The sequence below is a fragment of the Pseudovibrio sp. Ad13 genome, from assembly GCF_001623225.1.
Taxonomy (GTDB): Bacteria; Pseudomonadota; Alphaproteobacteria; order Rhizobiales; family Stappiaceae; genus Pseudovibrio.
The window spans coordinates 1-56,668 of record NZ_LMCC01000007.1; the positions used below are offsets into that span (position 1 = coordinate 1).

Sequence of the window (56,668 nt, forward strand, 5' to 3'; positions counted from 1 at the left end):
GAGATTGTATAAGAGACCGGTGCTTTACCCAGCCAACCCGCAGGACATTCTGGACTACGGCATTCTGGCCGTGGAAATGAGCCGTTACAGCGGATGCTGGGTGGGCGTGAAGCTGGTGACGGATGTGGTGGAAAGCGCCTCTACCGTGGAGGTAGATCTGGACCGCATTGAGGTGGTGAAGCCGGACAGACAAGACCCGCAGGGCGGCGTCTGGATTCGTGAGATCGATCTGCCCGTGCAGCAGGAAAAGCGGCTGCTGGAAGAGAAAATTCCACGCGCGCTGGCCTTTGCGCAGGCCAACAACATCAACCAGATCACCCACGATGCCCATGAGCCGGAGGTGGGCATCATCGCCTCGGGCAAATCTTATTCTGATCTGCGCCAAGCCATGAATGAGCTGGGCCTTACGTCTCTTGAAACAGAAAAGCGCCGCATTCGCATCCTGAAGATCGGCATGGTGTGGCCGTTGGACCCGAAGATCATCGAGGCGTTTTCCAAGGGTCTCAAGAAGATCCTCGTGGTGGAAGAAAAGCGACCTGTTGTTGAGGATCAGCTGAAAACCATCCTGTTTGATGCGGGTATCTCGCTGAAGGTGCAAGGCAAGGGGCTGTTGCCGAACTCTGGCGTGCTTGCTGCCAATCAGGTGGCCTCTGCCATTGCAGAGTTTTTGGAGGATGAGGAGCTTAAGGCCAAAGTGCCGGTGCCGATCAAGCTGAAGCCGGGGCCGGTGCGTCGTCCCTCGTTCTGCTCCGGTTGCCCGCACAACACTTCCACCAAAGTACCGGATGGCAGCCGCGCGCTGGCAGGCATTGGCTGCCACACCATTGCGTATTTCAATGACCCGGTAAAGACCAAGGCCCCCTCCCAAATGGGCGGTGAGGGCATGCACTGGGTGGGGCAGGCGCCGTTTACCGATGAGCCGCACGTGTTCGCCAATATGGGCGATGGCACCTACTTCCACTCCGGCTTTCTGGCCATGCGTCAGGCCGTGGCGGCTAACGCAACCATGACCTACAAACTTCTGGTCAACGGCTTTGTTTCCATGACAGGCGGACAGCCCGTTGACGGCGAGCAATCCGTGCCCCAGCTCATCACTGCCGCGCTCAATGAAGGCGTGAAGAAGGTGGTTGTGGTGACCGAGGATGTGGAGCGGGTGCAGGCTCAATCCATTCCGGCAGGCGTTGAGGTGCACCTCCGCCGCGAGCTGGAAGCGGTGCAGCGAGACCTGCGTGAAATACCGGGCGTGACGGTTCTGATTTATGATCAGGCCTGCGCTACCGAGCGCCGCCGCCTGCGCAAGCGCGGCAAATGGGAGGACCCGAAGGTCCGCACCTTCATTCACCCGGATATCTGCGAGGGATGTGGCGATTGTGGTGAGAAGTCTGGTTGCCTTTCCATTGAGCCGCTGGAAACGCCTCTGGGCCGCAAACGCCAGATCAACCAGTCCAGCTGCAACAAGGATTTCTCTTGCGTTGAAGGCTTCTGTCCAAGCTTCGTGACCATTCACGGCGCAGAGCCAAAGAAGGCGACCACACCTGCAGAGCGTCAGGTGGAAAGCGTGGGTGATGAGTTACTTGCAGAGCCGGAACTGCCCGCCATCAACGGCGCGACTGGACTGCTGGTCACTGGTATTGGCGGCACAGGCGTTGTCACCATTGGCGCGATCCTGTCCATGGCCGCACATTTGGATGGCAGCCGTGTTTCCACTTTGGACCTGACGGGCCTTGCGCAAAAATACGGGGCGGTGATGACGCATATGCGCATCGCCAACTCCGCCGATGGGCTGCAAAGCGCACGATTGGCGGTTGGCGAAGCGGATGTTGTGATCGGCTGTGATCTGGTGGTGACAGCGGGTGATGAAACGCTGACAACACTGCGCCAGGGCTCCGCTCAGGTGGTGGTGAACACGGAAGAAGTGCCGACCATCGACTTTTCCAAGAACCCGGATTGGGACATCAACACGCCCAACCTGCAGGCGCGGCTGAGCGAGGCTGTTGGCGACCGGCTGGATTACTTCGACACCACGCAAGCGGCGAAAGACCTGTGCGGCGATGCGGTGATGGCAAACATGATGCTGTTTGGTGCGGCCTGGCAGCGCGGCCTTATTCCGGTGACGCTCGGTTCCATCCGTCAGGCCATTGAGCTGAACGGTGTGGCCCGCGACAAGAACTTCGAGGCCTTCAACTGGGGCCGCCTGATGGTGCTGGACCCGGAGCGGGTTGCCAAAGCACGGGCACCCGTTGCGCAAGTGGTGAAGCTGGACCGCCCGCTGCCGCTGGAAGAGCTGATTGAGGACAGGGTGAACCGCCTCAAGGAGTATCAAGGCAACAGCCTTGGCAAAACTTACCGTCAAAAGCTGGTTGCGCTGAAAAAGGCCGGAGCGGGCGAACTGATACTTCGCACCGCCGCGACGCAATATTTCCGTCTGCTGGCGCATAAGGACGAGTTTGAAGTCGCGCGCTTGTTCTCACAGCCACAGTTCAAGCAAAGCCTTGCGGAAACTTTCGAGGGTGACCTGGAAGTGCGCTTCCATATCGGCGGCGGTCCCTTTGCGAAAAAGGACCGTGTGACCGGTCTGCCAGTGAAGACTGAGTTCGGGCCATGGATGATGAAGTTATTCTCGGTCCTCTCCAGCCTCAAAGGTCTGCGCGGCTCGTTCCTTGATCCCTTCCGCAACAATGAGGAGCGCGTTCTCGCAAATGAAATGCGTTCATCATATGAGGCAGACATGGATCTGGTCTGCACTCGTTTGGCGGAGGCTGGTGAGAAAGCTGCGCATGATCTGTTGAGCTGGCCAGTGAAAGTGCGCGGGTACGGCCACGTACGAGCGGGCAATGCGGAAAAAGCTCTGAGGCTGCGCGAGCGACGCAAAACAGCGCTTAGCAACGCACAAAACAACGCAAAGCCGGAGAAGGTGCCTGCGTAAGTGTAACGTAATGATATCATTGATGGAATTGTGGTGAGGCCTACGGGTTTCACCCCGTTTTGGTTTTGGGGCTTACATAGCAACGCAAACGGGCTCAGCGATTTTTTGTAGAAAATTGGCCCCCTCTGCAGGATCGCACAAGATCATGCAGTTACTCCCTCAGTTCAAGACATGCAGCGGAGTTGTGGCGGCAACCTGCCGTTGATGAGATGCCCTGAGTGAAAGATATAGGTACTAGTACCGCCTTAGTTTTGAGTTTTTCCAAGATTAATTCCAAAATGTGTATTATGCACTTATGGATAAACCCTAATAGTGATCCCAGTTCTATTTTAGTAGTCTCCAATAAAACGGGTTCTCTGTCAGGGGTATAAACTGATTTAAGCTTATCTCTATTATGTATTGTGATGATAAATTCAGTTAAATATTAACAAAACTATAATAATAGTGACTGTTGTATTTACGTAAGGAGAGGGTTAATCAACCAGAGGTGGTTGAAACCAGCATCATATGAGTGAGAGATGGCGGAACCCGTACTGATTTCTACAGTATGGCGAAGCAGAAAATGAAACTAAGTCATCGCATTGTCAGCGCATCAGCAGCGGTTCTTCTCGTTGCCTCATCGCTCGTAATTTCGATCGGAACCTACCTCAGCATGCAAACGGCTGAGCAAGACAGCCGCGCATTATTCAACTCGGTTGCATCCGGACTGGCTGTCACAGCGCAGGATCTTTTAAAAGAGTCGCAGGTAATTTCCACAACACTTGCACGCACTTACGGCGCTGAGATCGACAGCGGAGACGCTTCGCGCACCAACATCGCGCTCATGACAGAAGCAGCCCTGCGCGGCACAACCGACATCCTCGGCATCGCCGTCTTCCTGCAGCCGGATGTTGCAGGCAAAGATGCTGATTACGTTGGCAAGAAGTACGCTTCTGACACAGGCCAGTTCGTTCCCTACTTCTACATAGAAAATGGCAGTGTTCAGTCCCTGACAGCAGACATTGGCCGTGCTGATGTTCAGCGGCGTATGCGCAGGACGATACAGCAGAAAAGCCAATTTGTGACCGAGCCTTACACCTTTGATGTTGAAGGCAAAAAAATCCTCTCGGCTTCCGTTCTGGACCCAATCCTGAACGCAAAAGGCGAGGCCGTTGGTGTTGTGGTGATCGATGTTGATTTCGACAAGCTGCAAGAAAAAATGGGTGCCGCCAACTTCTATGACACTGGCCGTCTGGCAGTGGTCAGCGAAGACGGGCTCTGGGTCAGCCACAGCGACCGCTCTGTTTTGGGCGAGAAAGTCCGCCCGGTTATTGCGAGTATCATGAGCGGTGTCCGCGACAAGGCGAACATGCAAGAGGTTGGTGACCGCCTGTTTATTTTCGAGAAGTTTCAACTGGGTACGACAGATCAGTCCTGGTTTGCCGGCATGTCCGTCACCACTGAGGAGCTGACAGCCGGTGCCCGCAATACACGCGATATGGCATTGATTGCAGCGGTGGTTTCCGGCCTGATCGGTTGCATTATTTTATGGTTCATCGGCAACTCCATTGCCCGTCCAATCGTCAATCTGACCCACCGAATGCAATCTCTTGCTGATGGCAATGTTTCCGATGAGGTGCAGTATACTGGCCGCTCTGACGAAATCGGTCAGATGGCTAACGCCTTGAAAGTGTTTGTAACTGCGGTCTCAGAACGCCAGAGCTTGCAGTCAGAAGCTGAGAAGGAGCATTTGCGCGAGGTGGAGCGTCAGAAGGAATCATCCAAACTGATTGAGGCGTTCTCCGGCACCGCAGAAACCGCTCTGACGGTCATTCACAGTCGGTTTGATGAGCTGGAGCAGACCTCTAAAGATCTGGCGGATATTGCCGAGAACACAAACCTTCAAACCACAGCAACCTCTGCGGCTTCTGAAGAAGCAACAGCGAACGTACAGACGGTGGCCTCTGCTTCTGAGGAGCTTTCAACCTCCATTGAAGAGATTGCGCAGCAGATTGCCCGCACCAACAAGGTGATCACCCAAACCAACGATGCAGTACAGGCCACCAACACCAAAGTGCTGGATCTGGACGGCACGGCGCAGCGTATTGGTGAGGTGGTCAATCTCATTCAGGACATCGCCGAGCAAACCAACTTGCTAGCGCTCAACGCCACCATTGAGGCAGCTCGTGCCGGTGAGATGGGCAAGGGCTTTGCTGTTGTGGCAACCGAGGTGAAGGAGTTGGCAAGCCAGACCTCTAAGGCGACTGAAGAAATCTCTCAGCAGATCGCGGAGATTCAAGGCTCCTCCAAGGATGCCGTTGAAGCTATTCAGGAAATCACCTCCAGCATCCGGCAGGTTAACGAGTTTTCATCCAACATTGCGGCCTCTGTTGAACAACAGGGCGCGGCCACTGCCGAGATCACTGAAAACGTGCATCAGGCAGCAACGGGTACGCAGAACGTTTCTGAAAACATGGTGCTGGTGGCGCAAGCAGCAGAGAAAACCAATCAGTCCTCTGACCTGGTCTCCAAAACCGCCTCTTCTGTGCGGCAAGAGGTTGTTGACCTGCGTGAGCAGATCGATGACTTCCTTTACAAGGTCCAGTCCGTATAAGGCTGTAACTTAATGAGAAATCCGGCTGGCGAGGTTATAGGCTTTGCCAGCCTTTGTGTTGGGAAATGGCGAACTATGTTTATCAAGTGGTTGAATGGCAAAATTTCAACTTACCGCTATCTGCGGTTTCGGCTTGCATTAACTCAAGCCAGATCAATACTGTTGAGCGGCTTCCCACTCGAGAAATGGGCCAATGTTTTCTTCAGGCAACCATGGTTCATCAAGCTCGGGCCAGCGTTTGAATTTGAAATATTTGAACTTTTCCTTGCTAAGGCGCTTGAAGACCTCATTGGAGACATAAACGCCAATAATGCGTTGATAGTCAGAACACCAAAAATGGTGCCCCTTAATGCGAGAGACGCTCAGGTAGTTGGTATTGCCATTATGAATGTTTAACTTAGGCTTGCCCGTAAAGTCGTCAGGCTTCCCCCACCCCACTGGAGAATGCTTGTTCAACACCGCATCCAGACGTTTTCCGCAGTTGAAGATGTAAAAATTGCCATCAATCGGCTCACCTGTTTTCTTAAACAGCTCAAGTGGGAGAAACTGATGAACTCCCGGCTCAAACTCTTCCACCAGATCTTTGAAGCGCTGAGAGACTGCATTCAGTCCTGGCATGGAAAAGATATCGGGAATAACCTTTTTCTTTGTTTCCTCTTTTGCTTTGGTCGGGAAACGATTGGGATCAAGAATATTTCCACTGCTAAGCCCAAAAAGTGGCATATCTTGAGGTTCATCCAGAAACTCAAATTGAGGTTCTCTGCTGTTGTAATCTAAATTAATCAGGTAAGCCATTTACGCATTCCCCCGGTATGGTAAAACTTGGGCGCACCTGTCTTCTGGGCGCGCTGTATAGTATAAACGGATGGCCAATAAGAGGTTTCGGAACTCCCTACTTCAATAAATATGTTCTACCATAATACTTGCATTGTTAGGATAATATGGTGCGAAGCAGAAAGAAAAGATCATCTCTGATAAAGCGGTTTGCATCCAGCTGTTGCATTCTCTGCGGAATAAGATCAGCTCGCGGCCTCTTTGGCGAAATAACTTGATTTCACAACGCTTTCTGTTTCCGAATGACTCGGAACGACTGTCGCAAATCCCTTGATGACCTCGCTACTGAACTTTCTGAGTTCCACCATTTCCTCTGAGTTATAGAAGGTCAGAGCAGCCTCAAAACTCTCGAACCTGTACATCACCATATTCGTGTAGGATGTTGGCCCCGCGAGGGTTTTCATAGGACTCGCGACGACCAGCTCGCCACCATATTTTTCGACAATAGGGAGGGATCTTGGGCCGAGTTCCTCAATGCGCGACCTGTCGATAATATTGTAGTGGTGAAGAACATAACCAGCCATTTAAAGTGTCCTGAATTTATAGAGTGAGGCGACGCCTACATCACTGCGCCTGCTAAGCAAACCCGGTCTGCCTAAATGGTACTGACCAGAACGGTGACTGTCTCTTCCAGCTCTGTCAGAGGCGTGCCGCCGCGCACCATGACCCGTAGGCCGAAGTAACCTGCAGCCAGCAGATTGGCCTTCTGCTTTCGCAAAGCATCATCACTCTTGTAGGGCTCGGAGACAGCGAGGGCGGTGTTGAACAGGTCTTGCGTGCTCTGGATACCTTCCTGCGCGTTGAGCTGGATCTGCTGATCATCATGGGCGTGCTCAATGGCGGAGTTGCACAGGAAGCAACCGCTGCGGTCGCCGTTGCGCACTGGCACCAGCACAGCCTCAAACAAATCCACAAACCGTTGTTTTGCGTTGGGTGCCCGGCAGATGACCTGTGCCAGATGGGTGAGATCTCGCTCGTGGTAGAGCTTCAGCGCCCGCGCGTACATGGCGTCTTTATTGCCAAACTCCCGGTAGAGCGACTGCTTCTTCAGCTCGGTTATCCTCTCCAGGTCCTGCATGGAGGTGCCATGATAGCCTTTTTCCCAAAAAGCTCTCTGTATTCTGTCCAACGCAGTTTGGGGGTCAAATTCCCGAGGTCTCGCCATCACATTAATTCCCGCTCACAACAATGTTACCGATCAGTCCGTAATTTATTATGGACACATCGGTCCGTAATACATATACCTAAGTGCACAGGCTGGCAAGACCCGCCGCAACACACTACCAAATTCAACACAGGAGGTTGAAATGACTGATCTTACTCACGCGCCTGCCACTCAATCAGATGACAACGCCGCCCTGGGTGCTTTGTTCTCCGATATCGCGAAAAACGGAATCTTCGCCGCCCTTATTCTCGTGTTCCTTTGGTTTGGTGGCATGAAGTTTACGGCATATGAGGCCGGAGCAATTCGCGGACTGGTCGAGAATTCTCCCTTTCTTGGATGGCTTTACTCATTCCTGTCCGAAGGAGCTGTGTCCAAACTCATCGGACTTACAGAGCTGACCATCGCGGCGTTACTCACCACCCGCTTCTTCGCGCCTAAATTTGCGGTCTTCGGTGCGCTTGGTGCCATCGGCACGTTTCTGTTGACCTTCAGCTTCTTCTTTTCCACGCCGGGCGTGTTCATTCCGGACACTGGCGTGCTGGCGATCTCCGTTATTCCGGGGCAGTTCCTTTTGAAAGATATTGTCCTGCTGTTCGCATCCGTGTTCGCCCTGGGCAATGCCCTCAGTGCAACTGCAAAATAAAGATATACTCCTCTCTGTGCACTGAAATGGGGGCGTTAATGACGCCTCCATTGGGCTACCCGCAAAACGCTGGCAAGTACCGGCTTTTACCGCCCGCCTGTCTTCATTCTACTCCCCAAAGCTTCCAGTGAAACCTCGATAAGTTTGAAGATCTTCTCCTCGGGCATGCCGAACTTTACCATCTCGTAGAGCCCTTCAAAAATGAGCATAAAGTACCCGGTTAGCAGCTCGATCTCGCCCGGGTCTTTGAGTTCATTCTGGCATTGAACGAGCTTGTCGCGGATCTGATCTTCCCAATTGAATTGCAGCCCCTGAAACTGCTCCCAGAGCTCTTTATCCACGTAACCAAGATCGATAAGCGTCAGCCAGAAGAGGCCTTTCTCTGCTTTGATCTCATCGCAGCACAGCTCGGTAAATTCCATGAAGGCTGCTTGCATGGCGGAGTAGATATCGGAATGCAGAGCCATAATCGATTGCATTTGCTGGCTATATTTGAGATAGTACCAACTGAGCGCTGCGACGACCAGACCCTGCTTTGATGTAAATCGGCCTTCCAGAGCGGCAAGAGAAACGCCCACCGCCTCCGACACGTCTTTCATCGTGGCAGCTTTAATCCCCTTTTCCAAAAACACACGAATGCTCGTATCAAAAAGATTTTCGAGTTCGGGAATTGGAATGTCCGGTTCAACTGGTTCGTCCGAGCTCATTTTGAAACTATAGATTATTCAAAAATGCCCTCAACACAGATGCTCGGCTTTAGAAAAAGAAACGCAAATCCAATGAGTTGGATACATTTTAATTTATGCCAATTCCGTTGAAATCCACCACGCGGATAGCACAATAAGGCAGTTTTGTGCTGTTTGCCTTTAAATATTCAAAATGTAAAAATCAGCCTGTTGTTCTGTTTGCCTATGTCTATCATAGGTTGACTTAAGGTTATAGCACGTACGTAGGATTATAATATTTCGTAGGAGGCTAAGTATAGCACCCAATTTACTTGTGGCTGTTTGGGGCCAACTATCACTCTATGAGGCGGGAAGGGTATTCTTGGCAACTCGACCTACAGGTGGGTGCTTTTCGCATTCTGCGCTTCATGAATTGGGTCAATTGGAGGTTCAGATATGTCTATCAAAACAGTCGTCACCCTTACCGACACGTCCGGTGATCAGGTCGCATCCCGCGTTGCCGTTGAACTCTCCAAGCTGACAGATGCCTATCTGATTGGCGTCGTGCCCAACTACGAGACCTCCTACTACCTGTGCACCGCCGGCCCAATGCCGCCAGACTATGAACAGCGCTTGCAGGAGCAGTCCGCCGCGACACTCAATAAATCATTAGAGGGCTTCGCAAAACAGTTTGAGGGCGCGGGCATAGATGGTGAAACACGCGTCACAGACATCACCCTTGGCGGCACGTTTGACGAGCTGATGCATCTGGGGCGTTTGAGTGATGTTACCGTGATACGACAGGACGATCCTGCCAAGCCGGAACCGATGCGTGCTGCCATGATTGAGGCGATGGTGTTTGATACCGGTGTCGCGACACTTATTGTGCCGCATGCATATGAAAAAGCGTTTGCACCCAGAAATATAGCCGTGGCTTGGGATGGCTCTGGTCCTGCGTCCAACGCAGCGCATGCCTCCATGTCCATGCTGCAAAATGCAGATACTGTTTCTGTTGTGATGATCACGCCGCATGACGAGCCAAAATATTCCGAGCTGACAGACATCCGCAATTACTTTGAGCGCCATGGCGTGAACATTCATCTGGAAGTGATGAGCAACGTCTCCGGCTCTGTCTCAGAAGCGCTGCTGAGCACGGTAGAACGCCTCAATGCCGACATGCTGGTAATGGGCGGATATGGGCACAGCCGCTTAGCGCAGTACCTGTTTGGCGGGGCGACACGCCGGGTGCTGCACGAGATGAAGATCCCGGTGCTGATGACCCACTAAACCCAACTCAGAAAGGGAACCTCGCAGGTTCCCTTTTTTACTGTATCCTCCTCTCCTTACATTTCCCATGATGTTTTCTACAGGCAATCCGACGTGTTTTTCCCAAAAGAACGCGGTTTGATTGCCAGTCTTCAGAAAACAAGTCAGTTTGGCGTCACCTTGTGGGGGCACCTTGCTTCACACCTGACGACGTAGACTGCGCGTGGCATTGCGCGCTCAATATTGGAAATTGTACTTATGAAATTGAGAGAGACTGCCGGTTTAACGGGTCTTCTGGCAGTATTGATGTTGATTGCTCTGCCTGCACACGCCGCCGCCTTTTCAACTGCGCAAGCCAAAGCGGATTTTCTCCACGGTCTGTGGCATCCCCTTGGTGGGCTGGACCATATCCTCACCATGGTTGGTGTCGGTGTCTGGGCTGCGCTGGTGCTTCTTAAAAAGCGTCTGGTCTGGCCGCTGGTGTTCACGCTGGTCATGTTCATGGCGTTCTGGGCTCGTTACATGGGCGTTGTTGTGCCGTATGTAGAGACGGGTATTCTGGCGTCTGTCATCGTGATTGGCCTGCTGGTGGCGTTCGCTCTGAAACTGCCTGTGGTGGTGGGTGCGCTGATTGTTGGCGTGTTTGCTGTGTTCCATGGTGCGGCGCATGCCACTGAGGCCAATGCGAGCAGCCTGTTGATCTATGCGCTCGGCTTTTCCGTTTCCTCTTTCGCGCTTGGTTTGTCCGGCATCGGGCTCGGCTCGTTGACCGAATGGAACAGTGGTCGCATGTTCCTGCGCGCGCTTGGTGCGGTTACAGCGCTGTTTGGCCTCTATCTGATGTTCGTCGCCTAGTGTTTCTTTAAAGCGACAGTTTTCAAGGGATTACTCCGGTTTTGTGGCTTTCCCTTCGCAAACACACTCAGTTCTGCTTTCTTGAAGGTGCGGTCTCGACCGCGCCTTTTTTTATGCTGATTTTTATGTGTGATTGCGAGTTTCAATGAGTGATGGCCGTTTGACGATAGCGCCCGAGGTGGTGCGCAAGATGCTTGATGAGCAGTTCCCCGCGTGGGCCGCTCTGCCTCTCAAACGTGTTGAGAAGGATGGCTGGGACAACAACACGTTCCGCCTGGGCGATGAGCTGAAGGTGCGTTTGCCATCTGCTGCGGGTTATGTTCCGCAGGTCGAGAAGGAGTTTAACTGGCTGCCTAACCTGGCAAAACATCTGCCCGTGGCAGTTCCTGAACCTGCTGCCCTTGGCAAGCCGAATGCAGATTACCCATATCCGTGGTCAGTCTATCGCTGGATCGAGGGAGAGACAGCCTCTGCAGAATCTATCTGTGATATGAACGAGTTTGCGAGAGATCTCGCAGCCTTCCTGCATGCGCTGTGGGCTGCTGACACCACAGGGGCGCCGGAAGCCGGAGATCAGAACTGCCACCGTGGCGGTGATCTCAGTGTCTATGATGAGGAGACCCGTTTTTGCCTCTCTGGTGTGACTGACCTGATTGATGCCGACGCAGCGCTGATGATCTGGGAGCAGGCGCTTCGGTCCAAATGGGAGAAGCCTGCAGTTTGGGTGCAGGGAGACCTCTCAAACGGGAATATCCTCACACGAGATGGCCGCCTCAGTGCCGTTATTGATTTCGGCTTATGCACGGTTGGCGATCCCGCCTGCGACTTAGTTATCACCTGGAAATTCTTTTCCGGCGTCAATCGCGAGATTTTCAAAACCGCGGTCAACATCGACCAAAATACCTGGGATCGCGCCATAGGCTGGGCTCTCTGGAAGGCAGTTCGCACGCTCTACTACGCCAGAAAAGACAATATCGCAGAGGAACAAAGAGAAGCAAAAGCAGTGATTGAAGCCATCCTCTCAGATGCAAAACTTGTTACCACGAAGACTTAAGGTCCTGCCTTTAGGCTCTTTCTGATCTTGTGCAGTCAAACAGGAAGAGCAGCAATGGAAAGAGACTTTGAGCTGTTGTTGACCCAGCGCATGTGGGAGGATCCGGCATTCGCGAAACTGGCAGAGCGCGATGCAGCTGCTGCGCTTAAGGAGCTGGGAGTGAAGGTTGATCCCAGCGTTAAAGTCCGGATCCTCCAGCAGCGTAAAGACACGCTTTATCTGACTATTCCCCCTGCCAAACAAGAGGGTGGACTTGATACAACATTGGATCTCAACCAATTGGATTTGTGGTCCAGCGGAGATATGTTTGTCTGGGTTGCTTCGGTTTACAACAAGGTCAAACTGCTTGGCATCCGCTCTTCCATCGCGAAAGGGGAGAGGGAAGCATGACAGACCGCGACAACAGCGATTTTGCGGAGCAAGACTACCGACGGATGATCAACGATCCTGCGTATCGCCAGCGCCTGATTGCAGATCCGAAAGGAACGCTTGGCGAAACAACGGGTTATGAGTTTGATGCAGGCGTACGCGTTGAGGTGATTGAGCAAGAGCCCGACACCATCTGCATGATGATCCCCATTAAGCCGGAGGGCTCTGCTGATGAGGTTGAGCAGGCGCTGCACAAATCTACCGAGCGCACGTATGACCTGCTGTTTTCCTCTGGCATCGGCGGGTATTTCATCCCGAGTGATGAGCTGAAATGGACTCTTCGAGATATGCGTCGCAGTTGGATCAGCAAACTGGGGCTTAAGTTATGATCCCCAGCGTACGAGCGTGTCAGTTCTGCAAGTTGGACTGATAGAGTGATCTCAGGTGCGGAATGAACTCGGTGCAGAAGGAGATGGAGACCTCCTCAGGATCGTAAAACGCGTTCGGCTCGCCACAGCTTTCCACCTTTACGATGACCTCGTTGGGCAGAGACATGTCGTCTTTCAGGCTTTTGATTTCCTCAGAAAGCACGTGATTGATGACCTCGGCGTCCGCACCAGTCCCCGCTTGAAAAGTCATCGCAACGCCGGAGCCAGGCTTCATCTCATCAAACACAGCGCCCCAACTGCTGGCAGCTTGCTCGTACTCAAACGGGCACATTTCTGCCCGGTCTTCCGGCAGGTCCAGGTCTGAAGCCAACTCTGCGCGCTTGTCCGGATCTGCCCCATAAAACAGGCAGATATGGTTGTAGTAGCGCTGCTGATCAGGTCCATGCAGATCCCACCACGCCACCTCTTCTTCCCCTTCGGGATCGTTGATGTAGCCAAACGCGCTATCAAAGGCGAGCTCCTGCGCGGCCTCTTCCTCATAAAGCCAGTCAATCATCAACACGGAGAGCACATCTGCGGCGTCTTCCTCCTGCCCGAAGATTGGTACCTGCATCTGATCAATCACCGCATGGCCAACCTCGTGGTAAAAGATCGACAGGATGTTGGCCTCCACAAAGGCGTTCTCTGCTTCATCAGCCTGTGCACCAAGAGGAGACAGCAGCGAAACTGCGCAAGTCGCGGTGAGAAGAAGAGAACGTAGCATTGGCGGCCTTCCGTATCAGCTATTGAAATCTCTGAATAATCATTCCAATGCCATGTTTACGCAGGTTCGCCAAATCCTTTGTGCTTTGTGATACATCTGAAGGCTGTTAGCAGTGGAAGTTGAGCTTGTTGCCATCCAGATCGCGGCAGTAAGCCCCATAAAATGCCTCACCGCGCGGGCCGGGAGGGCCTTCATCTTTGCCGCCCAGTTGCAGGGCGAGTGTATGCAGGGTCTCGACGGTTTCGCGATCCTCCACCCGCAAAGCCACCATGGTGCCGTTGCCAACGGATGCGTCTTCGCCATCATAAGGTGTGTTGAGGACGATGAGCGGTTTGCCCTCGCCAAAGCTCCAAGCATAGAGCCGGTTGTTTTCAAAGACCCGTGTTGCACCCATCTTCCCAAAAATGGCGTCGTAAAATGCACAGGCACGGTCTAAGTCGTTGGTACCTAAAGTGATATAGCCGATCATATGGTGTTCTGGTCCTAATAGATTGTAGTAAATGACAGAGTGTTCAAAATCAGCAGAGGTGAAAGTTTCATTCCCCAGAGTAAACTACAGGGCAGGCCTCAAGTAAATGCAGAAGCGGTACAACCTGCCGCGCTTCGTCGCCCTAGGTGAAATACCTATTGCAATTCGGCAGGATCGCTGTTTGTTTCGGATTGTCTAATATACGTTGGGTCTGGGAACTGCTGCATGAGAGGCTTTCTTCAGCGCATTGTTTGTGTTGTACTTTTTCTTGCTGTGCTGGTTGTACTCCAACTGACGGCCAGTCCGGTGTTTGCGCGCTCTGACATGGTGCGTGTGGGCATCCTGTCCTATCGCGGCAGTTTGGAAACACAGCGCACATGGGCACCGACCATTGAGCATTTACAACGTGAACTGCCGGATGTGGAGTTCTCCTATCTGCCTCTGACCCTTCAACAAATCGCTGAACAGGCTGACCAGCTGGACTTCATCATCACCAATCCCGGCCACTCGTTTCAGTTGGAACGGATTGCGGGCGTCAGCCGCATCGCCAGTGCACGCTCTCACGTCAATAAGAATGAGATGCACGACCTCGGGTCGGTGATTTTTACGCGAACGGACAGTGGCATCACGGGGCTGACAGAGCTGAAAGGCGCAAGTGCGGGCGTGGTCTCGACAGAAGCTTTTGGCGGATATCTTGCTGCCAAACACAGCCTGCAGCAGAGCCTAGGTGATGAGCCTGACTTGCGCGTTAAACCACTAGGGTTTCCGCAGCAAACGGTGGTGGAGGCGGTCGTGAAGGGAGACGTGCAGATCGGCATTGTCCGCGCCTGTCTGTTGGAGAGCATGAGTGCCGCTGGCAAGCTGGACAAAACGCAAATTCGCGTGTTGGGCCAGCAGTATGACCCGGAGTTTGCCTGTGCCAGAACCACGGAGCTTTATCCGGGGTGGGCGTTTTTGAAGGTGCCCGGCGTCTCTCCTCAGCTGGCAACACGCATTACGCAGGCCCTGCTATCCATGCCGGATGGCGCCTGCACGGATGAATGGCTCGGCCACGCCAACTGGATTGCACCTGTTTCTTATGCTGCGGTTGAGCGGGTTTACCGCGATCTGGCGCTCTACCCCTACAACAAAGACCTGCGGCAAATCCTGAAAGACTGGGTGGAGCGGAACTACTTTCTGCTTGGTGTTATCATTTTGCTCAGTGGAGCCTTTCTGCTGCATGTCGGGCATGTGGAGTTTTTGGTCCGCCGCCGCTCACGGCAGCTGGAAACAGCCAGTGGCAAGCTGGCCAACGCTCTGCAACGCAACCTGATGCTGGAGAGTGAGCTGGCCCATGCGGGGCGTGTGTCTTCCATGAACATCCTTGCAGGCAGTCTGGCGCATGATCTCAAGCAACCGCTTGGCGCCATCTCCACCTTCGCCCATAGCTTGCGGCAGCGGTTGGACCGTGGCACAGCGGATGAGGAAACACTGCAGAAGCAACTCACCCGCATCTCAGAGCAAGCCAATCGGGCTTCTGACTTCATCAACTCCATGCGCAGCTTTCTCAATAAACAGCCAGAAGCGCGGCGGCGTGTGGACCTGCGCGATCTGGTGGATGAAACCGTGATGCTCATGCGCACCTTTGCCGCCAAGCATGCCTGTCAGCTGCAATGGGACCCACCGCAAGAGCCTGTGTTCGTTTGTTGTGATGATGTGCAGCTGCGGCAGGTTATGGTGGTTCTTCTGCAAAACGCGCTTGATGCCACGGTGGAAGCTGGCCTTGAGGATGGAGTAATCTCCATTCAGCTGGAACAGACTGCAGAAGCCTGTGAGCTTAGGGTATGCGATCAAGGTGCTGGCATTCCAAAAGAGCTGGAGGAGAAGGTGTTCAAGCCGTTCTATTCCAGCAAGGGCAGTCTGGGTTTAGGGCTGGCCACCGCGTTTAGCATTGTTGACAGCCACGATGGGGAGTTGACCCTGAAACCGATGCTTGATGAAGGCACATGCGCAACAGTGAGGCTGCCATTGAGCCGCTCACAAACTGAGGGAAACCATGACACAACAACCAGTTAAACCGCTTTATGGACCAGAGGCTGAGCCTGTGATCATCATTATTGATGATGATGACGCCATGCGGGAAGCACTGGTGTGTCTGGTGGAGTCTGTCGGGTTGAAGGCTGTTGATTTTGAGCGTGCTGATGATTTTCTGAGCTCTGATCTACGCCCTTGCGTTGGCGTCATCATCACCGACATGCGTATCCCTGGCACAAGCGGCCTCGGGCTTTTAGAGAAGCTGCGTGCCTCGGGCCAGCACTTGCCGGTGATTGTCATTTCCGCCTTTGCGAACCTGCGTGATGGTGTGCGTGCCATGAGCCTTGGCGCTGTTGATGTGTTGGAAAAGCCGTTTGATGAGCAGGGCTTGCTCGACAAACTGCAAGACCTGATCACAGAGACCCGAAACCGCGCCAGCCAATGCTGCCTGACAGCGCAGGCCAAAGTGAAGGTAGACCGCCTCACCAACCGCGAGCGTGAGGTGATGGGCTATCTGGCACAAGGCCTGCAAAACAAAAGCATTGCCAATGCATTAGGCCTGAGCGTCAAAACCGTAGAAATCCACCGCCACAACGTCCTCGCCAAACTGGAAGTGCAAACCCTCGTCGACGTTTACCAACTCACCCAAAGTGCCGACCGCGCAACAGGGTCTGGCCGGTGTTGCGGCGTGGAAGAGGCTTAAAGGCGGATTTCGGAGCTTTGCGGTGCAAACTTTACTCAAAGTTTCAGGTTAACTTCAGGATAGCGTGGTGAGGTGCCGGGGTTACGAGGCGGCAACCAGGCGGCGTTTAAGACGCGCCTGAAGCACAACTGCAAACAACAAGTTGCTGCCATAAGAAGAACTGGCAGAAACTATGACTGATCAACAATATGTGCGCTCCGCCCGAATCCTTCACTGGCTAATGGCCCTTGGCTTTTTATCCATGTGGGTGACCGGCTACATCATGAAGCTGGACTCTCTGGAAGATACCCCCTTGGAAGAAAGCCTGTTTGACCTCCACATTTCTATGGGCGTGACCCTGCTGGGCTTATTGTTGCTGCGCGTGGCTATCCGCTTGGTCAACAAACCGCCTGCATTGCCTGCGGGCCTGACTTCATGGGAAAAAATCGGCTCCCATCTGGGTCACCTGGGCCTGTACCTTCTGCCGCTCGTCACCATGCTGGTTGCTTGGGCAGAGGTTGATTTTGGCGGCCACGGTGTGAAGTGGTTCACCATTGGTATGCCAAAGATCTTCCCAACCATGGAAACCTTCGCCGGTATCAATCTGGAAGACACGACTGCAACAGCACATGAGCTGCTGGCTTGGTCTTTGCTGGCACTGGTCGCTGTGCACGTGGCCGCTGTTCTCAAACATAAATACTGGGATGGTCACGACGTCATGGGCCGCATGAGCTTGCTCAGCAAAAAATAACAGGACGCGGGGGAGGGCTGATCGCAGCCTTAACGCCGAGGGCGCATTGGGGGCAGTCCCTCGGCATCCGCCTGAGCTTGCGCCTTGGCTTCTTTGAGCAGCGCATCCAACGTGAACATGGCGGTCTTCATATCCTGTAATCTGGCGGAGGCTTCTGCCAGATTGTCTTGTTTTAAGGCCTCTTCCACCCGCGCAATTGAATCGTCCGCCATGGCTTTGTAACTCAGGAAGTCCGCCAGCTCGCCTTTGTACTTGGCGCTTTTGCGCAGCACCATCATGGCGACGATATCTTTCTTTGCCTTGCCCACCTGCGCTGTGTATCTGGCAGCTTCTTCCTCGCGCTTTGAACGTTTTGCTGACCGTGGCCGCTGTACAGGTTCATCCTCGATAATCTGTTCTCTTGGCGGTGCTTCTGCGGTTGGCTCTGGTTTGACCTTCTCTGACGGCGGGTTGAGACGGTCTAGCGCAATTTTCATGTTGGCGATAGTTGCGTTCAGGTCCTCCAGCATATAGCGGGCGTCCTTCACACGTCCGGTGGTTAGAAGCCGCTCAATCTGGATGGCAAGTGTTGAGGCGGTGGCGCTATAGCCTTCGTAGTGACGGAGCTGTTCCGGATTCTGGATCGTGGCTTTTTGCGCATCCAGCCCTTCGATTTCTTTCCGGGCTTCTTTCACATCCTGTAGGAACCCTTCCACCTGTGCGGCTGTGTTGATGCCACGGGTAAAGGCAATTTCCAGCCCGGTCATGGTGATGTTGGCGTTATCAAGCATGTCCTCAGCACGGCGATACTCGTGTTTGGCATAGAGTTTCTCTGCCTCCACAATGTAGGCGCTCGCCCTGTTATGCAGTTTTTCAAAGATCACCAGTTCCTCGGTGTCTTTGAACGAGCCGGAGCGGATGTGAAACGCACGTAAATCTGCACGGGATTTGGTGACCTTCTTACCAAACTTGAGCGAAGCCTCCAGCTCCGGTGCCGCAGACTGGATTGCGGGCGCTTCCTGCAACTACGCGACTACCGCCTTCATCTTCAGCAGGCTCTTTTCAAAACTGGCAATTGCCTTGTTGGCATCGTCCACGTGAGATGCGCGGTGGTGGGTGGTGATCTGGTCAAAGTGCTTTTGCACCTCCTGATCAGCGCTCTCAAAGCTGCGCAGTTTTTTCTGGTAGTTCTTCTGCTTGCTCGCCAATTCCATGAACTGGAAACGATGTTGCTGAAGCTGGCCATGGGCGTTTTGTAACAGTGGGATCTGGTCGCCAATCACAGCAAGCGCGTCTTCAAACTCACCTACATAAAAACTAAGCGATGTGATGCCTGCGTTTATCTCCGCAACAAATGGCTGGATATCGCGCGTTTTTTTGGACTTGGCAGAGGTGATTGCCTGACGCACGGCCTTATGTGCTTTCTTGAAGCCTCCAAAGAGGGCACGGCAGAACTTGATAAGGTTGCCCTGCGCATAAAGCTCATCGACTTTCTTCTCCAGCATTGCAATCTGCTCGAAGTCAGTGACAGCAGGATCCGGGGCATCCGTTTCCTCGTCTCCATCAACCAGATCATCCTCCGGAAATGTCCATGACATATGCCGATAGAAATCTTCAGCCCATCTCTGCTGCTCAACACTCAGCTTCTCAACCGGCATCACCCTCTCCAACCCAAAGCAATCCACGCGCTGGATAATGCCTTGATTGCACTGGTTTTCGGGCAAATTTCACGAGCTGAGTGAAGGGGGAGTTGATGGGGGGAACGGGTTTTGTCTTAATCTATAGGTTTGTTATGCTCTCTGAAAAGGGGAGGCTGGCAGATGACACAAGGGCGGATTGTGTTGCTCAATGGAGCACCGAGGTCTGGCAAAAGTTCCATTGTATCAGCACTGCAAAAGCAGGCAGATGAGCCATGGATGAACCTTGGTGTGGACGTTGTCGTCAAGCACATGACTCCGGAACACATGAAACCGGGGATAGGTCTGCGTCCAGGAGGGGAAAGGCCTGACCTGGAAGACTTTATCTCCCGCTCCTATCACGCGCTTTACAAAAGCATCGCGGCTCATGTTGAACTGGGCTTTGATGTCATCGCTGATCTGGGCCACCACAACAACTATGCGGCGCTGGACGGCAACTGGAGGCATTATCTGAAGGAGCTGGAAGGGCTGGACGTGATGGTCGTTGGCGTCTTTTGCCCGCTGGCAGAGATCATGCAGCGCCGAGCTGGTAGTGATGGGAATTATCTCACGGCCAATGAGGAAGGCGAAATCCCGTTACCCGTCCTTCGCTGGCAGGAAGAGGTTCACAAGCCGGGGATTTATGATCTGGAGCTGGACACTTCGATGTTGAGTGCGGAGGAGTGTGCGGAAAGAATTCTGAATGTGATTGCGTCAGGCGCAAAGTTTAATGCCAGAGACAAGCTTATAGCATCGCAGATATGAGCTGCTTCGCCTGCTGATCGACCGAGGTCAAGCGGGGGATGACACTGTCGGGTTTGAGCAAGGTGCCGGGAGCGAGAACGGAGTTTGCGCCGACCTTGCTGTTGTCACCGATCAGGGAGCCAAATTTTGTCACGCCTGTCGGGATTTTTTTCCCATCCTGAAGAAGCGTGATTTCTTTCTCAGCCCATTCATTGCGGTGATTGGCGACAACAACGCCAGCTTCCAGATTGACGTTTTCGCCTAAAATGGAATCTCCCAGAAACCCGAGATGGGCGAGTTTGGAGCCTTTGAGCATGAAGCTGGACTTCACCTCACAAAACGGGCCAACCGCGCAGCCTTCATCCAGAAACACGCCTCCGCGCAAATAACTGCGGGAGGACACAAAGGCGTTGGGTCCGATGATCACTGCGTCTTTCAGTGTCGCCCCATCTTCCACCACGGCGCTTTCGTGAATAGCGATGCTGTTGGTGATGCGGTACGAGCTATCAAGGCGAGAGATCATGCCCGGAATGATGCTTGCAGCGTTCGTCGTCATCGCCCACGGTGTGTGCCCAAGTCCTGCGAGTGGTGAACTCTCCCAGTTCGCAATGTAGTCGCTGGTCTGGATCATTGAGCCTTTCCTTGTGGCGGCATCTTGAGAACCAGCGCTGCAAGGAGGAAGCCGATCATCAGGCCGTTGAGCAGGTGCCACATGAAGTGAGTACCGAAAGCGACGGAAAAGCAGAGGGCCATGTCCACGGTTCGGAACATCAAAGAGACCGCAAAGGTTGCCGTGGCGAGCGTGATATAGGCCCGAGCCGGGTGCTTGCGCAGGTGCATCAGCAGGGTTGCGATAAGCAGGGCGACCATTGCGGGCAGGTATTGCAGGGAGCCGTTGAAGGGATCAGGACCAGCATCGATATCCGTCAGTACAGCATCCGAACTGAACCAAAAGATAGCGGCTGTGATGCCCACTGCAATGGCACTGGCGCGCAAAGTGCGGAACAGGTTTTCGCCGGTTGCACGGTAGATCACCATGATGATGTAAAAGGCGACAAAACTCCAGATCGGGACAACGTCCGCCAGCTCTGACCAAGTGTTTGCAAATGTATGAAACAGGAATGAGCCAATGCCAATGGCCGCTGCAAGGGCGATCAGCACAAGCTCTGCGATGCTCGGGTTGCCCCGTTTGCGCACCAGATAAAGCGCGATCAGAGCAGCCACAATAAAGCTGAGATTGCTGAGCGCATTCAGTGGTTCATTCCAGAACCCCGGTGCGGTTCGCTCGCAGTAAAGATCAATATAGTCAGCAGGAAGCATCGCAATGTCTCGATGGAAGTCAGAGGCTGAAAGAGCAGAAAGACTAAATCTGTAAGTGTGCCGATTGTAGGGTGCGACCTGCAATATTCAAGGCATAATCATGGAGATGCCGGAGCCTGCCAGAACCAGATCAATCATCCGGTCATGATGCTTTGAACTGAGCTTGTTCAGGATCGCTTTGGCTGCATACGTGCCAAGGGTGATCGACCCGCCCACCAGTGCCCCGCCAATGAGGATGTCCGCGCTCATGACATTGAGATAGCTGAAGGTCGCGGCCTTGGAGCCGAACACGAACAGGGAGGCCGCCGCCTCTGTTGCGATCAACGCGCTTTTGACGAGGCCGAAAGAGGAGAAAACCGCCAGACTAAGAGGGCCGGAAGAGGCGACCAGTCCGGTGATGAACCCGATGAGCGTTCCGCCAAACACAAGGTGGATTGGCTTGGAGCCGATGTTTTTGGAGCGCAGCAGATAGCGCACGGGAATGAGCACCAGAAAGAACAGGCCAAGGATGGTGCTGCCAACGGATTCCGGTATGGCAATCAAAAGGTTCGCGCCCAGAGCAGCCATGGGAATGCTCGGCAGCGCGTAAAAGAACACCGCGCGCCAGTTGATCTCACTCCACCACACAATCACGCGCCCGCAATTGGCGATGAGTGCCGCAATCGCCATGATGGGAATGGCCGCTTTGGTGCCAAACACAGCCACCAGAATAGGCAGCAGGATGATGGATGACCCCGTGCCAACAATGCCGGACAATACCCCGGCAAGCATGCCAGAAACGGCAATAATCAATATGCTCAAATGAGGAACCCTTGGAGAAAAGAACATTCTGAAAAATCTTCTGATCTGTATAAGAGTGACTGCCTCATGATGCAATTTGCTTGAAGAGAAGCTGCATAAAAAAATACAGCTTCGCTCCTCTAAACGGTTAAACAGAGTTTAGGCGGACAGGGTTGGGCGAGAGCGGAGAGACGCGCGCCTGATAGGTGGAATGAACTGGCACAGTAAAACGACCAGAAATCGGGCGGTCACCAGCTCCCGGTGCGGACCGCACCAACGGGATTGAGGCAATTGATGTTTCGCGATCGATGTCTCTCCAAACACCAGCGACCTGATGTTGAGGTTGCCAGACGCCTGATGGCACGGCCTGCCAGGCAGCGGTAAGATTGATAGCGGGCATGTTTGTTTTCCTTTATTCACCACGATCATTTGTTTGTGCAGCATGCTTATGGATGCTCTCCTATGGACGAATGAGACGCGCATCTGTGATGACTAAGGGTTTGTTCTCTGGTGTTGCCCCGCCCCATCTAGGGGAACTCCCCTAAGCCCGCAGATAACCTCCCCAATATTTTTGTTGCTGGCCTCCCGGTAGCTTGGGAACAACCCAAACCGTGACACTCCGGGGGGAGACTTGAATTCAAGACGTGAGTTCCTCAAACTGGCCATGGCAGGCTCAACAGCTGCGGTGGCAGCGCCGGCAGCTGCAAGCGCACAGGCAAAGCCCAAGCGCTGGGGCATGCTGGTGGATCTGCGCAAATGCATCGGCTGTCAGGCCTGCACCGTGGCCTGCACCATTGAAAACGACGTGCCCGCAGGCCAGCACCGTACCGCTGTCCCCATATACGAGCTGGATGGCCCGGATGGTCCAAGTCAGGCCGTGCTGCCGCGCTTGTGCAACCATTGTGACGAGCCGCCGTGCATTCCGGTGTGTCCGGTCAATGCCACCCATAAAACAGATGAGGGTGCTGTGGTGGTGGATGCCGAGCAATGCGTGGCCTGCGGCTACTGCGTGCAGGCGTGCCCTTATGAAGCGCGCTTCATCAACCACAAAACCGGCGTTGCAGACAAGTGCACGTTTTGTGTGCACCGTACCTCTGTTGGTTTGCTGCCTGCCTGCGTTGAAACCTGCGTTGGCAACGCCCGCGTATTTGGCGATCTGAATGATCCGGAAAGCGAAATACGCAAGCTGATGGCGGAGCATGAAACCAAGGGCCTGCGACCTGAGTTCAAGACAGGACCAAACGTCTATTACATCGGGCTGGATGACAGGCTTGCCTCAACCGTAGCGGTTGGTGGTGGTGCCCGTGATTTGCGCCAAGGTCTTGAAACGCCTGCACATGGGGAGGTGTGAGTTATGCCTGCTGTCGATCTGATGTCTTTTGATCATGAAGCCGTTTGGCGGCCTTGGGCGGTCGCTTACTTCCTGCTGGTGGGAACAGGGGCAGGCGCCGCCTTGCTGCTGGCTTATGCTCGTCTTGTGCGCGTTGCAGAAGCCAAAGGCGCGCTGATTGTAGCCGCCAGTTTTGCGCTTGCCTCTGGTTTGCCACTGCTGGCCGACCTGCACCAGCCTGCACGTTTTATGCACTTCTACAGTGGCTCTGCACCCGGCTCCATCATGTGGTGGGGCAGCTGGTTCCTACCGTTGTTCATCGCCTCCACGCTTTTGCTGGCATTCATGACTGGCCGTCGCGGCAACGCGCCCATGTGCGGCGGTGAACGCATGCTGACCATGATTGTCGGCGCTCTGGCCCTTTGCATTTTAGGGTACACCGCTGGTGAAATGAGCGTAGTTGCCGCGCGCCCTGTATGGAACACACTCGGCTTTCCTGTTGTGCTTATTCTAACCGCCCTTATGAGCGGTGCTGGTGCCACCATGACCATTGACAGCCTCAATGGTGAGAAGGGGGAAGGCCGCTACATGCTGGTGGTGACAGGTGCCGCAACTCTGGTCGCGTTTGGCCTCTGGATGCTGACTGACACCAACCTCTCAACACTCGCGGCAGACTATGCCCCTGTCGGCTTGTTCGGTGCGTTCATCATCGCAGGTGTTGTGGTGCCGGTGGCGCTGGCCGTGAGTGCAAAGGCCTCTTTGTTGCTGCGCGGTGTAAGCGGGGCGCTGGCCGTGTTTGGGGCATTGGCTTTCCGCTGGTCCACCTTCAACGGGGCGCAGCTCATGTCCAAAACCGAGACCGCGTTCTATGGCCGTATAAGAGACAGGTCTCAGGATGCTCTGCGCACGCTAGCCGGGTCTGCTGGCCTGCTGATCCTCAGTCTTATCTTCGTGACGCTTCTCATCAACCTGCTGGCCGTGCGTGCCAGCAAGCAAACTCAAGCCTAAGGAGAGCCAGTTATGACTATTTCTCGCCGTGGTGTTCTTCAAGGTGCAACCGCTCTTGGCGCAGCTGGCGCTGCCTTCTGGGGCTTTGCTGAAACGGGCAAAAACTTCTATCAAGGTGTAATGGGTTCAGCGAAAGCCAAAGGCATTGCCGGTGGTGCTTTACCACCGGAATATAAGGTTGATCCAACAACCGGAGAGGTGATCCTCAACCCCGATCAACGGGTCGGCTACACAATGTGCATGGGCTGCACCAGCGTTTGCGGCATTCGTGTGCGGGTGGACAAAGCCTCTGGTGATATTCTGCGCGCCACCGGCAACCCGTACAGCCCACTCTCCACCAATCCGCACATTCCATACGACACGCCCATCAAAGACGCGATCACCGGCCTGTCTGCCTATGGTGAGCAAGGCCTTGCTGGACGCTCCACCGCTTGCGGTCGCGGCAATGCTGCCATCGCCAAGCAAAACAGCAAGGAACGCATTCTCAAGCCAATGAAACGCGTTGGCGAACGCGGCAGCGGCCAGTGGAAGGAAATTTCCTGGGACCAGTTGATTGAGGAAACCGTTGAAGGGGGAGACCTGTTTGGTGAAGGCCACGTGGAAGGACTGCGTGCCATTCGTGATCTAAAGACACCGCTTGATCCGGAAAATCCGGAATATGGACCAAAAGCCAACCAGCTGGTGGTGATCCCAGTGTTCAAAAACGGTCGTTTGATGATGGCCGCCCGCTTTGCCAAAATGGCTTACGGCACCCGCAACTTCGTAGGGCATCGGTCCTACTGCGGCCTGTCCATGCGTGCTGGTTATGCGGCCATGCTGGACAATCTGAAGAAGCAGCCACACCTGAAGCCGGACTATCGCCACGCTAAATACATGCTGTTCATCGGCACGGCCCCGGGCAATGCAGGTAACCCTTACAAGCTGCAGGGCACGTTGATGGGCGCTGCCCGTGGGCGTGATGGGGTTAAGTACGCGGTGGTGGACCCTGTTCTCACCAACTCCCAAAACCATGCGTTTGGCAAGGACAACACATGGGTTCCTATCAGGCCCGGCACTGACGGTGCATTGGTGATGGGCATGATCCGCTGGATCATGGAAAATGAACGATATGACGCCAAGTTTCTGGCTCAACCGTCCGGCGCAGCAGCTCAGACGGTAGGAGAGGCCAGTTGGTCCAATGCAACGCATCTGGTCATTGATGATCCCGAGCATCCAAAAGGCGGCTCATTCCTGCGGCAAGGAATGATAACAGCTGACCTGGAAGAAGATGCTCAAAAAGCACCAATGTGCCTTGATGCGCAAACGGGAGAGCTTTCTCCTGCAAAGGGCCGCCCTGCCACACTGTTCCACCAGGGAACCGTGAGACTTCTGGATGGTTCTACTGTGCCTGTAGCCACCAGCCTGAGCTTGCTGCGCCGGGAGGCACTGCGCAAAACGCTTGCTGAATACTCTGCTGATTGTGGTGTACCGGAAGAACGCATCATCTCTCTGGCACGCGATTTCACCAGCGTTGGCAAACAGGCAGCTGCCGATTGTCACGGCGGAACCATGCATGCAGCAGGCTTTTACACCGCCTACGCCATCGTCATGCTCAATGCACTGGTCGGCAACCTCAACGCCAAAGGCGGCACCACAGCAGGTGGCGGTCGCTTCAAAGATGTGCAGAAAGGCCCACGCTATAACCTGCTTGCCTTCCCCGGCAAGGTGAAGGTGAAAGGCGTGGATGCAGGCCGCGGTGGCTTTGCCTACGAGAAAACCAGTGAGTTCAAGCGACTGGTTGCGGATGGCAAGAACCCGTATCCCGCACAGGCGCCTTGGCATTCTTTCACCCAGCCCATGGGCGCGCAATGGCTCACTTCCGTGCTGGAAGGCTATCCTTATAAAGCCAAGGCCGTCATTACATGGTCCTCCAACCCGGTCTACGGTGTTGCGGGCATGGAGAACGACGTCAAAGAAAAGATCAAGGACACTAAGCGCCTGCCGCTGTTCATCGCCATTGATCCATTCATCAACGAGACCTCTCGTTTTGCTGATTACATCGTGCCGGACCGTGTGTTCTACGAGGCATGGGGCTGGGCGTCTGCCCTGTCCGGTGTGCCAACCAAGGTCTCAACGGCCCGCTGGCCGGTGGTGGATTGCCAGACTGGCAAAACACCAGATGGCCGCCACATGGACATGGACAACTTCTTCATCGAGGTGGCCAAACGCATGGACCTGCCGGGCTTCGGAGAAAAAGCCATCCCGGATGCCGACGGTAACCTGCACCCGCTGCACCGGTCAGAGGATTTCTGGATGCGTGCTGGGGCTAACGTGGCGTTTGATGGCGGCGCAGTGCCGGAAAGTGATGACGCCGACATGACGATCACCGGTGTGGATCGTATCCGAGCGGACTTGGAAAGCACGTTAAAGCCAGATGAATGGCGCCGTGTTGCTTATGTTTACAACAGAGGTGGCCGCTATGAGGATGCGGCGAAAACCTACAAGGGCGAGACATTTGCTCGCTCCTACAAAAAAGGCATTCAGGTCTGGAACGAGACCGTTGGTACGGCGAAAAACTCTATGACGGGCAAGAAGTTTGTTGGCTGCCCAACATGGCAGGCCCCAAGCTTTGCGGACGGAACCAAGGTAGATAAAGCCTTCCCGCCGGATCTATGGCCGTTCCGCGTTGTCAGCACCAAATCCCAGCTGCGCTCTTCCAGCACCGGAGGCAATCCGTATCTGGATGATCTGAAACTCTCTAACGCCATTGCCATCAACACGGTGGATGCGGACCAGCTTTCCATCAAAACCGGGGACTGGATCACCGTCATCTCCCCAAGCAGCCGCATCAGCGGGCAGGCCTTGGTTCGCCAGGGCATTGCACGGGGCGCCATCGGCATTGAGCACGGCTACGGCCACCGCGAGTTAGGCGCACGCACCCACAAGATCGGAAAGGTCATTTTGGAAGGACATTCTGAGCGGGGCCTCGGCACTAACAGCAATGACCTGGGCTACACCGATCCAACCAGCAAATGCCCGGCCCTGCTCGCCGACCCCGTCGTCGGCAGCATCGCCCGTCAGGCTCTCCCCGCGCGTATAGAAAAAATGAGCTAGCCGAACCCCGGAGAATACCTAGGGTTCTCGTAAAAAGAATACGCCAACAAAAACGTCAGGCACTGCCCCCAGCAGTGCTTGAAAACAACAAACAGCCAAAGCCAAACACCCCTCCAACCTGGTATGAGGCACATCTCGGGCAGAAAAACTCCCACAACCCTCGCCAAAGATGGCGGGGGTCTTTTTTGTGGGAGAAGGGGCGCGAGATTACATGAGGCGATTCTCCAATAATCATTCCAACATCACGAGATGCTTAAGTAAACCAGTCTTAAGGCTGGAAACTGGGCAGGACCAAACTCTGCATGGCTCGAGTTTGCTGCCTGAAATCCAATCATTACAATGGCTTAAATAAACCAACCCGTTAAGAAAACTGGCACCAAGGTTCATCAGGTTCAGACAAGACAAGCGAGTCAGACTATCCCAAACTGTTTTTATGTAATCGGGTTCAATTCAATGGATACTAACCTTCGTTTCTCAATGCTCAATCGGGACTTGCCGAGTGCGATGGATCGAACCTCGAAAGATCCAATAGTTGCCCGTGAAATTCAATATTATGAAGAAAATTTTAGTAAGGTTGAAACAGTTGATGATTTGCTCAACGATTATCGGCTTTATACTTTCGTGATGAAAACTATGGGCTTAGAAGACATGTCTTATGCAAGGGGTATGGTTCGGCAAGTTCTTGTCGGAGGAACTGAAGACGAAGATGCTCTTGCAAACACGTTGAATGATACGCGTTTTAAAGACCTAGCAGAAGCGTTTCCATTCAACGAAAATGGAACGATCAAGGGAAAGTTTGACTGGTCTGATGAATTTCTAGACGAGAAAATTGTTCGTTACACCAACGTACCAGGAAAGGAGATTGAAGATGTTGATCGATTGGTCGATTACTATCAGCGGAAAATACAAAGAGATGTACTTTTTACCACTCAACTTCTAGCAGATCCGGCTCTTTATGAAGTGGTTTCAGTTGCTTATGATGTCCCTTCTGAGATTATTAATGGCCCCAAAAATGAACGTATTGCTTGGTTTGAAGAAAATATAGACATTGACGAATTAAAAAAGCCATCAGAGCTGAAGGATGCAGTCGAAAAATATAAGGATAATTTGGTAGCACGTGAGGAGGAGAGAACAAGAAATATAGTTGATCGATATGTTCAGGTAAGTTTCGAGCAAGATGAGGGCGAGCAGAACGAAGGCGTCCGACTTGCACTCAACTTTCAGCGAACAGCAGACAGTATTACAAGTGCTTATGAAATTCTCGCGTCTCCTGCCCTTTATCAAGTTGTCCGTGTTGCACTCGGTCTTCCTGAATCTATGGTTGGCGCAGATGTCGACTATCAGGCAAACATAATTAATGAGAGATATGACGTCGAGAAGTTTCAGGATCCACAAGAAGTCGAAAAATTTATAAAGAAATTTGTAGTTCTTTATGATGCACAATCAGGAACTGGTTCCATACCGACAGTTCAGTTATTTGCAAATAGTTCTACAGTAGGAATTTCTGCGAACTCTCTTACAGCGGTAAATGCGCTAAGACTTGGCGGTTAAACTGGTTACTGAGCAGGGAACGACTCCTACCGCATACCGCGGAGTGTCTGTTTAATTCGTTCTGCTTTTGGAAAAATAATATAGCTAGTGAAGATTTTGTAGCTTATCTGTTATTTTTGTAGGTGGTTTTTATCGTAAACTCTCGCCGTTTGTTTGATATAAACTCGGATGGTGCGAGTAATGTGGGCTGAGGTTATCATTAGGCTCATGAATTTAAGTTCATTCATATAGTGCAAGAAACGTGTGAGCTCTTAATTTTATCTCTAGAAGATCAGTCCGCGATTTTTGCCTTCATCACGAAGCGTGACGCTAAGTTGGATTGTGAGTTGTTGATTCCTACAAAATGAACGAAAACCTCCCTCTCGGGCAGTCGAATGGCATCAGAAGGGGCTAAACGTATGATTTCACTGTTTGTCACAACACGGATACACATTATAGCGAAAATAATGGATGCAAGTGTATTTTCTACTGTAATTAATAAGTAAGGCACTGGAAGAGTTTGCTAGTTAGAACTTGATACTACGATTTCGGATAAACGTACTGTGTCAGATGAAGTGTATTAATATTATCAAAACTTATAATGAAACCTTTCGATTTACGTGATTAGTAATTGCAGTAATCCGTTAAAGTCACCATTGACTTACTTGGTCATGATGAAACCTACGTCATTGCTTTGCTGCTACTTCATCCGCTGGCTTTGCTCTCGAAAATTACGCCGGCGCATCTGTAGGGTTAAAAGTTCATCGCTCACATGCACTATGTGTTTAAGGATGTGGTTGCTGAGCGGCCTACAGAGAGATAATCAGGCAGCATATGGTACACTAAGCCATTCAGGACAGGTGCGTGTTGGTGTTGGTGTCGGTGTTAGTTCGTGTAGGCATAACAATCACGTCAGAATTTTTTCTGGGAGCTTACATAGCTTCTGGTCCTTCGCCGACTAATTTATGCATTGGAGCCGCTATCTTCTCCCCAAAGAACAGGCAGACCAAGCAATTAGTAAACGACTGACTACAAACCTTGGCTGAGGCTCTCGCGTAGCGGCTTCGTCAATTTCACGATGTCTTCTTTTTAATAAATATTCGCTCGATAGAGGGGGAATAGTGAAACATAATCTCATGGCGTAAGTGGTATCCCGCATTAACGTATTTTAGTGCGCCAAGAGGTCCGTTATGGCTGGTTCCGATATCCCTTCCGGTTCAAATGAAACTGCTGGTACTCCAAAACAGTCCAGTCAGGTTGATGCATGGGCGAATGCCATGCTCAAAGTTTGCAGTATTGATCCTTCTGAGGCCGATACTGTTTCCTCCTACGGAGATGAAGTGCCCGAGGCGCTTGAGGTATCGCTTGATACGGCTGAAGGCGTTCAGGTTGCGGTGGCACAGGCTTATGTTGAGTTCGGAAGACTTACGGAAAAAGCCGATCTGATCATCGACAAGGAACAGCTCAAGATATTCGAGAATTTTGAGCAGAAAACCGATGACTACCTGAATGAAGCAGAACTTGCAGCTGTTGGTGAAGACATTGATGCTGCAAATGATTGCCTCGACAACGCAAAGCTTAGCTTGAAGGGCATGAGTGATGCTCTTGATCGTGGTGTTTCAACCGCGCTCAGGCTGGATGGTTATGTGCAGCAAGTCTCTGATTTGCTTAAAGAAGCCGGTACCTATTATAAACAGCGTAATAAGATCCCCTATGAAGAACAGCTCTCTGACCTGCTGAGCTATAAGACCATGGTGGAGACGCTGGGGCAGGAAGCCAAGCTACTCATCTCGGAAAACCGTATTGCGGATGCCAAGACAGCCATCGAACAGATGAAGGCTGCCATCGGCAACATGCCTAAGTGTTTTGAAGAGCCTAAGAATGCCAAAACTGCGAAGAAAGCCACGGCGGATGAGGTGGAGTTCGGGCTGGTTTCAAAGGGTGCGCATGCAATGGAGGATGTTGAGTTCCTCGATGATGTGTTTGGTGAAGAGATCGCCCTTGCAGAACGTCAGGATGCGATTTTCGCCTTGCACCAGAAGCTGGAAGAAGACCACAAACAAGACAAGACAGGTTGGTCCAAAAAGTCTGTGAGTGAGTTTGAAGACGCCTACCAGATTGCAAAGAATGCAGCAGATGGCGGTCACAAAATGGCGACGGATCTTTGGCTTGATTCAGATGTCAAAAAAGCCCTGCCCAAGATTGATAGCTTGATTGAGACTAGCCGAACCATGCACATGCGCATGAAGAAAATCAGTCTGACCGCGCAAGGGCATAATGATGCTGAAACAGACGAAATCATCTCCGCTGAGAAGGAAACAGCAGGTGATGTGCTTGAGAACCGTCTGGCACGGTTGAGGGGAGATCTGGAAAGTCTGAAGACTGCTATCAACACAAGCAATGCAAATTGGCGCCCGATTTGTCAGGACGTCAATGGAAAGGACTTCGAAGAAGTCTATCAGGGTGCTCTGTCATCCCAAGAAGATGGAATGGCTTGTTCTCAAGAGAATAGAGAAGATAAAGAGGCGCATTGCGAACAACTTCAGCAATATGTTTCCTCTGCCAAGTTTGCGTTGGTGCAGATGCAGCAGCTTTTTACCAAGGCACAGGAGATCCGCAAAAACGATATTTCTGGCATTAACATCAAAGCGAAAGAAGCGACCGCGAAACTGCAGGACTTGGTGAAGCGTCGGCCTGAGATTGAGGCTTGGAGCGTTGACCTTGGAGCCTTTGATAAGGCCCGTGCGCTCGCCGCCAAAGCCCTTGAAGCGCTCAATGTGGCTATGGCGGATAACAGTACGGCCGTAAGTGTTGGCGCGTTGAACGCGTTCAATAGCAAGATTGCCGATATGCAGGAAGCCTTTGATTTTGCGGCAGCCGAAATTGAACGTGTCGGTGCAGACACGAAGTTCCGCCTCAAGAACATTAAAAGCGTTTTTGCCAATCTTGCAGCTCGAAAAGAAGAGCTTAAGAAGAAGCCCAAGGAGTTTGCTGAGTTTTACAAGGCAAACAACGAGGCCTTTACGCTGATCACGCAGGATCAGATCGTTCTGTCCAATCAGGACAAGAAAGGGGCTGAGGATCTGCTGGCCGGTGTTGAAGTTGCACTTGGTGAAATGCGCGCCTTGCTTGGTATGCCAGATGCTGGAGAGGGCGGTGTGCAAAATGATGCCTCCGGCCGTAGAGAAGAACTGCTGCAGGCCGTGCGCGACAGATTTGCCCAGTTGAAGCAGGTTGAAAAATGGGCCAGAGAAAACCCTGACGTCGAAGGCCACTATACAGATTTTGCTAATACCCATGCGGATGCTCAAGCACAGTCTGATACCTTCAAGGTGGGCCTTATTGAGCTCGCCAATATGGATCGCAAGGTCGTCGAAAATGCGTTGCGCGCCATCGATCAGGATCTGGATGCTATGGACAATATCTTCCAGGTTGCCAGAGAGCAGATGGAGCAGCTGAAAGGTGTTGATGCAATTGAGGGTGAACTCAACGCGAAGTCTGACCTTCTGGAGCGTATCAGAGCCTATAATCCTCGCATCACCAAGTATGAAGATAATACTGGCCTGTTCCAGGATCTGGGTGAAAAGGAATTTTACAAAGGCACAATCAAGAACCTGAAAGAGTGTCTCCTGACGGCCTCTGATTTCTACTATCAGGATGAAGATGCTAAGGGTGAAGCGGAGTTGGAGAAGGTTGAGGTTTATTTCGACGGCCTTGATGAGTGCCTCAAACAAGCAGCTGTGACCCGGAAAGAAGTTGAAGGATTTGAGCAAATTCTCGATATGGCAAGCCAGTCACTGGCTGACCTGAATGCCAAAGAAGAAAACCTGAAAACCCGGCCACAGCGCAACGCGTTTGTTGTGAACAGCGCTGATGTGAAAAAGCTTATGGCGGATGTTTCCAAACACATTGGCCAGCAGGATATCAAGCCAATTCGTGATATTATTCCAGCACTTGAAGCTGCAGTGCAGAAGATGGAAGAGGCATTCCCAAAATCCAGAAGCGAGAAGTTGAAAGCCGCTTTGGGGAAGAAGAAGAAGGGAACCTTTGAAGACGAACTGGCTGCTATGCAACAGCGACAGGCAGCTGCGGAAGCCGAGAGAGCTGCTGAAGAAGAGCGTCAGGCACATTCCGATGAGCACTTGAGTGAGGAAGAAAAACTAGCCAAGGCCAATAAAAAGGCAATCTGGGACATGGAGCAAATTGTCTACAAGGCCTGTGAGATTATGGTTGGCTTGGATAGCAAGTTTGAGCCTGCACAAAAGGATCTGACCCAAAAAGAAAAAGCAGCCCGCAGTTCAAGAGAGAAGCAGAAGCTGGCGAAAGAAAGAGCTCCGCTGACGCAGTATTATAACAATAGAGAGGCCTTTAAGGCCCTGATCGTGGACATCGGAGCCCTGCACCGAGAATTGAAAATTGACGAAGCCTGGAAGCTTATTCCGAAGATCAAAGCAGCTGCTTTGAAGATGGAAGATGAGTATCCAAAAACACGGTCTGAAAAAGCAAAAGCCGCGCTGAGTAAAAAGAAGAAGAAAGACGCCTTCGGCGATGATGTGGAACCTAAGGGCGGCAAGAAGAAATAGTCAGGCAGACAACGGGGAGGCATAGCTAGGCTATGCTTCCTCTTCCAGTCGCTTCCTCAATGCATATTTGACGAATTTGTTGGGTTTGGAGAGCAGGGACTTGAGGTGCCTGCTCTTTGAGATTTCGCGCTGGAGTTTGTAAAGAACCTCAGCGCTTTCAGTGTCTTCAATCCGCATGGCCTGATCAAACAAAAGCCCGAAGGCCTGGCCCAGGGCTTTTTTGTTGAACTTTTCCTTATTGTTGAGCAGGAAGGCTTTGACCTGATCGATATCCATTGAGTTCAATGATTTGCGATCCACAAAGGCCTTTTTGTTGCAGTAATAGTCCTGCCGCGCAGAGATGAGGCGCTCGCGCACCAGCCGCTCATCAATGGCTTCCAGATCAAACTCATCTGCCATCTGGTCCACCGGATCGCGGTGCCCGGCGCGGCGTTGCTGCACGCTGATTTCTGCAAGGCGGGTGATGTAAAAATGCTTCCAGAACCTGTTGGTCAGATCACGCTTATCCGGAAACCCACGGTAGGCGACAAGCCTCTCTGGCAAGTTGGCAAAGGAGTACCTGTCCTGCGCGCGTAACCAGAGGTCATAATCCTGACAGATCGTGAAGATCTCGCGGTAGCCTCCAAGGTCCACAAGAGCGCGACGTCGCATCATCATGGAGGGGTGAACGAAGGTGTTCTGGCCGCGATCCAATTGCGCTTTAATCTCGAAATCATCCTCTGGGAACTCAAAGGATCCCATGACCCTGTCATGATCGTTGATATGATCGGCGAAGGTGCCGAGAAACGAAATGTCCGGGTTTTCTTTAAGGAATTCAATCTGCTTGGCAAACCGCTCTGATCTGCACAGATCGTCGCCATCCATACGGGCGATGTAAACACCGCTGGCCTGTGAGATGCCAAAGTTGAGGGCGCCAGCCATGCCGAAATGGGGGGAATGCAACAGCTTGAACCGGTCATCAACAGAGGCGATGTCTGCACACACATCTTCCGATCCATCAGAAGAGTGATCGTTGATCATGAGCACTTCGAAATGAGGGAAGCTCTGGTACTTTATGCTCTGCAATGCAGGCAGCAGATATTTGCCGCAATTGTGAACCGGAAGAACGACACTGATCTCCACAATACCAACCTCATAGAGTGCTCGGGAATCTTCGAAAGGGCATGCGGGCCAAACCTAACAGCTTCCGCACCCGGTTTATTCCGGCAGATCTGGTTGGTTATAGACCGAGGTATGAATTGTTCTGAGGTGGCTAAGCATCAACCTCTCACTTCGCCCAACTGTGGCTTATTGCAGAAGAGGGAAGACAGGCTTTGCCAATCTCACAGGCTCACTTTAAGAGAAGAGAGACGATTCCAGCTGGTTGACCTGAGGCGATTTGAAATGCGCACCCTGAAAGAGATGTTTCTTGATCCAATCCTGAGCCTAAAGGATGCGCTGGAGAACCTCTCCCCTGCCAAGCGGATCACGCCGGAGATGATTGCGCTGCGCAACACGTCTGATATGGACCTGCTGTTTCTACTCTGGAATGGCAACGGCGATGACCTTTCCATGTTCTCGACCGGCTTCCTTTCTCTGGTTGGAGAACAGGGGCTGAAACGGTCTTTGGAGGATGCACTTGCCGCTTACGGAGCAGCGCAAGAAATCAGCAAAGAAACGCAAAACAACGCATTTCTCGTCAAAACAACGCACTTTAAGATCGTTGTCCTGTTGGAGCGGGAAAGATCCGGCAAAATCAAAGGCTTATTTATCAAGCCTGCGCTGTATCAGGTAGAAAACCTTGATGAGTGTCTGTCTCTGATGCAAGAGATGGTTGGAACGTCCAGCCTTCTCATTCGCAAAGATGGTGTAGAATTTTTCAGCAAAAATGCAGATCAACCCTTAGCGATTGGCCCAGCTTACAAGCTGTTTGTGATGCAGGAACTGGTGCGCCGTGTGAAAGGCGGTGAGCTGAAGTGGAACCAGAAGGTTCGACTGGAAAAAGACTTGGAATCCCATCCGGTTAGCAGTCTTTACGCCAAAATGAGCGGTGGATTGGTGACCCTGCAGGTGGTTGCACAGCACATGATGGCAGCCTCTGACAATTCCGCTGCCGATGTTGTTCTCAACCTCATCGGCACTAAGCCATTGGAAACGCGGGAAGAACGGACGCCGTTCCTGACATCTCGTCAGTTTTATCAACTCAAGGCGGATCGTGATCTTGCCGAGAGATATGGTCAGGCGGGTGTTGCTAAGCGCCGGAAAATTCTGGAGAAAATCGAGGAACGTTCACTGCCCGCGATTGAGGATGTAGCGGACCCATATCTCAGCGGAGTGGAATGGTATGCAAGCGCGGAAGAGCTCTGCGATGTGATCGGCGAAATAGCAGATGACAAGGCGATGCAGTTCAACCCTGGCCTGGCGGAAAAGACAGACTGGCGACGCATTGCATTTAAAGCTGGAAGTGAGATCGGTGTTCTGAATTTTACCTATGATCTCAAAGGTTTGAACGGGACACATTGGCAGGTTGCGGTGACGTGGAACCACGAGGATATTCTGCCGGAGGGCAAGTTGCTCGGCCTCACCAACGCGTTGTTGCAGGAGCTGAAAAAGCTATAGTTTGTGCTGCACCATGTCCTCGGGCTGCATCAATTCAACGCGGTTGCCGAAGGGGTCATGGGTGGTTCTTCTCAGGAAGCCAATGAAAGTCGGGTCCTCTGAAACCTCATAGCCCGCATCCCGCAGGTGCTCTGTGAGTTTCATGATATCATCCACCACAAAGGCCGGATGCCCCACCTTGTTGGCCACAAACGGGTCTTGCACGCTCAGGTGCAGATTGACAGAACCTACTGAAAACCAACCACCTTGTTGGTGCCGCGCTATCTCAGGCCGCTCAATTTCTTCAAAGCCCAACAGGTCCACGTAAAACTCGCGGGCGAGCTTATCCCCGTCAGGCGCGATGGGAAGGTTGATGTGTTGCAAACCGAGAATGGTCATCTGCCGAGGCTCCTGTGCCGAGGTGAGCTTGCTTGATTAACTCACCCTCTAACACACACAGGATATCGTGAGGTTTTCGAAAACTCGAAGATTTTCTGTTTATTTATCAATGTCTAAAGCAGAAATTTGAATTCTATTCTGGCGTGCAGCGCCAGCAGTTAGGCCGTCTTCTGCATCAACTCGATGCGGTTGCCAAACGGGTCTTCGGTGAACTTTCGGATGTAGCCCGGCAATGGTTTGTCGTCCTTCAACACAGCGCCTGCTGCGGCCAGACGATCAACCGTTTCCTGAAGGCTATCAAACAAAAAGGCGGGATGGGCTTTCTTGTTTGGGGTGAACGGATCTTCTACGCCAACATGCAGGTTAACGCTGCCTGCAGTGAAACAGACTCCGCCACGGCCTTGTAAAGACGCAGGTTTTTCGACTTCGGTAAAACCGAGCAGGCCGATGAAGAAAGCGCGGGCCGCGTCTTCCTGCCCTGCTGACATGGTCATCTGGACGTGATCAAGTGCAATAATGCCCATATATATCCTCAATTATGGTTTTGGGAGGCGCTGCAACCACACGAGAAGGATACAGGCGCTATTTGAAAACAGGTGAGCGTTTTTCAAGAAACGCGTTTAGGCCCTCGGCATGGTTTTCCGAATTTCCAGCCCGACGCTGCATCTCCGCTTCCCGCACAAGCTGGTCTTCCAACGTGCTATCAGCTGATGCATGAATGAGATGTTTGGTCATGGCATACGCCGATGTTGGGCCTTTTGCAAGATTAGTTGCAACATGTAGTACCTCACCCTGAAGTTGGTCATCTTCAATGGCTTCCCAGATCAGGCCCCAATCGGCTGCGCGGTCCGCAGTCAGCGGCATACCGGTCAGCATCAACCCCTTGGCACGCACCTCGCCCACCATTCGCGGCAAGTGGAAGGATGCACCCGCACCAGGGACAAGACCTAACTTGCTGAAAGCGTGTATGAATTTCGCGCTCTTGGCGGCGAAAACCATGTCGCAGGTAAAGGCGAGACCAGCTCCGGCACCCGTGGCAACGCCATTCACAGCGCACAAAACCGGCTTTTCCATCTGCCGGATTGCGTGAATAATCGGGCTGTAATGTTGTGTTAGAACATCACCCAAATCCGGCTTTTCGCCAGTGCTGTCGGGCAGGATGTCGTTGAGGTCCTGTCCGGTGCAAAAGGCGCGGCCTGAGCCGGTGAGGATAACCGTGCGCACCTCAGAGCTGATGTGGGCCTCGTTCAACGCGGAGAGCAAGTCCTGACGCATCTCTGGTGAGAGGGCATTGAGCTTGTCTGGGCGATTGAGCGTTATTCTCAAAACACCACCAAGCTGTTCTTTTAAAAGGGTATCCTGCGCCATACTCTCTCGTCCCATGCAATCAGTTACTAAAATCTGCGGGGATACTACCGAATTGCTCAGCCTGCGCCCATAAGCCATTTGATCTTACCGGTGGGCTTTTGCGCACTCTATGATGTGTTGGATAAAAGCCCGTGTGCGTTTCGGTCTGTGCTTTCGGGCTGGGGTTACAATGTAAAGCGGTACCTCAGGAATCTGCAGTGTGGTTTTTAGGTGATGTAACCGGCCTTGTTCCACGTCATGCTCACAAAGAGAAATCGGCAACACAACAACGCAATCCGTTGATAATGCAAGTTGTTTGGTCAAACGGAAGTTGGTGGTCTCTATCGTATGAGTGGAGGTTGTACCCACCGAGAACTCAGCTAGAAAGCCTCCCGGGTCTCTGAGAGCAAAGGAGGCAATGTTGTCTTCTGTGATGAGTTTGTGCGGTTTGCGAGAGAATAGTCCAACAGGGTCATAAGTGTAGCGCTGCGCGATCAGGGTTTCTTCTCCCGGATGCCGCGCGCGGATGGCAAGATCGAAGTGATCTGCCACGAGATCCACCGGACTGTCGCTCATATCAACGTAAAACGAGACCTTGGGATGCAGCTTGCCAAAGCTACTCAGCAGCGCTTCTAACGTTTCTGCCGGATAATCTGTTGGGACGGAAAGGCGAATGTTTCCAGAGAGTTCATCTTTCTCTAGCAGGTCGCTTTCAGCTTGTAGAAGCGCTTCCAAGGCTGGCTCGCACTGCTGCAAAAACCGTTCACCCTCCAGCGTCAAAGAAACCCGCCGTGTGGTGCGGTGAAGCAATTGCACGCCGAGCCGCTCCTCCAACGCTTGTACGCGAGCTGTGACCGTTGAACGGGGAATACTCAGTTGCTCTGCGGCCTCAGTGAAGGAGTTCAGGCGAGCGACGTCAACGAAGGTTTGCAACTGGATGATGTTCGTCATTATGCAACTATATCGTTTAATGATGACAGTATTATCTGAATACTCCAGCCGCTCAGAGTTTGCTAGCCCTATGCTCCATATAGAGATAGGTGATAAGATGGACAGACGGAAATTTCTTGGTTTAAGCGGAACAACAGCACTGGTTTCTGCCGTTGGTTTGCCTGTACTGGCACATGCAAAAGCGAATGGCTCGCCAGAGGAAATACTGCAGATACAGTGGCTTGGCGGCGCCACAATGCTCATCAGCTTTGATGGAGTAACGTTCCTCACGGATCCGGCCTTTGGCGTTGGAAAGCAGGCGATTGTGATGCCGAACCCGAATGAGATGTTTGATCTTGCAAAGGGACCCAACATCAAACCGCAACCACGATTTGGGGCGTTACCTGCGTTTGATCTTGGAGCGGTGACTGCAACACTGATCAGTCATTCCCATCCAGACCATTTTGATGCAGCAGCAGAGGCGAGAATTGCATCTGACATGCCGATGGTTGCGACAGAGCATGACAAACAAGTGTTTGTAAAGAAGGGCTTTTCCAATATCACCGCTCTGCCATGGGGCGAGCATATGGTGTTCCCGACTAAGTCTGGTCAGATCACCATCACGGCAGTTCCCGCTGAGCATTCTGAGAATGTGGAGATCCTAAAGATCCTCGGGCCAGGTAATGGGTACTTCTTTGAGTTCATGGCCGGTGATTATCGCAGGACCATGTATTGGACTGGCGATACCTTCCCGGTAGATGATGTGATGGCCAAAGTCCAAGCCCTTGGTGCCATTGATGTTCTTGTGCCGCATGTTGGTGGGGTGGGGGTGACGGGCGCTCTTGGGAAGATCAGCATGGATGCTGCAGATGTGGTGGACATGGTGGATCGCCTGAAGCCGAAACGCGTCCTGCCTATTCATCACTCCACGTTTGGGCTGTTCCTTGAACCGATCTGGAAACTGGCGCAGGCGATGGAGAGGCATGAAGCAGGTCTTGATGTCATCGCAGAAGGCAGCACGGTTCAATACCAATAGATGAAGATGTATGTGCGATGACTATTATGAGTCATCGCACATACTATCTAATAAAGGGGCAATCAGAAGAATAAATAGATTAGCCTTATAGATTTCACTCAGTGAAACTGGAATGTATTCATATATGAATAAATGAGAATCTCTTGTTTACCTTGGTTCTGTTGCCTAGGATCACTCGGATAATATTATTATTTGGAGGGGTAAATGAATATTATTAAATCAATCGCGAGTATTGGCTCGGTTGTCAGCGTGTCTTTGCTGGCCTTATCTCAACCCGCATTTTCCGGCGAAGTGATGGACCGCGTCATGGAGAGTAAGGTGATCCGCGTCGCCACCAACTCCGGATATCCGCCGGCTTCATTCCTGAATGCTGATGGTGTGTTTGAAGGTTATGACATTGATGTTTCAAAAGAAGTCGCCAAACGTATGGGCGCAAAGGCAGAGTTCCTGAACCCGGCTTGGGAGGCCATTACATCCGGCAAGTGGGGCGGGCGCTGGGAGATGTCCATCGGCTCCATGACGCCTACACCCGCTCGCGCAAAAGTGCTCGATTTTCCAGCAGTTTACTATTACACGCCTGCTGCGTTTTACGTGCACAAGGACTCGTCTTATGAAACGGTTTCGGAGCTGAACGGCAAGCGCATCGGGGCCAGCACTGGTTCAACCTTCGAGTACTATCTTCAGCACGAGTTGGAGCTGGACGCTGCTTATTCTCCTGCGTTCGAGTTCGCCGTGACACCGGGTGAGGTCCGCACCTATGAGGCTGACAGCAACGTTCTTGATGACCTGCGTTTGGGAGATGGCAAGCGTCTGGATGCTGGTATCACTTCGGTCCCAACCATTCTGGAAGCGATCAAGGCGAACTATCCGATCCGTATTCTGGGAGAAGCGGTGTTCTTTGAGCCTTTGGCCGTTGTGACGTCTCGTGATGACCCTGAGTTTTCTCAGAAAGTCGGCGAAATCATTGAGGAAATGCGGGCTGATGGCACTTTGGTTGAGCTTTCACAAAAGTGGTTCGGGGCTGACCTTGTAACCACGACGCACTAGTGCGGTTGGTCCTATGACACTGCTCGTGAACCTGTTTAGCCATGCGCCCTCCCGGCGCCTGGTTTTCTTCGCGGTACTGGCGGCGTTGCTCATGGCGTTTGATCTGAGCAGCGTTGGGCAATACCTGACGACCCTTCTGAACCTTGATGTGGCCCCTGATACCGCCTCCGTGCTGGCTGCATTTGCGATTTCTGCCGTGATCACAGCAGACGTTGTGTTCGTCTCCAAACTGCCAATGAAGGTGCAAGTGCCGATCAATTGGGCGCAGCTTCTGGCGCTGTTTTTGGGGTTTTTCTACTCGTTTGACCTGTCGTTTCCGTTCATTATCGAGCGGTTGCCGATCCTGCTTTACAAGGGGCTGTTCTACACGCTCTTTGTCTCGTTTGCGTCCATCATTTGCGCCAGCTTACTGGCATTTGTTGGGGCACTTGCCCGTCTGTCCAACTCAGGTCCAGCCTATGCGGCTTCAACGTTCTACGTTTCGTTTTTTCGTGGTACGCCGTTGTTGTTGCAGGTTTATCTGATTTATCTGGGCTTGCCGCAACTTGGCATCACACTGGATGCAATCCCATCAGGTATTCTGGCTTTGTCGCTCAGTTACGGCGCCTATATGACGGAGATTTTCCGAGGTGGCATACAGGCGGTTCCACGGCAACAGTCAGAAGCCGCCGCCGCTCTGGGCTTGCAGCCTTGGCAAGTTATGTGGAAGGTAGTTTTGCCTCAGGCAATCCGCATCATCATTCCGCCAACGGGCAACAACTTCATCTCTATGCTCAAGGACAGCTCGCTGGTGTCTGCCATGGGCATTATGGAACTCATGTATCTGGCACGGACGCTTGGGCGCTCCGAGTTCAAACACTTTGAGATGTTGATCAGTGCGGCTTTGATCTACTGGGCGGTTAGTTTCGTCTTTGAGATGATACAGGCTCAGCTGGAGAAGCGGTATTCCGCGCCGCAGAAGGTTGGGTAAGCAAAAGGAAAGAGGGCCACTCAGGCCTTCTTTCTGTCGCGAAGCAAGTCATGACACTTGAGTGCGCAGTAATAGCCGATGGTGAAGAAGATGCTCATGGCAAGGACTTGTAGATAGAACCGGTCAAACGTGTTCCGGTGCAGTATCAGATTGAGTGCATGGCCTACGTAAACGCCAAACATCATCATGGAAATTGCGAAGACGTGTATGAAGGTTTTTGCGCTTTTGGAAGCCGGATGCCCTTTGCAGTGATCCGCGAAAAAGCAAGTTACAATACAAGCGCCCACCATGATGAGGGTCATCCAGTTCAGATAAACAGCAGCCAGTGTCAGGCTGTTCATCTGTTGCATTGCCAGGTTCTGATCAATGGACAAATCGATCTGGTGGCCCAAAATCATACCGAACCCGCCATAAACAAACCCACTCCAGAAATACGTGAAGAGGTAGCTGGGCATACCTGCGTTTTGCAGGCTGACCATGCCTGCAAAGAATATGGCGAGAACGAAGGCAACTTCAAATACATGAAGGGTATCTGGCCGCGTGATCATTGCCACCACAGCCAGCTGAAGCACGAGCATCACTCCATAACCAATAGGGTTGGTAAGCAGAAAATGGCTCAGAGAAAAGCTACGCATTCGCTTTGACTTCCGCTCGTTGTTGGGGCCGATGCCGTATACCTCAGTCATGTGAACCTGATGTTGTCTCGGGCCGTTATTGCTTGTTGTTCCAGTCGTCTTTTTCCTTCAGGTCTCTGACGACTTTCACATGCTGCATCATGCCTCCATCCTCATGGTAGAGTAGGTGGCAATGTATCGGATATTTTCCGACGAAATCTTTGAATCTCATGCGGAATTTCACATGACCATGAGGCGGAACCTGAATGGTGTCGGCCCAGAACGGCAATTCCAGAGTGTAATCCAGAGGGTCTTCGCCCTGGATTTCAAAGACATACATGGGGTTCACATGGATATGGATGGGATGCGGAAACTCGCTTTCGTTCTCCAGCGTCCACTCTTCCACCGCGTCCAACTGAACCCAATGATTGACCACCTCACAGCCGCCAAACTGGCCGTGGTCGATGGTGACATTCCCCCCCCGATAGTATTTCTCGGGATTGTCCAGCGGATTCGCCTGGAAGGTTAGCGTGCGCTTGTTGGTTACTTCTTCTGGGCCAATTGGCTCCAGCAGTCCGCCACGCAGACTTTCGGGGAATGGAGGTGGAGTGGTGCGATCAGCAAGTTCACTTGGCATGTAGATCGCGGCACCGATTTCCTCGCCGCGCTCCACTTCAATGGCAAAGAGCGGCGGGTTGTTGTGGTACTTGTAATGCGGAATGAACTGATATTCGACCGAGTCATTCTGCACGTAATAAAACGCGCCCGGAGTGGCCGCTTCGTTGATTTTCAGCAGGATAGACGCGCGGTTTGCCGGGGCAAGGCTGATGCCTCCCTGTCTGCGGTAGTTGTCAGTGGGGTTGCCGTCATACCCGTAGATGAACATCTGCCCGAAGAAAGGGCACTCGAAGTTGATTGACGAGCGTGTGGTTGCGTTCAACAGACGGAGATTGATCAGCTCTCCCGGTTTTACCTTGATGATCGGGCAGTACTGGCTGTTGACCGTGATGTTGTACTCACTGTTAGGGAACTTGGCGACCTGCTTCTGGTCTTCCACAGTGCCTTCAGCGTTCACCGCGATGTTCTGGAACACCATGCAGTATTCTTTAACACCCATCTCTTTGAGCTGATCATCAAACGGGCCGCGCACGATAATCATACCCGCCATGCCGCTGCCAACCTGCAAGGCCACGGACCCGTGTTTGTGCGGGTGATACCAGTAGACTCCCGGCGGGTGATCCGCCGGAATGTGGTACTCGTAGTCGTACTTTTCGCCGGGACGAATGGTCATACAGACGTTATCGCCGGGCGACTCTGGTGTCACATGCAAGCCGTGCGTATGGATGTTGTAGTTATTGAAACCGTAGGGGAAGTTGATGTCATCCGGCTCAACTTGATCCTGCTCAGGCAACTTATTGTGCGTGTGGATTTGCAGCTTTGAACCCGGCCTGACTTCAATAGTTGGACCAGTCAGCGTGTTGTCGGCATCTTTGGTGAGGTCGCTTGTGAAAACCCGGGTGTAGGTTGGGACGTTGTGAGGCTTTTCAAAGCTGAAAACGTTATTGGTGTCGTATTCAACATCCAAAGTTACTTCCAGATGCTTTTTTTCAGGGTGCATTACGTAAGCTGGCGGGTTTTTGATAGGGCTCAGGAAGGAAAAAGGTTTCGCCTCACTCATGTAGCGGTTCCTCACGTCGGCAGCACTTAGATGCTTGTTGGTTTTGTTTTCAACCTACTGAGGATGGGAGAGTGGTGGAATCGTTGCTTGGCAATGGGGTTAAGGTTCCGTTAGGTAAAAAGGTCGGTTCCGATCTGACCTTGTATTTAACCCCTAAACGCGCACTCCGTGCAGCTCTGGTTGGGTGCAGACTTGCCGTTGCCAAGAAGTAAATACCTGAAACGGAATTTCTTTCTCCAATTTAGAATGATTATTTTTTGTGGGAAGTCTACGTATTTTTTGCCTTTGCGTGACCTATGTCAATTTAGCTGGGATATCACCGTATGCGGTTGCATTTCTGTGAAATTTCTACACACATCAACATATTGAAATATATAATATTATTAGCCTTTCATGAGGTGCTCACAATAACTTGACGATGGTCAATGTAAGAAGCGCGATGGCAAGCTTACATAACGATGCCGAGTAAGGTTCGTTTCTATTGGAGTTTATGGTGTCGTTTAAATCAATTCTCCGTTTTTTGGTCAACATCGCGCAGGAATGCGCAATCAGCGCCGTGGCTGTAAGTGCTCGTAAGAAGCCAGCAGCAATTGATGATAACACTCTCAATTGTGAAAGTGCCATCAAAGACGAACCCCTGATCGCTCCGTCGGGCATGGTCTATGTCTCCAACACCTTAAAAGACATCGGTTCGGCAACACTCCAGATCACCAGAGGCGCGCGGATTGCGCCTCTATTTTCGCCAGTTTCGATTTGAGGAATGAGTTATGAGAGGCATTGGTAAGGTCAGTCTGATTGGGGCAGGACCCGGTGATCCGGATCTCCTGACAGTGAAAGCTCTGAAACGCATTCAGAACGCTGAAGTCGTTGTTTACGATCGTCTGGTCTCTCAGGAAATTATGGATCTGGTTCCGCCTAAAACAGCTCTTTATCCTGTCGGAAAGAAGCCGAAGAGCCATCCTATCCCTCAAGATGAAATCAACCAGTTACTCGTTGATCTCGCCAAAGAAGGTAAGCGTGTTGTGCGCCTTAAAGGTGGGGATCCGTTTATTTTTGGCCGCGGCAGTGAAGAAGCTGCGGAACTTGTCATTGCCGGTATCGACTATGAAGTCGTGCCAGGCATCACAGCTGCGCAAGGCTGTGCCTCAAGCCTAAACCTGCCACTCACGCATCGCGGCCTTGCAACGGGGCTAAGATACGTAACCGGGCATTGCCAGAAAGATGTACCCCTCGATCTGGATTGGGCCAGCCTTGCGGACCCTAACACCACCCTTGTGATTTACATGGGCCTTGCAGCCATTGCCGAGATTTCTACCAAACTGGTAGAACACGGCATGCCTGCGGATATGCCTGCTGTTGCAATCTCGAAGGGCACCACATCCGAAGAGCAGAAAGTGTTTGGCACACTCACCACAATCGGTGAGCAGGCCAAGGCCGCTAAACTACCAGCGCCAACACTGTTCATGCTTGGTGATGTTGTAGGTCTGAAAGACTCTCTGGAGCTGCCATCCTATTCCGGCAGTGCGGCAAAATGGGGCGATAGACCTCATCTGGAGGTTATCAATGGCTAAGACAGAGCGGAGTGCGCAAAACCCGCTGGGTTCTTTTCTGAAGGCTGGGTTGCTGGCGCTTCCGTTGCTGACTGGAGCGCCAATCGGAGCTCTCGCCGACGAAGAGGCTCTCAAGATCATCGATGGTGAAAAACTGACAGATTTCGTGCAGCAGGACTGCGGGTCCTGCCACGGTCTGACACTTGAAGGCGGTCTGGGTGGGCCAATCCTTCCGGAAAATCTGGAACATATGGACGCTGATGTCATTCAGGAAGTGATCCTTGGTGGATTGCCGGGAACGGCGATGCCTCCATGGCGCGGCTTCCTTACCGAAACTGAAGCAGCCTTCATTGCTGAAGGTCTTAAAACAGGAGCATTCAAGTGAAGACGTTATTTGCTGCCGCAGCCTTAGGTGCGGGTCTTTTATTTGCTTCTGCAGCCAGTTCTGACGACCTGCGCGCCACGGGTGATCTGGGTCTGATTATCGAACGAGCCACAGGAACAGCCCTGATTGTTGAGAGCACGGATCGTACTGTGCTGGCGCAGGTGGAGGGGTTAGGTAACCTCTCGCACGCCTCTGTCGTTTACTCGCGAGATGAGCGCTACGCTTATGTGTTTGGCCGTGATGGTGGCCTGTCCAAAGTGGATATGCTCACCGGCAAGCTCGTTGGCCGCGTCATGCAGGCTGGTAACTCCATCGGTGGTGCCATTTCCGATGATGGCAAGCTGATCGCTGTCGCCAACTACAAGCCGGGTGGCGTGAATGTATTTGACGCAGAAACTCTGGAGCAGGTCTCCGAAGTGCCTGCGATCTATGATGAAGAAGGCAACCAGTCCAAGACCATTGGTCTTGTGGATCTGCCTGGCCGCCGCTTTGCTTTCTCCCTTTGGGATGGTGAGCAGACATGGATTTTGGACTATTCCAAGAGCCTGAAGCCAGAAATTACCAAACTCGAAGACATTGGTGTCTTCCCATACGATGCGCTGGTTACGGGCGATGGCCGCCACTACATCGTTGGTTTGTTTGGTGAAGATGGGCTTGCTCATGTGGATCTTTGGAAAGAGCCGCTGAGCGTTGAGCGCATCATGGATGGCTACGGCAAGGGAGAAGAGCCTCTTCCAGTCTACAAGATGCCACATCTGGAAGGCTGGGCGAAAGCCAATGGCATGTACGCATTGCCAGCCATAGGTCGCCACGAAGTGCTGTTCATGGATGAGCGTGACTTCACTGAAGTGGATCGTGTGAAGGTGCATGGCCAGCCCGTGTTTGCCATGGCGCGTCCTGATGGCCGTCAGATCTGGGTCAACTTTGCACCTCCTCACAACGACACCATTCAGGTGATCGATATTCTGGAGCGCAAAATAATCAAAACGATGAAACCGGGACCGGGCGTGTTGCATATGGAGTTCACTCCACGAGGCAACGAAGTCTGGATGTCCGTTCGTGACAAGAACGAAATTCATGTCTACGACACAACGGATTTCTCTCTGAAGAAGGTTCTGCCGGCAGAAAAGCCAAGCGGCATCTTCTTTACTTCACGTGCACACCAGCTGGGGCTTTAACCCCCGGCTTTCCCAGGGCGGCATTGGCCCGCCCGAGCGATTGGGGAGTTTGCGATATGAGCGCACAGCTGAGTGATATTGATCTCGTATTGGTGGACAAGTGGCAACATAATTTCCCGCTTGTCCCTAAGCCATTCAATCTCATAGCCCGGGAAACCGGGTTGGACGCTTTAGACGCGATCAGCAGTTACGAACGGTTGGTCGCAAATGGCATCATTTCGCGTATTGGCGCGGTACTGGCTCCAAATACGGTGAGCGCAAGTTGTCTGGCCGCCGTGTCTGCCCCTCCACACTTTGTGGAAACCGCAGCGCAGCTCATCAACGATGAACCGGGGGTCAACCACAACTACTTGCGTGAGAATGATCTCAACATCTGGTTCGTGGTTGTTGAACGGGATCGGGCGATGTTAGAGGCCACTCTCGCCCGTATTGAGCAGACCACCAATCTGGTGGTTCATGCTTTTCGGATGGAAAAGGCTTTCCACCTGGATCTGGGGTTTTCTTTGACAGAGCAGCGGTTGGAAAAGAAGACCCCCGTGCTCCCACCTGTCGACATGTCTGTGCTGGAGGCGGGTGACATCAGCCTGCTGGACAAACTATCTGATGGCATTCCACTCTCTGACCGCCCGTTCCTGCGTATTGCGCTGAAGCTTGGGCGCTCGGAAACCTCTGTGCTTGAACGGCTGAAAGTGTTGCTGGATGCTGGGATCATTCGCCGGTTCGGCGTGGTCGTGCGACATCGGTCCATTGGTTACAAGGCCAATGCTATGTCAGTCTGGAATGTTCGTGACGAGCATATTGATGACGTGGGTGCTATATTCTCTGCTGATCCGATGGTGAGCCTTTGCTACCAGCGCAACAGAGAGATGCCGCTTTGGCCTTATAACTTGTACACCATGACCCATGCGAACAGCCGTGAAGAGGCGCTTGAAGTCATCAACCGGCTCTCTACTATGGCCACGAAGCATGTGATGAGCAGCGACGTGCTGTTCTCCACCAAGTGCTTCAAGCAGCGTGGTGCCCGTCTGTCTCGCAGTGTTGGAGTAAGTGCATGAGCACAGATATCGCCCACCTGAATGAACCTGCCCGGGTGCATCTGGATGATCTGGACCGCAAGCTGATCAACCGCTTGCAGGATGGCCTTCCGGTTGTCTCAAAGCCGTATGCAGCGGTCGCAGAAGAACTGGGCATTGTGGAAGACTTGCTACTTGAGCGCCTGCAATGGCTGCTTAAGACGCGTATCCTCACCCGTTTCGGGCCTATGTTCGACATTGCTCAAATGGGCGGTGCCTTTTGCTTGTGCGCTATGGCTGTGCCGGAAGAGCGCTATGACGAGGTGACTGAACAGGTGAACTCGTTGGAAGAGGTGGCGCACAACTATGCCCGTGATCACGAGCTGAATATGTGGTTCGTGCTTGCCACGGAAACCCCTGACGAAATTGAGAGTTGCGGGAAACGCATTGAAGAGCTGACCGGAATCCCGGTCCGGCTGTTCCCGAAAGAACGCGAGTTTTTCATTGAGTTTAAGGTTCCAGTATGAGCACGCATAGTATCGAAGAATTCTCCGAATTTGACCGTGCTCTGGTGGCTGCGCTGCAAGAAGGTTTGCCGCTTGTTTCCGAGCCCTACGCGCAGATTGCCCACCAGCTTGGCGTGAGTGAAGAACTGGTACTGGAACGCGTTGCTTCCATGAAAGAAAACGGTGCAATTCGCCGGATTGCGGCTGTGCCAAATCATCGCGCCCTTGGCATGCGCGCCAACGGCATGTCCGTCTGGAATATCGTTGATGAGGACGTTGAACGCATTGGACAAATGATGGGTTCTCTGAACTTTGTGTCCCACTGCTATCAACGCCCAAGATGGCTACCTACATGGCCGTACAATGTCTTTGCCATGGTGCATGGAAAGACTCGCGATGAGTGTCTGACTTTAGTCAAGGAAATAGAGGCGCTCATAGGGACATCATGCAATGGAAATGATGTCCTGTTTTCGACAAAAACCCTGAAAAAAACAGGACTTAGACTTCGTCGCAGAGGGGAGAGCCCGCGTGTTTCGTCTGACCCATTATCTCAAAGCTCTAGCGGATCCGTATCCACTTCCACCAGCGCGTAAACCTGCTGGTCCGGTTGTTATCTGGAATTTGATCCGCCGTTGTAATTTGAAGTGCAAGCACTGTTATACAACCTCAGGCGATGTAGATTTTCCCGGCGAGCTTTCAACCAAGCAGGCCTATGAGGTTATTGATGACCTGAAGGGCTTCCGCGTCCCGGTTATTATCTTCTCTGGTGGTGAGCCGCTGATGCGCCCGGATATGCTGGAGCTGTCGGCCCACGCCAAGCAGCTTGGCTTCTATACCGCCTTGTCCACCAACGGCACGCTTATCGACAAAGATATGGCGCGTAAGATTGGTGAGATCGGTTACGACTATGTTGGCATCTCACTGGATGGCATCGGCAAAGTGCATGATGACTTCCGTGGCATGGATGGTGCGTTTGACCTGTCCTTGCAAGCAGTGCGTTACCTGCGTGAGGAAAACGTGAAAGTTGGCCTGCGCTTTACACTGACAGAAGAAAATGCCGATACGCTGGATGACTATCTGGACCTGTGCGCTCGCGAGAAAGTAGACAAGATCTACCTGTCTCACCTTGTGTATGCAGGCCGCGGCAACAAGAACCGTGGTGAAGATGCGCACCTGAACGTGACCCGCAAGGCCATGACCCACCTGATTGAAAAGGCGTGGGAAGATGTGCTGGCTGGCAAGTCCAACGAATACGTGACCGGCAACAACGATGCAGATGGCATCTACCTGTTGCAGTGGGTGCGTGAGAACATGCCAGAAAAAGCTGGTTATCTGGAAGATATGCTGGAGCGCTGGGGTGGTAACGCCTCTGGTGTAAACATCGGCAACATCGATAACACCGGCAAAGTGCATCCGGACAGCTTCTGGTGGCACTACACCATCGGCAACGTGAAAGAGCGCAAGTTCTCCGAGATTTGGCAGGATGTGTCCGATCCGGTCATGGCTGGTTTGAAGCAGACCCCGCGCCAGATCAAAGGCCGCTGCGGATCTTGCCAATACTTCAACATCTGTAACGGCAACACGCGCGTACGCGCGCTGCAGCTGACGGGCGACCCTTGGGCGGAAGATCCATCCTGTTACCTGACGGATGAAGAGATCGGCCTTGGGGATGCAAACCACCAGCGCGTTGAAACAACACCATTCCGGGGAGCTCGTCATGAAGCCAAACACGTTTATGCCTAAACTCGCCGGAGTTTTGCTGGCAACCTGCATGTTGACAGGCGCTGCGGAAGCACGCGGTAAAAAGCTTGAGCTCTATCCGGTCTCTGATGCCACAAAGGGCACCTATCAGGAGCTTTGTGCGGAGTGTCATGGTGGTGACCGCTTAGGCGGCATTGGCCCTGCGCTCATTCCGGAAAGCCTGAAGCGTCTGCGCGTAAGTGCTGCGACATCGACCATCAAGGATGGTCGTGTCCACACTCAAATGCCAGCTTTCGGGGATCAGCTCAACGATCAGCAGGTTGCTGATCTGGTGAACCTGATAAAAACCCCATTGGGCGCGATGCCGGTTTGGGGTGAAAAAGAAATCAACGCGACCCGCGTGTTCAACGAGGACTACAAGCCCGTTGAAAAGCCGGTTTATGAATCCGATCCGCTGAACCTGTTTGTGGTCGTGGAGACTGGTGATCACTACGCCACCGTCATGGATGGCGATACGTTTGAACCGCTCACCCGCTTCAAAACCCAGTTTGCACTGCATGGCGGCCCTAAGTTTACACCGGACGGACACTACGTGTTCTTCATGTCCCGTGATGGCTGGATCACCAAGTACGATATGTGGGCGCTGAAAGTGGTTGGCGAAGTGCGCGGCGGCATCAATGCCCGTAACATCGCGCTTTCCCGCGATGGCAAGCACATTGCACTGGCAAACTACCTGCCACATTCTCTGGTGATGTTGTCTGCTGAGGACCTCACCGTTGAGAAGATCTTTGATGCAGAGTCTTTGGGCGGCGAAACCACACGTGTTTCTGCAGTTTATCAAGCACCAGAACGTGACAGCTTCGTTGTCGCCATGAAGGATGTGCCTGAAGTCTGGGAAGTGGCAACCAATCCAAAGGCAGAGCCTGAGTTTGATGCCTATGTCGATGCCGAGAACTACGGCAAGGATGGTGCGAAACCAACATCCGAAGGGTTGTTCGCCCTGCGCCGTATTCAGGTTGATGCACCGATGGACGATTTCTTCTTCGATCAGTCCTACAAGCACCTGATGGGATCGTCTCGTGACGGGAAGAGCGGTGTTGTGGTGGACATGGATGAAGGCGCGACCATTGCCAAAATCGATCTGCCCGGTTTCCCGCATCTAGGGTCCGGCATCAGCTGGGAGTGGCAGGGGAAACCAGTGATGGTGACGCCGCATCTGAGCGAGAGCAAGATTTCTGTGATCGACATGTCCAACTGGTCCGTATTGAAGACACTTGATACGGCGGGTCCGGGCTTCTTCATGCGATCTCACGAAAACTCCAAGTACGCTTGGGCGGACGTGTTCTTTGGTCCAAACAAGGACCAGATGTACGTGATCGATAAAGAAACGCTTGAGATCGTAAAGACGCTGAAACCGCTCCCGGGTAAAACCGCTGCTCATATCGAGTTTGACCGTGATGGTAGCCACGCCATTCTCTCTATCTGGGAAAATGACGGCATGATCATCATTTATGATGCGAAAACGCTTGAAGAAGTGAAGCGCATTCCAATGAGTAAGCCATCTGGAAAGTACAATGTCTGGAACAAGATCACCTTCTCCGCTGGTACAAGCCACTAGCGACCTGGCACTTGTTCTTGCTGCTCATGGAGATTTGGGCGGCAAGGGCGCCGACAATACACCAGGCCACGTTCGCCTGAAAAATGCTCTGGCGCCCTTACTGCCCGAACTGGATGTGGTGAGTGGGGTGATGAAAGGAACCCCGCCACTACAGGAAGTAGTCGAAAGCCTCCCGCACGAGCGCGTGCTTGTGCTTCCTCTCCTCTTAAGTAACGGCTACTTCTGCAAAACAGTCCTGCCTCGCCGATTGGGGCTGGACCCAAACCTGCAACAACAGAAAGAAGGTGCATGGCAAAATCTGAACCGAGATGGGCAGTATATCAAGCTGTTACCCCCGCTTGGTGTATTGCCCTTCCTACCTGATCTGGTTTCACAGAGTATTCAAAGTACTCTGGCACCAAACAGCAAAAGCACGTTGTTAAAGCCGGAACTCGACCGGGAAGTGCTGATCGTTGCCCATGGCTCGACAGTCGGGCCGGAATCACGGCTTTGCGCGCTTCAACTCAAAGAGCATCTGGAAAATCGTTACGGTTACAAGCAACTTCGCGTGGCATTCCTCTCAGAGGAACCTTTCGTCGAAAAGGCTGTCCTGACACTTTCCGAAGATGCAATCGTTGTTCCGCTGTTTGCCAGTGGAGGCTTACACGGCCAGGAAGATATCTCCAAAATTATGGAGAGCGCTCCTGCGGGATGTAAACTTGCACCGGTAATTGGCTGCGAGCATGCCCTGGCACAGCACTTGGTCAGCTATCTGCAAGAAATTGGCTTAACTCGTGGCTTCGCCAACCCAAGAGTTTCAGTGCTACGAGATTTGCCCACACAGCCTACAAGGGCTGCTCTGAGGTAACTCTGATTTTTGAGTGAGATGTTCAGGCAATTTGATCGCCTGAACTCCGTCTCAGGTTTCGTATTAAGCAGGCACATCTTTCTTAGAGAAGTACCAGTCTACGTATTCATAACCAGCTGATTTACGTGTTTCAGCCAGATCCGCTGTTGCTGGCGGAGGCACGATTACTTTGTCACCAGGCTGCCAGTTTTCTGGAGTCGCAACACCATGTTCGGTAGATGTTTGCAAGGCATTGATCAAGCGTAGGAACTCATCAACTGAACGCCCGTTGGTCATTGGGTAGTAAACCATCGCCCGCAGAATTCCTTCAGGATCAATAATGAAAGTTGCGCGAACAGCAGAAGTGTCTGAGGCTCCAGGCTGGATCATGCCGTAGGCTTTGGCGACTTCCATTGAGAGGTCTGCAATGATCGGGAAGGGTATGTGAACGCCAAACTTCTCCTCGATGTTTCGCATCCAGGCGATGTGTGAGTAGTGACTGTCGATAGACAGGCCAAGCAATGCTGTATTGAGCTTGCCAAAATCTTCTGCTGCATTCGCAAAAGCAATGAATTCGGTTGTGCAGACAGGCGTAAAATCTGCTGGATGTGAAAAGAGAACCAGCCATTGACCTTTGTAATCACTCAATGATTTGGTGCCATCAGTCGTCGGAGCAGTAAAATCTGGTGCTGGTGTGTTCAGCTGCGGCAATGTGATGATAGTTTCTTCTGACATTTATTTTCCTCGGGCTCAATTGATTTGATAAATGCACAATATCGATCTATATTAATTAGTGAAATTGATTAATAATAATACAGTGATCTATAAAATATATGAGTCATCTACCAAGCCTTCGCCAGCTGGAATTTCTGGTGGCACTTGTTGAAGAACAACATTTTGGGAAGGCAGCAGAAAAATGTAATGTGAGCCAGTCGGCTCTGAGCACAGCGCTCAAAGAGTTGGAACAGAATCTTGGTGTTCATCTGGCGGAGCGAACCAAGCGTTCTGTCACGATTACACCTCTGGGCAACTCACTGGCTGATCGCGCACGTCACATCCTGCTCGATACAAAAGCCTTTGTAGATTTTGCTGCGGCAAACTCTAAGTTTCTGTCTGGAGACATGAAACTGGGTGTGATTTCTACAGTTGGACCTTATCTGCTTCCTGGGATTATGCCGCAGCTTCGGAAGAAGTTTCCGGAACTTCGCCTCTTTGTCAAAGAGGGCATCACCCATGACCTGTTGGCTGCATTACAGAGCGGGCATCTGGATGCCGTTTTGCTGGCACTCCCATTTGAGATTGGCGATCTTGTTCATTTTCCATTGTTTGAAGATGGATACAAACTGGCTGTCACACCTCAACATCCGCTTGCAAACCGGCAACATGTAGAAGGGCAGGACCTGACAGATACCAAGATGATGTTGCTGGAAAAAGGGCATTGTTTACAACAGCATGCCCTGTCTGCATTTTTACCCGACGGCCCGGTTCAAGACAGTTCATTTGAAGCGACTAGCCTGTCCACTCTGGTGGGTATGGTGGCAGAAGGGCTGGGAACAACACTTCTGCCAGACGTCGCGATTACTGCAGGGCTGACGGATAATTATGATGTGTGCCTCATCGATGTAGATAAGGCACTGCCAAGAGAAATAGCGCTTGTATGGCGAAAAAGCTCACCACGGGGAGAGGAACTACAACATCTTGGCGAGTTCATCAAACAAGCCTATGAGGGATGAAAACCCAGGCGCGGACAAGCGAATAAAATCATTTTAGCGCAATATCTTAGCCGTGGCTTGAATGCATGACCACTGTGCGTTCCTGCTCTACCAATGTGCGCAGAACCTGAACGTTTGAAATGATTGCCCGGTTTTGTTTGACCTCGACGCCATAGCTTTTCAGCTTCTGGAATGCACGAGACAGGCTTTCCGGTTTCATACCCAGACGACCCGCGATGAGTGCTTTGTCGTAAGGCAGCACCAATGTGCAGGAACCAGCAGGTTCTGTGCTGAGGTTCAGCAAGAATTCGGCAACACGCTGTGCACCGGTATGCGTCTTCAACCCTTCAATCTGCAACACGAGTTGATGCAGGTGCATGGACAACGACGACATCATTGCCAGCGCGATGTTCGGATCTGCTGCGATTGAGTTGGCCAGGTGGGCCACTGGAATGCAAAGCACCACACTATCTGTAACCGCTTCACCAGAGGCTGGATAGTTTGAATTTGTAAAGGCAGCACCTTCAGCGAAGGTTTGCCCACGGGTGAAAACCCCTACAACGGCTTCATCACCGCTGCTTGTCGCGCGAAAAACTTTGACCCATCCTTCCAGCACGATAAAGAACGCATCTGCCTTATCATCCTGAAAAAAAATCATCTCACCGCGCGAGACAGATTTTTTGGTGGCACCCCGAAGCAGCTGTTCTCTTGCCTCGGTACTCAACCGTTTAAGCAAGGGAATTTCAGCGAGCTTCTCCACTTCACTGCTAACTATTGTAGTAGACATTTTTACAGACCTCTCCCACGATCAACCCAATCGTACTGTTGCGTAGATGAAGGACGTTGATCTAACGCAAGTGTTTTTGCGCAATTGGCACCTTGCAGTTGTCCTTTTGAAAGCAAAAAGGACCTAACGAAAATCAAGGAAGTAGAGAACTCAGAGGATTAGGGTCCACTATAGGGAAGGTTTTCACTCAGTTCACTGAGCGAATAAACTTGCCTTTTTGGCTCAATAATATGTTTAAAACTGTCCTCTGGAATGTTTTTTACCCGTTGTTGACGGTGAAACGAGCCTGTTCGGTGGCGAAGACGCGTCCGGAATGGGATACGGGCAACGGTTGCGTCTTCACCATCAAGTCCCGAAGCCGGCTAATATTTTCCGGAAATCATGAGATGGTAAAACGCAGATATTTGTAGCTTTAGCAGCACGTCGAACTTGGAAATCTGAGTTGCCTTGACATTGCGCCCCTGAGGTTTAGGTTGCGTATTCCTAATGTGTTTCAGAGGAGATTTGATGTCCCGGATCTGAGGGTTCAAACGAAGAACCCCTATGCATGTTTTCAACCTTAAGACCGTGCCATTTGCACGGCTGGTTCCGCATGCCTTCATTTTCCGAACATCAAGCGCCGATTAACGGCACTCTTCAGGACATAGAAATGATCCGCAAATTTGAAACTCGCGATACCGAGTCCATTGTTGACGTCTGGCTTGAGGCCAGCAAACTCGCTCACCCTTTTCTGAGCGACAGCTTTTTAGCTCATGAAACCGACAACATCCGAAACATGTATCTGCCTAATGCAGAGACATGGGTTGCTGAAATGAACGGCGCTGTCGTCGGATTTATTTCATTACTTGGCAATGAAGTGGGCGGACTGTTTGTGCATCCTGACTTTCACGGGCGCAAGCTCGGGAAGGCTTTGATGGACAAGGCGACCTCGCTTCATGACAGCGTTGAACTGGAAGTCTTCAAGCACAATCCAATCGGGCGTGGCTTTTATGCTCGCTACGGCTTTGAGGAAATGCATGAGGACTTTAATGAGGATACGCAGCAGTTGGTCATCCGGCTGAAGTACTCCGCCGCGGTTTAGGTGGAGCAGAAGGAGAGGGTGCCTTGCACTCTCTCCAAGTCTTGGTGTTAGCGATGGTTTTTGCGGCCTTCAGACACCTTCATAAAAACCAAAGCCATCACAACAGCCATGCCCACATGTCCGAGGAATGAGGACTGCGTATAAGCGCCAAAGTCCATCATGAAGCTTCTGCCAATAAAGGGCGCGAGCATACCTTGCGCGATGTACCAGAGGAGCACACCAGCAACCACGCC

The 56,668-nt window shown here is 52.3% G+C and carries 55 protein-coding genes (1 of these 55 cut by a window edge); 33 read left to right on the forward strand and 22 right to left on the reverse strand.

All coding sequences use genetic code 11. From position 1 onward, the window contains the following. A partial coding sequence (locus PsAD13_RS11035) for an indolepyruvate ferredoxin oxidoreductase family protein (protein WP_063318192.1) occupies positions 1-2,926 on the forward strand: 2,926 nt, incomplete at its 5' end. 562 nt (positions 2,927-3,488) lie between these two features. Next, the gene (locus PsAD13_RS11040; RefSeq protein WP_208986542.1) at positions 3,489-5,519 is read left to right on the forward strand and encodes a methyl-accepting chemotaxis protein; all 2,031 of its coding nucleotides are present in this window, start codon (positions 3,489-3,491) and stop codon (positions 5,517-5,519) included. 153 nt (positions 5,520-5,672) lie between these two features. On the opposite strand, the gene PsAD13_RS11045 is transcribed toward PsAD13_RS11040, so the two are convergent. The 3 genes from PsAD13_RS11045 to PsAD13_RS11055 all read right to left on the reverse strand — a co-directional run bounded on the left by PsAD13_RS11045 (position 5,673) and on the right by PsAD13_RS11055 (position 7,518). Further along, positions 5,673-6,314 (reverse strand): DUF1629 domain-containing protein, encoded by a 642-nt coding sequence (locus PsAD13_RS11045; protein WP_063318193.1) that lies wholly within the window; start codon positions 6,312-6,314, stop codon positions 5,673-5,675. A gap of 224 nt (positions 6,315-6,538) precedes the next feature. Beyond that, complete coding sequence (locus PsAD13_RS11050) at positions 6,539-6,877, reverse strand: DUF1330 domain-containing protein (RefSeq protein WP_063318194.1); 339 nt, start codon at positions 6,875-6,877, stop codon at positions 6,539-6,541. Between the two features lie 71 nt (positions 6,878-6,948). Beyond that, positions 6,949-7,518 (reverse strand): TetR/AcrR family transcriptional regulator, encoded by a 570-nt coding sequence (locus PsAD13_RS11055; RefSeq protein ID WP_208986543.1) that lies wholly within the window; start codon positions 7,516-7,518, stop codon positions 6,949-6,951. Positions 7,519-7,660: 142 nt separating this feature from the next. Here PsAD13_RS11055 and PsAD13_RS11060 point away from each other — a divergent pair, with 142 nt between their 5' ends. Then, positions 7,661-8,161 carry a DUF417 family protein gene (locus tag PsAD13_RS11060; protein WP_063287922.1) on the forward strand — a complete coding sequence of 167 codons (501 nt, stop codon included), beginning with the start codon at positions 7,661-7,663 and terminating at the stop codon, positions 8,159-8,161. A gap of 86 nt (positions 8,162-8,247) precedes the next feature. Here PsAD13_RS11060 and PsAD13_RS11065 read toward each other — a convergent pair whose 3' ends face one another. Then, positions 8,248-8,868 carry a TetR/AcrR family transcriptional regulator gene (locus PsAD13_RS11065; protein ID WP_063318196.1) on the reverse strand — a complete coding sequence of 207 codons (621 nt, stop codon included), beginning with the start codon at positions 8,866-8,868 and terminating at the stop codon, positions 8,248-8,250. Between the two features lie 414 nt (positions 8,869-9,282). Here PsAD13_RS11065 and PsAD13_RS11070 point away from each other — a divergent pair, with 414 nt between their 5' ends. The 5 genes from PsAD13_RS11070 (at position 9,283) to PsAD13_RS11090 (ending at position 12,759) form a co-directional block, all read left to right on the forward strand. Continuing rightward, on the forward strand, positions 9,283-10,113 hold the full coding sequence (locus PsAD13_RS11070; protein ID WP_063318197.1) for a universal stress protein: 831 nt from the start codon (positions 9,283-9,285) through the stop codon (positions 10,111-10,113). Positions 10,114-10,350: 237 nt separating this feature from the next. Further along, entirely contained in the window at positions 10,351-10,947 is a 597-nt protein-coding gene (locus PsAD13_RS11075) for a HupE/UreJ family protein (RefSeq protein ID WP_063318198.1), read from the forward strand. 145 nt (positions 10,948-11,092) lie between these two features. Beyond that, positions 11,093-12,001, forward strand: a complete 909-nt coding sequence (locus tag PsAD13_RS11080) for an aminoglycoside phosphotransferase family protein (protein WP_063318199.1) — start codon at positions 11,093-11,095, stop codon at positions 11,999-12,001. Positions 12,002-12,055: 54 nt separating this feature from the next. Continuing rightward, the gene (locus PsAD13_RS11085; protein ID WP_063318200.1) at positions 12,056-12,391 is read left to right on the forward strand and encodes a hypothetical protein; all 336 of its coding nucleotides are present in this window, start codon (positions 12,056-12,058) and stop codon (positions 12,389-12,391) included. After that, a complete protein-coding gene (locus PsAD13_RS11090; RefSeq protein ID WP_063318201.1) occupies positions 12,388-12,759 on the forward strand; it encodes a nitrile hydratase subunit alpha in 372 nt (123 codons plus the stop codon). Before PsAD13_RS11085 ends, PsAD13_RS11090 begins: the two co-directional genes overlap by 4 nt. Positions 12,760-12,778: 19 nt before the next feature. Here the strand turns inward: PsAD13_RS11090 and PsAD13_RS11095 are convergent, their stop codons facing one another. Continuing rightward, positions 12,779-13,522 carry a DUF4344 domain-containing metallopeptidase gene (locus tag PsAD13_RS11095; RefSeq protein ID WP_063318202.1) on the reverse strand — a complete coding sequence of 248 codons (744 nt, stop codon included), beginning with the start codon at positions 13,520-13,522 and terminating at the stop codon, positions 12,779-12,781. A gap of 106 nt (positions 13,523-13,628) precedes the next feature. After that, on the reverse strand, positions 13,629-13,991 hold the full coding sequence (locus PsAD13_RS11100; RefSeq protein ID WP_063287930.1) for a VOC family protein: 363 nt from the start codon (positions 13,989-13,991) through the stop codon (positions 13,629-13,631). 225 nt (positions 13,992-14,216) lie between these two features. Here PsAD13_RS11100 and PsAD13_RS11105 point away from each other — a divergent pair, with 225 nt between their 5' ends. The 3 genes from PsAD13_RS11105 to PsAD13_RS11115 all read left to right on the forward strand — a co-directional run bounded on the left by PsAD13_RS11105 (position 14,217) and on the right by PsAD13_RS11115 (position 17,437). Further along, positions 14,217-16,046 carry a sensor histidine kinase gene (locus PsAD13_RS11105; protein ID WP_063318203.1) on the forward strand — a complete coding sequence of 610 codons (1,830 nt, stop codon included), beginning with the start codon at positions 14,217-14,219 and terminating at the stop codon, positions 16,044-16,046. Next, positions 16,027-16,707 (forward strand): response regulator, encoded by a 681-nt coding sequence (locus tag PsAD13_RS11110; protein WP_063318204.1) that lies wholly within the window; start codon positions 16,027-16,029, stop codon positions 16,705-16,707. The genes PsAD13_RS11105 and PsAD13_RS11110 overlap by 20 nt, the downstream gene beginning before the upstream one ends. 172 nt (positions 16,708-16,879) lie before the next feature. Further along, positions 16,880-17,437: a cytochrome b/b6 domain-containing protein gene (locus PsAD13_RS11115; protein WP_063287933.1), complete on the forward strand. Its 558-nt coding sequence runs from the start codon at positions 16,880-16,882 to the stop codon at positions 17,435-17,437. 29 nt (positions 17,438-17,466) lie between these two features. Here the strand turns inward: PsAD13_RS11115 and PsAD13_RS11120 are convergent, their stop codons facing one another. Continuing rightward, positions 17,467-18,441 carry a hypothetical protein gene (locus tag PsAD13_RS11120; RefSeq protein WP_063318205.1) on the reverse strand — a complete coding sequence of 325 codons (975 nt, stop codon included), beginning with the start codon at positions 18,439-18,441 and terminating at the stop codon, positions 17,467-17,469. Further along, positions 18,442-19,074, reverse strand: coding sequence for a hypothetical protein (locus PsAD13_RS11125; RefSeq protein WP_063318206.1), 633 nt, complete (start codon positions 19,072-19,074; stop codon positions 18,442-18,444). 162 nt (positions 19,075-19,236) lie between these two features. On the opposite strand from PsAD13_RS11125, the gene PsAD13_RS11130 reads away from it, so the two are divergent. Next, entirely contained in the window at positions 19,237-19,857 is a 621-nt protein-coding gene (locus tag PsAD13_RS11130; protein ID WP_063318207.1) for a phosphotransferase, read from the forward strand. On the opposite strand, the gene PsAD13_RS11135 is transcribed toward PsAD13_RS11130, so the two are convergent. The 4 genes from PsAD13_RS11135 to PsAD13_RS11150 all read right to left on the reverse strand — a co-directional run bounded on the left by PsAD13_RS11135 (position 19,838) and on the right by PsAD13_RS11150 (position 22,336). Continuing rightward, positions 19,838-20,467, reverse strand: coding sequence for a DapH/DapD/GlmU-related protein (locus tag PsAD13_RS11135; protein WP_063318208.1), 630 nt, complete (start codon positions 20,465-20,467; stop codon positions 19,838-19,840). The two genes, PsAD13_RS11130 and PsAD13_RS11135, sit on opposite strands and share 20 nt — an antisense overlap. Further along, complete coding sequence (locus PsAD13_RS11140; protein ID WP_063318209.1) at positions 20,464-21,156, reverse strand: ceramidase domain-containing protein; 693 nt, start codon at positions 21,154-21,156, stop codon at positions 20,464-20,466. The genes PsAD13_RS11135 and PsAD13_RS11140 overlap by 4 nt, the downstream gene beginning before the upstream one ends. Positions 21,157-21,243: 87 nt before the next feature. Beyond that, positions 21,244-21,957 (reverse strand): sulfite exporter TauE/SafE family protein, encoded by a 714-nt coding sequence (locus tag PsAD13_RS11145; RefSeq protein WP_193777042.1) that lies wholly within the window; start codon positions 21,955-21,957, stop codon positions 21,244-21,246. Positions 21,958-22,084: 127 nt separating this feature from the next. Continuing rightward, on the reverse strand, positions 22,085-22,336 hold the full coding sequence (locus PsAD13_RS11150) for a hypothetical protein (protein ID WP_063292918.1): 252 nt from the start codon (positions 22,334-22,336) through the stop codon (positions 22,085-22,087). A 231-nt stretch (positions 22,337-22,567) separates the two neighbouring features. Here PsAD13_RS11150 and dsrO point away from each other — a divergent pair, with 231 nt between their 5' ends. The 5 genes from dsrO to PsAD13_RS11175 all read left to right on the forward strand — a co-directional run bounded on the left by dsrO (position 22,568) and on the right by PsAD13_RS11175 (position 33,480). Further along, positions 22,568-23,287, forward strand: coding sequence for a sulfate reduction electron transfer complex DsrMKJOP subunit DsrO (gene dsrO / locus PsAD13_RS11155; protein WP_063318211.1), 720 nt, complete (start codon positions 22,568-22,570; stop codon positions 23,285-23,287). Between the two features lie 3 nt (positions 23,288-23,290). Further along, complete coding sequence (nrfD, locus tag PsAD13_RS11160; RefSeq protein ID WP_063318212.1) at positions 23,291-24,274, forward strand: NrfD/PsrC family molybdoenzyme membrane anchor subunit; 984 nt, start codon at positions 23,291-23,293, stop codon at positions 24,272-24,274. 12 nt (positions 24,275-24,286) lie between these two features. After that, positions 24,287-27,367, forward strand: a complete 3,081-nt coding sequence (locus PsAD13_RS11165) for a molybdopterin-dependent oxidoreductase (protein ID WP_063318213.1) — start codon at positions 24,287-24,289, stop codon at positions 27,365-27,367. A 453-nt stretch (positions 27,368-27,820) separates the two neighbouring features. After that, positions 27,821-28,918: a DUF1217 domain-containing protein gene (locus tag PsAD13_RS11170; RefSeq protein WP_063318214.1), complete on the forward strand. Its 1,098-nt coding sequence runs from the start codon at positions 27,821-27,823 to the stop codon at positions 28,916-28,918. Between the two features lie 1,169 nt (positions 28,919-30,087). Beyond that, positions 30,088-33,480, forward strand: a complete 3,393-nt coding sequence (locus PsAD13_RS11175; RefSeq protein ID WP_063318215.1) for a hypothetical protein — start codon at positions 30,088-30,090, stop codon at positions 33,478-33,480. Positions 33,481-33,510: 30 nt separating this feature from the next. Here PsAD13_RS11175 and PsAD13_RS11180 read toward each other — a convergent pair whose 3' ends face one another. After that, positions 33,511-34,602, reverse strand: a complete 1,092-nt coding sequence (locus PsAD13_RS11180) for a glycosyltransferase (protein WP_063318216.1) — start codon at positions 34,600-34,602, stop codon at positions 33,511-33,513. 261 nt (positions 34,603-34,863) lie between these two features. Here PsAD13_RS11180 and PsAD13_RS11185 point away from each other — a divergent pair, with 261 nt between their 5' ends. Beyond that, a complete protein-coding gene (locus tag PsAD13_RS11185) occupies positions 34,864-36,078 on the forward strand; it encodes a serine hydrolase (RefSeq protein WP_063318217.1) in 1,215 nt (404 codons plus the stop codon). Here the strand turns inward: PsAD13_RS11185 and PsAD13_RS11190 are convergent. The 4 genes from PsAD13_RS11190 to PsAD13_RS11205 form a co-directional block, all read right to left on the reverse strand. Further along, entirely contained in the window at positions 36,073-36,456 is a 384-nt protein-coding gene (locus PsAD13_RS11190) for a VOC family protein (protein WP_057462329.1), read from the reverse strand. The two genes, PsAD13_RS11185 and PsAD13_RS11190, sit on opposite strands and share 6 nt — an antisense overlap. A 158-nt stretch (positions 36,457-36,614) precedes the next feature. Then, complete coding sequence (locus PsAD13_RS11195; protein ID WP_063318218.1) at positions 36,615-36,980, reverse strand: VOC family protein; 366 nt, start codon at positions 36,978-36,980, stop codon at positions 36,615-36,617. A 58-nt stretch (positions 36,981-37,038) separates the two neighbouring features. Next, positions 37,039-37,824, reverse strand: coding sequence for an enoyl-CoA hydratase-related protein (locus tag PsAD13_RS11200; protein WP_063318219.1), 786 nt, complete (start codon positions 37,822-37,824; stop codon positions 37,039-37,041). A gap of 84 nt (positions 37,825-37,908) precedes the next feature. After that, positions 37,909-38,754 (reverse strand): LysR family transcriptional regulator, encoded by an 846-nt coding sequence (locus PsAD13_RS11205; protein ID WP_063318220.1) that lies wholly within the window; start codon positions 38,752-38,754, stop codon positions 37,909-37,911. Between the two features lie 97 nt (positions 38,755-38,851). Here PsAD13_RS11205 and PsAD13_RS11210 point away from each other — a divergent pair, with 97 nt between their 5' ends. From PsAD13_RS11210 to PsAD13_RS11220, 3 genes are all read left to right on the forward strand, one after another. Further along, a complete protein-coding gene (locus PsAD13_RS11210; protein ID WP_208986544.1) occupies positions 38,852-39,769 on the forward strand; it encodes an MBL fold metallo-hydrolase in 918 nt (305 codons plus the stop codon). A gap of 204 nt (positions 39,770-39,973) precedes the next feature. After that, entirely contained in the window at positions 39,974-40,816 is an 843-nt protein-coding gene (locus PsAD13_RS11215) for a transporter substrate-binding domain-containing protein (RefSeq protein WP_063318222.1), read from the forward strand. A 13-nt stretch (positions 40,817-40,829) separates the two neighbouring features. Continuing rightward, entirely contained in the window at positions 40,830-41,786 is a 957-nt protein-coding gene (locus tag PsAD13_RS11220; protein ID WP_063318223.1) for an amino acid ABC transporter permease, read from the forward strand. A gap of 20 nt (positions 41,787-41,806) precedes the next feature. On the opposite strand, the gene PsAD13_RS11225 is transcribed toward PsAD13_RS11220, so the two are convergent. Together PsAD13_RS11225 and PsAD13_RS11230 are read right to left on the reverse strand one after the other, a co-directional pair. Beyond that, positions 41,807-42,472: a hypothetical protein gene (locus PsAD13_RS11225; RefSeq protein WP_063318224.1), complete on the reverse strand. Its 666-nt coding sequence runs from the start codon at positions 42,470-42,472 to the stop codon at positions 41,807-41,809. A gap of 25 nt (positions 42,473-42,497) precedes the next feature. Next, positions 42,498-44,078 (reverse strand): multicopper oxidase domain-containing protein, encoded by a 1,581-nt coding sequence (locus tag PsAD13_RS11230; protein ID WP_063318225.1) that lies wholly within the window; start codon positions 44,076-44,078, stop codon positions 42,498-42,500. 493 nt (positions 44,079-44,571) lie between these two features. Between PsAD13_RS11230 and PsAD13_RS11235 the strand changes: the two genes are divergently transcribed. Genes PsAD13_RS11235 through PsAD13_RS11280 form a run of 10 tightly spaced genes read left to right on the forward strand, consistent with a single transcriptional unit; the run spans position 44,572 to position 52,876 of the window. Further along, positions 44,572-44,835: a hypothetical protein gene (locus PsAD13_RS11235; RefSeq protein WP_153040879.1), complete on the forward strand. Its 264-nt coding sequence runs from the start codon at positions 44,572-44,574 to the stop codon at positions 44,833-44,835. 10 nt (positions 44,836-44,845) lie between these two features. Next, positions 44,846-45,649, forward strand: coding sequence for a uroporphyrinogen-III C-methyltransferase (gene cobA, locus PsAD13_RS11240; RefSeq protein WP_063318227.1), 804 nt, complete (start codon positions 44,846-44,848; stop codon positions 45,647-45,649). Continuing rightward, the gene (locus PsAD13_RS11245) at positions 45,642-46,013 is read left to right on the forward strand and encodes a cytochrome c (protein WP_063318228.1); all 372 of its coding nucleotides are present in this window, start codon (positions 45,642-45,644) and stop codon (positions 46,011-46,013) included. The genes cobA and PsAD13_RS11245 overlap by 8 nt, the downstream gene beginning before the upstream one ends. Continuing rightward, positions 46,010-47,191 (forward strand): cytochrome D1 domain-containing protein, encoded by a 1,182-nt coding sequence (locus tag PsAD13_RS11250; protein ID WP_063318229.1) that lies wholly within the window; start codon positions 46,010-46,012, stop codon positions 47,189-47,191. The genes PsAD13_RS11245 and PsAD13_RS11250 overlap by 4 nt, the downstream gene beginning before the upstream one ends. 56 nt (positions 47,192-47,247) lie before the next feature. Further along, a complete protein-coding gene (locus PsAD13_RS11255) occupies positions 47,248-48,246 on the forward strand; it encodes an Lrp/AsnC family transcriptional regulator (RefSeq protein ID WP_063318230.1) in 999 nt (332 codons plus the stop codon). Then, the gene (locus PsAD13_RS27785; RefSeq protein ID WP_063318231.1) at positions 48,243-48,731 is read left to right on the forward strand and encodes an Lrp/AsnC family transcriptional regulator; all 489 of its coding nucleotides are present in this window, start codon (positions 48,243-48,245) and stop codon (positions 48,729-48,731) included. The genes PsAD13_RS11255 and PsAD13_RS27785 overlap by 4 nt, the downstream gene beginning before the upstream one ends. Next, entirely contained in the window at positions 48,728-49,303 is a 576-nt protein-coding gene (locus PsAD13_RS27790) for an AsnC family transcriptional regulator (protein ID WP_063318232.1), read from the forward strand. Before PsAD13_RS27785 ends, PsAD13_RS27790 begins: the two co-directional genes overlap by 4 nt. Then, complete coding sequence (nirJ, locus tag PsAD13_RS11270) at positions 49,239-50,453, forward strand: heme d1 biosynthesis radical SAM protein NirJ (protein ID WP_057463306.1); 1,215 nt, start codon at positions 49,239-49,241, stop codon at positions 50,451-50,453. The genes PsAD13_RS27790 and nirJ overlap by 65 nt, the downstream gene beginning before the upstream one ends. Then, positions 50,428-52,029 carry a nitrite reductase gene (locus PsAD13_RS11275; protein ID WP_244275149.1) on the forward strand — a complete coding sequence of 534 codons (1,602 nt, stop codon included), beginning with the start codon at positions 50,428-50,430 and terminating at the stop codon, positions 52,027-52,029. The genes nirJ and PsAD13_RS11275 overlap by 26 nt, the downstream gene beginning before the upstream one ends. Beyond that, positions 51,986-52,876, forward strand: a complete 891-nt coding sequence (locus PsAD13_RS11280) for a CbiX/SirB N-terminal domain-containing protein (RefSeq protein ID WP_084404702.1) — start codon at positions 51,986-51,988, stop codon at positions 52,874-52,876. Before PsAD13_RS11275 ends, PsAD13_RS11280 begins: the two co-directional genes overlap by 44 nt. Before the next feature lie 63 nt (positions 52,877-52,939). On the opposite strand, the gene PsAD13_RS11285 is transcribed toward PsAD13_RS11280, so the two are convergent. Then, positions 52,940-53,590 carry a peroxiredoxin gene (locus PsAD13_RS11285; protein WP_063318233.1) on the reverse strand — a complete coding sequence of 217 codons (651 nt, stop codon included), beginning with the start codon at positions 53,588-53,590 and terminating at the stop codon, positions 52,940-52,942. 98 nt (positions 53,591-53,688) lie between these two features. Between PsAD13_RS11285 and PsAD13_RS11290 the strand changes: the two genes are divergently transcribed. Further along, positions 53,689-54,588, forward strand: a complete 900-nt coding sequence (locus PsAD13_RS11290) for a LysR substrate-binding domain-containing protein (RefSeq protein WP_063318234.1) — start codon at positions 53,689-53,691, stop codon at positions 54,586-54,588. Between the two features lie 46 nt (positions 54,589-54,634). Here the strand turns inward: PsAD13_RS11290 and PsAD13_RS11295 are convergent, their stop codons facing one another. Then, entirely contained in the window at positions 54,635-55,354 is a 720-nt protein-coding gene (locus PsAD13_RS11295; protein WP_208980901.1) for a Crp/Fnr family transcriptional regulator, read from the reverse strand. Positions 55,355-56,003: 649 nt separating this feature from the next. On the opposite strand from PsAD13_RS11295, the gene PsAD13_RS11305 reads away from it, so the two are divergent. Beyond that, the gene (locus PsAD13_RS11305; RefSeq protein ID WP_063318236.1) at positions 56,004-56,435 is read left to right on the forward strand and encodes a GNAT family N-acetyltransferase; all 432 of its coding nucleotides are present in this window, start codon (positions 56,004-56,006) and stop codon (positions 56,433-56,435) included. Between the two features lie 47 nt (positions 56,436-56,482). Here PsAD13_RS11305 and PsAD13_RS11310 read toward each other — a convergent pair whose 3' ends face one another. Next, positions 56,483-56,668, reverse strand: partial view of a hypothetical protein gene (locus PsAD13_RS11310; protein ID WP_063318237.1) — the 3' portion only. It continues 300 nt past the right edge of the window; the window shows 186 of its 486 coding nt (coding positions 301-486); the start codon falls outside the window, past its right edge; its stop codon occupies positions 56,483-56,485.

What these genes read in the sequence shown, in the direction of transcription:
- PsAD13_RS11040 (WP_208986542.1), top strand. Translation starts at nt 3,489, where the DNA reads ATGAAACTAAGTCATCGCATTGTCAGCGCATCAGCAGCGGTTCTTCTC.
- PsAD13_RS11045 (WP_063318193.1), bottom strand. Translation starts at nt 6,314, where the DNA reads ATGGCTTACCTGATTAATTTAGATTACAACAGCAGAGAACCTCAATTT.
- PsAD13_RS11050 (WP_063318194.1), bottom strand. Translation starts at nt 6,877, where the DNA reads ATGGCTGGTTATGTTCTTCACCACTACAATATTATCGACAGGTCGCGC.
- PsAD13_RS11055 (WP_208986543.1), bottom strand. Translation starts at nt 7,518, where the DNA reads ATGGCGAGACCTCGGGAATTTGACCCCCAAACTGCGTTGGACAGAATA.
- PsAD13_RS11060 (WP_063287922.1), top strand. Translation starts at nt 7,661, where the DNA reads ATGACTGATCTTACTCACGCGCCTGCCACTCAATCAGATGACAACGCC.
- PsAD13_RS11065 (WP_063318196.1), bottom strand. Translation starts at nt 8,868, where the DNA reads ATGAGCTCGGACGAACCAGTTGAACCGGACATTCCAATTCCCGAACTC.
- PsAD13_RS11070 (WP_063318197.1), top strand. Translation starts at nt 9,283, where the DNA reads ATGTCTATCAAAACAGTCGTCACCCTTACCGACACGTCCGGTGATCAG.
- PsAD13_RS11075 (WP_063318198.1), top strand. Translation starts at nt 10,351, where the DNA reads ATGAAATTGAGAGAGACTGCCGGTTTAACGGGTCTTCTGGCAGTATTG.
- PsAD13_RS11080 (WP_063318199.1), top strand. Translation starts at nt 11,093, where the DNA reads ATGAGTGATGGCCGTTTGACGATAGCGCCCGAGGTGGTGCGCAAGATG.
- PsAD13_RS11085 (WP_063318200.1), top strand. Translation starts at nt 12,056, where the DNA reads ATGGAAAGAGACTTTGAGCTGTTGTTGACCCAGCGCATGTGGGAGGAT.
- PsAD13_RS11090 (WP_063318201.1), top strand. Translation starts at nt 12,388, where the DNA reads ATGACAGACCGCGACAACAGCGATTTTGCGGAGCAAGACTACCGACGG.
- PsAD13_RS11095 (WP_063318202.1), bottom strand. Translation starts at nt 13,522, where the DNA reads ATGCTACGTTCTCTTCTTCTCACCGCGACTTGCGCAGTTTCGCTGCTG.
- PsAD13_RS11100 (WP_063287930.1), bottom strand. Translation starts at nt 13,991, where the DNA reads ATGATCGGCTATATCACTTTAGGTACCAACGACTTAGACCGTGCCTGT.
- PsAD13_RS11105 (WP_063318203.1), top strand. Translation starts at nt 14,217, where the DNA reads ATGAGAGGCTTTCTTCAGCGCATTGTTTGTGTTGTACTTTTTCTTGCT.
- PsAD13_RS11110 (WP_063318204.1), top strand. Translation starts at nt 16,027, where the DNA reads ATGACACAACAACCAGTTAAACCGCTTTATGGACCAGAGGCTGAGCCT.
- PsAD13_RS11115 (WP_063287933.1), top strand. Translation starts at nt 16,880, where the DNA reads ATGACTGATCAACAATATGTGCGCTCCGCCCGAATCCTTCACTGGCTA.
- PsAD13_RS11125 (WP_063318206.1), bottom strand. Translation starts at nt 19,074, where the DNA reads ATGCCGGTTGAGAAGCTGAGTGTTGAGCAGCAGAGATGGGCTGAAGAT.
- PsAD13_RS11130 (WP_063318207.1), top strand. Translation starts at nt 19,237, where the DNA reads ATGACACAAGGGCGGATTGTGTTGCTCAATGGAGCACCGAGGTCTGGC.
- PsAD13_RS11135 (WP_063318208.1), bottom strand. Translation starts at nt 20,467, where the DNA reads ATGATCCAGACCAGCGACTACATTGCGAACTGGGAGAGTTCACCACTC.
- PsAD13_RS11140 (WP_063318209.1), bottom strand. Translation starts at nt 21,156, where the DNA reads ATGCTTCCTGCTGACTATATTGATCTTTACTGCGAGCGAACCGCACCG.
- PsAD13_RS11150 (WP_063292918.1), bottom strand. Translation starts at nt 22,336, where the DNA reads ATGCCCGCTATCAATCTTACCGCTGCCTGGCAGGCCGTGCCATCAGGC.
- nrfD (WP_063318212.1), top strand. Translation starts at nt 23,291, where the DNA reads ATGCCTGCTGTCGATCTGATGTCTTTTGATCATGAAGCCGTTTGGCGG.
- PsAD13_RS11165 (WP_063318213.1), top strand. Translation starts at nt 24,287, where the DNA reads ATGACTATTTCTCGCCGTGGTGTTCTTCAAGGTGCAACCGCTCTTGGC.
- PsAD13_RS11170 (WP_063318214.1), top strand. Translation starts at nt 27,821, where the DNA reads ATGGATACTAACCTTCGTTTCTCAATGCTCAATCGGGACTTGCCGAGT.
- PsAD13_RS11175 (WP_063318215.1), top strand. Translation starts at nt 30,088, where the DNA reads ATGGCTGGTTCCGATATCCCTTCCGGTTCAAATGAAACTGCTGGTACT.
- PsAD13_RS11185 (WP_063318217.1), top strand. Translation starts at nt 34,864, where the DNA reads ATGCGCACCCTGAAAGAGATGTTTCTTGATCCAATCCTGAGCCTAAAG.
- PsAD13_RS11190 (WP_057462329.1), bottom strand. Translation starts at nt 36,456, where the DNA reads ATGACCATTCTCGGTTTGCAACACATCAACCTTCCCATCGCGCCTGAC.
- PsAD13_RS11195 (WP_063318218.1), bottom strand. Translation starts at nt 36,980, where the DNA reads ATGGGCATTATTGCACTTGATCACGTCCAGATGACCATGTCAGCAGGG.
- PsAD13_RS11200 (WP_063318219.1), bottom strand. Translation starts at nt 37,824, where the DNA reads ATGGCGCAGGATACCCTTTTAAAAGAACAGCTTGGTGGTGTTTTGAGA.
- PsAD13_RS11205 (WP_063318220.1), bottom strand. Translation starts at nt 38,754, where the DNA reads ATGACGAACATCATCCAGTTGCAAACCTTCGTTGACGTCGCTCGCCTG.
- PsAD13_RS11210 (WP_208986544.1), top strand. Translation starts at nt 38,852, where the DNA reads ATGGACAGACGGAAATTTCTTGGTTTAAGCGGAACAACAGCACTGGTT.
- PsAD13_RS11215 (WP_063318222.1), top strand. Translation starts at nt 39,974, where the DNA reads ATGAATATTATTAAATCAATCGCGAGTATTGGCTCGGTTGTCAGCGTG.
- PsAD13_RS11220 (WP_063318223.1), top strand. Translation starts at nt 40,830, where the DNA reads ATGACACTGCTCGTGAACCTGTTTAGCCATGCGCCCTCCCGGCGCCTG.
- PsAD13_RS11225 (WP_063318224.1), bottom strand. Translation starts at nt 42,472, where the DNA reads ATGACTGAGGTATACGGCATCGGCCCCAACAACGAGCGGAAGTCAAAG.
- PsAD13_RS11230 (WP_063318225.1), bottom strand. Translation starts at nt 44,078, where the DNA reads ATGAGTGAGGCGAAACCTTTTTCCTTCCTGAGCCCTATCAAAAACCCG.
- cobA (WP_063318227.1), top strand. Translation starts at nt 44,846, where the DNA reads ATGAGAGGCATTGGTAAGGTCAGTCTGATTGGGGCAGGACCCGGTGAT.
- PsAD13_RS11245 (WP_063318228.1), top strand. Translation starts at nt 45,642, where the DNA reads ATGGCTAAGACAGAGCGGAGTGCGCAAAACCCGCTGGGTTCTTTTCTG.
- PsAD13_RS11255 (WP_063318230.1), top strand. Translation starts at nt 47,248, where the DNA reads ATGAGCGCACAGCTGAGTGATATTGATCTCGTATTGGTGGACAAGTGG.
- PsAD13_RS27785 (WP_063318231.1), top strand. Translation starts at nt 48,243, where the DNA reads ATGAGCACAGATATCGCCCACCTGAATGAACCTGCCCGGGTGCATCTG.
- PsAD13_RS27790 (WP_063318232.1), top strand. Translation starts at nt 48,728, where the DNA reads ATGAGCACGCATAGTATCGAAGAATTCTCCGAATTTGACCGTGCTCTG.
- PsAD13_RS11275 (WP_244275149.1), top strand. Translation starts at nt 50,428, where the DNA reads ATGAAGCCAAACACGTTTATGCCTAAACTCGCCGGAGTTTTGCTGGCA.
- PsAD13_RS11280 (WP_084404702.1), top strand. Translation starts at nt 51,986, where the DNA reads ATGTCTGGAACAAGATCACCTTCTCCGCTGGTACAAGCCACTAGCGAC.
- PsAD13_RS11285 (WP_063318233.1), bottom strand. Translation starts at nt 53,590, where the DNA reads ATGTCAGAAGAAACTATCATCACATTGCCGCAGCTGAACACACCAGCA.
- PsAD13_RS11290 (WP_063318234.1), top strand. Translation starts at nt 53,689, where the DNA reads ATGAGTCATCTACCAAGCCTTCGCCAGCTGGAATTTCTGGTGGCACTT.
- PsAD13_RS11295 (WP_208980901.1), bottom strand. Translation starts at nt 55,354, where the DNA reads ATGTCTACTACAATAGTTAGCAGTGAAGTGGAGAAGCTCGCTGAAATT.
- PsAD13_RS11305 (WP_063318236.1), top strand. Translation starts at nt 56,004, where the DNA reads ATGATCCGCAAATTTGAAACTCGCGATACCGAGTCCATTGTTGACGTC.